This is a genomic window from Qipengyuania xiapuensis, assembly GCF_019711395.1.
GTDB classification, from domain to species: domain Bacteria; phylum Pseudomonadota; class Alphaproteobacteria; order Sphingomonadales; family Sphingomonadaceae; genus Qipengyuania; species Qipengyuania xiapuensis.
In genome coordinates, this window is sequence record NZ_JAIGNL010000002.1 from 415,001 (window position 1) to 470,842 (window position 55,842).

The following is a 55,842-nucleotide window of genomic DNA, read 5'->3' on the forward strand; positions in this document are numbered from 1 at the left end:
TTGGTCCGAAGACATTATCCGGTATTAGCTCAAATTTCTCTGAGTTATTCCGAACCTAAAGGCAGGTTCCCACGCGTTACGCACCCGTGCGCCACTAACCCCGAAGGGTTCGTTCGACTTGCATGTGTTAGGCATGCCGCCAGCGTTCGTTCTGAGCCAGGATCAAACTCTCAAGTTTGTGAAACTAACCAATCAAGCACGGGAAAACCCGCTAGCCTGACCAGCCAGAGTATCAAGGAGCCGATACCTGCACTGTCAAACGTAATGGATACGAATGAACATGCATCATCACGACCAGACTGTGGAGCCTGGAAGGATGTGGCAATCGGCTTGAAATAACCGGTACTCGGAGCCTTGAGGTCCCCGGACCGGGCGCCGTCGCCCACATGTCCCTTCATCAAAAACTAACAATGTCAAAGAACCGCCGAGACAGTAGTAGCGGACAGCGATTGGTTCCCCCTTTCTTACCGGGGGAGCCGGCTGTCCGTATCTGTTGGCGACCGTTGCGGTGGGCGGTGGAAGCCGCCAGCGCCGCGTCGGTGAGGGCCATCTAGGGGTGATGTTGGATTCGGTCAACACACTTTTCGAAAGTTTTTTGAACTTTTTTCGAAAGCCGCAGAATTCCGCGGTTTCCGCACCCCGAAGTGTTGGACCCAGGATGGGCCTCCACCGCGTGAATTCAAGATCAGGGGGCTGTGAGGGCCTCCAGACCACTCAAAAAAACCCGATTCACCCCTCCTGAATCGGAATCGGGAGGGTGAATCGGGCCAAAAAAATCTGCTCGCAGGCCGAGAATCCCGATTCAGGCCGATTCACCAGCCGGTGATTCCCTCCACCGTCCGATCGGCCATGCGATTCTGCGAACGGATTCGGTCCCCCCTCGCCATTGTGGTAAGCAGGTGTGCAGGCCCGGATGTCGCAAGCGGGCCGCTTGGAGAGACTATATGGTTGCACGCACCCTCGGCCTTGCCGCGGCGCTCCTTCTGGGAAGCAGCGCCGCCGCAGAGACGCCTCCCGCACCAGCTCCGGCCGACACGCCCCCACAGGCCCCTGATATAGAAGAGGCGGAAGCGGCGGCCGAAGACATCGTCACCTTCAACTATGACGAAGACCGCTACCGGCGCATGACTGTGCCCGTGACCATTGCCGGCAAGGGCCCCTATCGTTTCTTCATCGATACAGGCGCCCAGGCCACCGTCGTCACCCACGGCATCACTACCGACCTGGAGCTGGAGCCGACGGGCCGCGCAAGGCTCGTCGCGATGGGCTCGTCCGAAATGGTCGACACGATCGATATCGACGACCTCGAGTTTGCCGACCGTCGCCTCAGCGGGATCACGGCCCCGCTTCTGGAGCGCAAGAATATCGGCGCGGACGGGATCCTCGGCCTCGACACGCTGCAGGATCTGCGCGTGCTGATCGACTTCGAGGAAGACAGCATCTCGGTGGCCGATGCGAAGACGCTTGGCGGCAATGGCGGATACGAGATCGTCGTGCGCGCCCGCGAGCGGCTCGGGCAGATGATTATTACCGATGCGCGCCTCAACGGGATCCGCACTGCCGTCATCATCGATACCGGGGCGGAAAACTCGCTCGGCAACATGGCCCTTCTCAAACGCCTGCGCGCGCGCGCGCGAGGGACGCTCTCGGCAACCGACGTTCACGGGCAGAAAGTCCATAGCGAACTGGCAATGGCAAAACGCCTGGTCATCGGGCGGATGGAACTGGAAAATGTCCCCATCGGATTTGCCGACAGCCCCGCCATCGAAGCGCTCGGTTTGAAGGACCAGCCCGCGCTGATCCTGGGCATGGGCAACCTTCGCCTGTTCGAGCGTGTGGCAATCGACTTCGCCACGCGCCGCGTCCTGTTCGACTTGCCGGGCACGACGGCACGCCGAAGCCTGTTCGAGCCGGAGTTCATGGCGACGCGAACCAAGTCCTGACCTTGTAGCGAGCGGCAGGACGCGCCAGATAGCTGCGCATGCCGCCGCAGACACCAGCCGCCCGGACAGACGACGACCTCGAAGGCTGGCCGACGATCCGGCGCTTCCTTCCCTATCTCTGGCCGCGCGATAATCCGCGCCTGAAGCGGCGCATCATAGGTGCCATGGCATTCGTGCTGCTGGCAAAGGCGACCATCCTCGCCCTGCCCTTCGCCTACAAGAACGCGGTCGACGCGATGACCACGCCTGCGAACGAGGCGGTCATGGTCGCGCTCGCATTCGTCATTGCCTACGCCGCCGGCCGCTTCGCCAGCGTGATGTTCGACAATTTGCGCAACATCACCTTCGAACGGGTCGGGCAGGACGCGACGCGCCAGCTCGCTGAGGACACCTTCTCGCGGCTGCACCAGCTTTCGCTGCGTTTCCACCTGTCGCGGCGTACCGGCGAGATCACGAAGACGATCGAGCGCGGGACCAAGAGCATCGACATCATGCTCTACTTCCTGCTGTTCAACATCGCGCCCACCGCGATCGAGCTGATCGCGGTCGGCACGATCTTCTATTTCAATTTCGGGTGGGAGCTCGTGGCGGCCACAGCGGCCACGGTAGCCGCCTATATATACGTGACCCGCAAGATCACCGAGTGGCGCAACGAGCTGCGGCGCAAGATGAACGAACTCGACGGACAGGCCCTCGCCCGTTCGGTCGACAGTCTCCTCAATTACGAGACGGTAAAATACTTCGGCGCGGAAGAGCGCGAGCGCCGCCGCTATGGCGAGGCCGCCCGCGCCTGGGCGGAAGCGGCGATCAAGTCGGAGAACTCGCTCGGCGCGCTCAACATCACGCAGGCCGCGATCATGAACCTGCTGATGGGCGGCGCGATGGCCTTCACCGTCTTCGGCTGGAGCCGAGGCGAGCTGACCACCGGCGACCTGGTGCTGGTCAACACTTACCTGATGCAGCTCTTCCGCCCGCTCGACATGCTGGGCATGGTCTACCGTACCGTGCGGCAGGGGCTGATCGATATGGCGGAGATGTTCCGGCTTATCGATACGGAGGCAGAAGTGAAGGACGCGCCCGGCGCGCCGGCACTGGTGGTTTCGCGGCCCTCGATCACATTCGACAATGTCGTCTTCGGATACGAGAACGAGCGCACGATCCTTCACGGCCTCTCCTTCGAGGTCGAGGCGGGCAGCAGCGTGGCGATCGTCGGGCCATCGGGAGCAGGCAAGAGCACCATCGCGAGGCTCCTGTTCCGCTTCTACGATCCCGCCTCGGGCCGCATCCTTATCGACGGGCAGGACATTGCCCGGGTGACGCAGGAGAGCCTGCGCGCACAGATCGGCATCGTCCCCCAAGACAGCGTGCTGTTCAACGACACCATCGGCTACAATATCGCCTATGGCCGCGAGGGCGCGGACGAGGAGACCATGGTTGCGGCAGCGCGAGCGGCTGCGATCCTGCCCTTCATCGAGCGCCTACCCGAAGGCTTCGACACCGAAGTCGGCGAACGCGGCCTCAAGCTCTCAGGAGGCGAGAAGCAACGCGTGGCGATCGCACGCACGCTAGTGAAGGATCCGCCGATCCTCGTGCTCGACGAGGCGACCAGCGCATTGGACAGCCGGACCGAGCAGGACATCCTGCGCACATTGAAACAGGTGAGCGAGCACCGCACTACACTCGCCATTGCACACCGCCTGTCGACCATTGCCGATTCCGACCGGATCCTCGTGCTCGACCAGGGGCGCCTTGCTGAGACCGGCACCCATGCCGAACTGCTGCGAAAGGGCGAACTCTATGCCGAGATGTGGGCTCGCCAGCAGGCAGAGGAAGCGGCAGTCGAATAGCTATTCGGGAAATGCGGGGTTGTGCTGCACTGCACAATCGTTAGGTAGCGCGCAATCCTTCCGGGTGCTAGTGCGCGCCCTCCTCATATAGCTGGACAGAAATCATGCCCAACCTCGGCGCGATCAAACGCGACTGGTTCTCCAACATCCGCGCAGACATGCTGGCCGGCCTCGTCGTCGCGCTCGCCCTGATTCCGGAAGCGATCGGCTTCTCGATCATCGCGGGCGTGGACCCGCGCGTTGGCCTCTATGCCTCGGTGGCGATCGCCATGGTCATCGCCTTTACCGGCGGGCGCCCGGGCATGATCAGCGCTGCGACCGCCGCGGTGGCCGTGGTAGTGGTGCCGCTGGTGCGCGATCACGGTGTTGAATACCTCTTCGCAGCAACCATCCTGATGGGCATTTTCCAGGGCATCGCCGCGCTGCTGCGCCTCGACCTGCTCATGCAGTTCGTCTCGCGCTCGGTCATCACCGGCTTCGTCAACGCGCTCGCTATCCTCATTTTCATGGCGCAGCTGCCGCAGCTCGATCCCACCGCTGCCGGCATTGGCTGGATGACCTATGCCATGGTCATCGCCGCGCTCGCGATGATCTACATAATCCCGAAGTTCACCACTGCAGTGCCCAGCCCGCTGATCGCGATCATCGTACTGACCTCGCTGACCATCTGGCTCGATGCGCCGGTGAATACCGTGTCCGACATGGGCGAGCTGCCCGAAGGCCTGCCCTATTTCGCGCTGCCGAATGTCCCGCTGACGTGGGAAACGCTCGCCATCATCGCCCCCTACTCGGCGACCATGGCGGCAGTCGGCCTGCTCGAATCGCTGCTGACTGCGCAGATCGTCGACGACATGACGCACACCGGCTCGAACAAGCGCCGCGAGAGCGCCGGTCAGGGCGTGGCCAACATCGTTGCGGCCATGTTCGGCGGCATGGGCGGCTGCGCGATGATCGGCCAGTCCGTCATCAACGTGACCAGCGGCGGCCGCGGTCGCCTGTCGACCTTTACTGCGGGTCTCTCGCTGCTGATCCTGCTCGCGGTGCTCGGCGATCTCGTGGGCCAGGTACCGATGCCGGCGCTGGTGGCGATCATGATCATGGTCTCGATCGGCACCTTCTCGTGGAACTCGATCCCCAATATCGGCAAGCACCCGTGGCAATCGTCGGTCGTGATGCTCACGACGGTCGTGGTCGTGGTCGCGACGCACAACCTCGCGCTCGGCGTGCTGGCAGGCGTCGTCCTGTCGGGCGTGTTCTTCACCCACAAGGTGATGACGATGTTCGAGGTCACCCGTACCCGCGAGGGCGACACGGCGACCTATTGGGCGAAAGGCCAGATATTCTACGCCAGCGTCGAACGCTTCGAAGCCGCGCTCGGCCCGGAAAGCACGCAGCCCGATCCCGCCGATCACGTGGTGATCGACGTGAGCAAGGCACACTTCTGGGACATCAGCGCGGTCGGCGCGCTCGACAAGGTGGTGGAACGCATGCGCCGCAACGGCCGCAGCGTGCAGGTCGTCGGCCTCAACCGCGCTAGCAGCGACCTCGTCGACAAGTTCGCGCTGACCGACAAGACCGGCGTCGAAATCGGGCTAGCGCCTCACCCCTGATCAGCGCTTTCTACGCCTGCGCCATTTGGCGGTGGCGGCACTCTCGCTGTCGGAATACTCAGGCGGGAGCTTATGCCGCCACTTCTGCTCGTACTGTCTTGCGGACAGCAGGCTGGCAGCCTTCATCAGGCGATAGCCACGCCAACCGACGAAAAGGTACCATGGCGAAAGCATGAGCTGGATGATTGCTATCGCCCAGATCCGCTCGTCCGAGTTCGCGCCCAAGATCAACGCGGCGAAAATTCCAGTCAGGAATGGAATGAAGATCGACCAGGGACGATTGTTGTTCGTGAGGTCGCGATCGACCCTTTTCCGCAGCTTCTGAAAGTCGCCTGCCATCCTCAGCGATGCGATGACTGCAGTTCTTGCAGGATCCGGAGAGCCTCGTCGCACTTCGCCGCTGGCACGAAGGCATGGTCGTGATGAAAGGCTGCGACCATGTTGCAGGCGATGCCGGCATCGGCGAGCGCGCTTGCCACGGCAGCCGTTAGCCCCACGCCCTCAAGGTCAGAACGGACCATCAGCGTGATGCGGGCGAAGTCAGGGCCTTCGATGCCCAGTTCTTCCGCCAGCTCGGACGGCACAATCGCCGTGACGCCCTCATCCTCGCGAAAGGTCCCGATCGCCGCGCCCAATAGCTGCGGAGCGTTGTCGGGACTGACGAGGACGAAGCGCCAGTGGCGCGGATCGAGCCGGGGCTCCATGGCGGCGATCATCGCCTCCCTGTCGCTCACCGGCTCGCCCATTACAGGATGTACTTGCTGAGATCGGTGTCGCCCGCGAGATCGTCGAGGCGTTCGCGCACATAGGCAGCATCGATCGTGATCGTCTCGCCCTTGTGCTCTTCTGCCTCGAAGCTGATGTCTTCGAGCAGGCGCTCCATCACCGTCTGCAGGCGACGGGCACCGATGTTCTCGACGCCCTCGTTCACCCGTGCCGCGATCTTCGCCACTTCGGCAATCGCATCGTCGGTGATGTCGAGCGTGACCTCTTCGGTGCCGATAAGCGCCTGGTACTGTTCGACGAGGTTGGCGCGCGTCTCGGTGAGGATGCGCACGAAGTCTTCCTCGGTCAGCGCGCGCAGTTCGACGCGGATCGGCAGGCGGCCCTGCAGTTCGGGCAGCATGTCCGAAGGCTTCGCAACATGGAACGCGCCCGATGCGATGAAGAGCACATGGTCGGTCTTCATCGGCCCGTACTTGGTCGCCACGGTCGTGCCTTCGATCAGCGGCAGCAGGTCGCGCTGGACGCCTTCACGGCTGACCGAGCCGCCTCGCACGTCGGAGACGGCGATCTTGTCGATCTCGTCGAGGAACACGATGCCGTTGGTCTCCGCATTCTCCAGCGCGACGCGGTTCACGTCGTCCTGGTCCATGCGCTTCTCGGCTTCTTCCTCGACCAGCCGGTCCCAAGCGTCGGGGACCTTGAGCTTGCGGCGCTTGAGGTTCGAGCGGCCCATCGCCTTGCCGAGCATGTCGGACAAGTCGATCATACCGACATTGGCGGGCATGCCCGGGATTTCCATGTTCGACTGCGGCTGGTCCTTCACCTCGATCTCGACCTCGGTGTCGTTCATCGCGTTCTGGACGATGCGCTCGCGGAAAGCCTCGCGGGTCGCCTCGCTGGCATTGTCGCCGACGAGCGCAGTGAGCAGGCGGTCCATCGCCGCTTCGCTCGCTGCTTCGCGAACGGCCTCACGGCGGCGCTCCTTCTCGAGGCGGATAGCTTCTTCGGCAAGGTCGCGGGCGATCTGTTCGACGTCGCGGCCGACATAGCCGACCTCGGTGAACTTGGTCGCTTCCACCTTCACGAAGGGCGCTTCGGCCAGCTTCGCAAGGCGGCGACTGATCTCGGTCTTGCCGCAGCCGGTCGGGCCGATCATCAGGATGTTCTTGGGCGTCACCTCGTCGCGCAGATCGCGGTCGAGACGCTGGCGGCGCCAGCGGTTGCGCAGCGCCACGGCCACGGCGCGCTTGGCGTCCTTCTGGCCGATGATGTGTTCGTCGAGAGCGGCGACGATCGCCTTGGGGGTCAGGTTGTCCATGAGTTCTTTCAGACCGTTTCGACGGTCACGTTGCCATTGGTGAAGACGCAGATGTCGGCTGCTACGGCCATGGCCTTGCGCGCGATGACTTCGGGATCGTCTTCGTACTCGGCGATCGCCTTGGCTGCGGCGAGCGCGTAATTGCCGCCCGATCCGATGGCGGTGATTCCCGCTTCCGGTTCGAGCACGTCGCCATTGCCGGTCAGGACGAGGAGGTTCTCCTTGTCCGCCACGATCATCAGCGCTTCGAGATTGCGCAGATACTTGTCCGTGCGCCAGTCCTTGGTCAGCTCGACCGCGGCGCGCAGCAGCTGTCCGCTATATTGCTCGAGCTTCTTCTCGAGCCGTTCGAACAGGGTGAAGGCATCCGCGGTAGCGCCGGCAAACCCGGCAACGACAGCGCCGCCCTCACCGATCCTGCGGACCTTGCGTGCATTGGGTTTCATCACCGTGTTGCCCATGGAGACCTGTCCGTCTCCGGCAATGACGATCCGATCGCCCTTGCGCACACCGATGATGGTGGTTCCGTGCCACTGGGTCAGCCCGTGGCGATTGTCTTTATCGTCCATGCCGCGGGATATGGGGTGCGCGGCAAAGGGGTCAAGAAGAAGGGTCCAGCCGTCAGCTGCCCGGGCAGGATCAGCGCGGAGCGCCGCCGCCCGGAAGACCGGCCTGGCCGACCGTGCCGATATTGCCGAACAGGTCCTGCAGGAAGGTACGCTCGCGGCCCAGCGTCGGCGTCTTGTCGCCATCGGGGCTGAGGTACACCACCTGGTCGAGGCCCGTGCGATCGGCAGACAGTACATTGCCCGTCTCGTCGAACCTGACGGCGAGAACCTGGTGCTGCTGGATGCGCGGACGCACGAAGGGCTTACGGCCCGTGGTCGAGGACACGTAATACCAGGTCGGCTCGCCGAACTGGCTGGTGAATGTCGGACGGCCCAGCGTCATCTCGACGCTGCGCTGGTTGTCGATTCCCGGCTGCACTGCATTCAGCAGCAGGTTGTCGACCACATAGCCGCGGGTTTCGCGGATCGAGGAACAGGCGGCAGTGCCGAATGCGGCCGTGGCCAGCACCGAGATGGCAAGGATTTTCGTGACCCTCATGGTAACTGCTTCAACTCCGTTTCTCCGGCACGCTTGGCCTGTGGCCAGCCGCACCCTATATGCGCGGACGACGCCCTAAACCGCTGTGCGCGCGCTTGCAACTCAGCACTGTACGAGCGGTGGGGATGGCGGCTTGAATTGCCGCTGAACGAACAGACACGGGAAGCCCTTCGCATGTCCTTTTTCTCCCGCCTTTTCGGCACCCAGCAAGACCCGCGCGAGCAGTGGTGGCCGCTGTGGCACACCATCGTCGAACAGGCGCGCGAGCCCGACTGGTATCGTATGTGCGGTGTCGCCGACACGGTCGAGGGGCGCTTCGACATGATCACGCTCGTACTCAGCCTCGTGATGCTGCGGATGGAAGGCGACGAAGAACTCGCCCCGCACACCGCGCTGGTCACCGAACTCTTCGTCGAGGACATGGAAGGCCAGCTGCGCGAGGCGGGAATCGGCGATCCCACGGTCGGCAAGAAGATCGGCAACCTGATGGCCAGCATGGGCGGCCGCCTTGGCACCTATCGCACGACGCTGGCCGACGAAGACCGCGCGGCGCTGGCCGAAGCGCTGAGGCGCAACGTCACCATGTCGCAGGAAGACGAGGCCGAGGCGCTCGCCGAGCGCATGATCCGCCTGCACAAGCGATTCTCGCGTACTTCCGCCGACCAACTGCGCGCCGGAGAGATTGCAGAGTGAGCGACACCAATGAACTCAGCCGCCTCGTAAGGCCCAAGGCACTGCCCGCTGGCGATCTCGAAATCGAGGCCAGCGAAGAGGAGCGCGCGGCCCTCGCCAAGCGCTTCGGGATCACTGCAATCCATTCGCTCTCGGCCCGCGCCGGTTTTGGCGAGAAGGACGGCGCTGTGATTGTCGACGGCACGTTCGACGCCAAGGTCGAACAGCCCTGCGCGGTTACACGCGATTCCCTCACCTACGACATCTCGGAAAGCTTCTCGCTCCGATTCGTCCCCGAGGGCCGCATGGGCGAGTACGAGGAAGACGCGGAATTCGAGCTGACCGAGGAAGATCTCGACGAGATCGAATATGAAGGCGACGCCTTCGACCTCGGCGAAGCGATCGCCCAGGAGCTGGGCCTCGCAATCGATCCCTATCGCGAAGGCCCCGGCGCCGATGCTGCTCGCGAAGAAGCAGGCATCGAAAGCGACGAAGAGCGCAAGCCCAGCGGACCGCTGGCCGAGGCGCTCAGGGGACTGAAGAAGGACTGAGGTCTAGGGCGTCGAGTGCGCGACACCTTCGCACACCCACCCATGCCATCGACCACCGGCATCAAGACACGAATCTTGCGCTAGAAACCAAGCGGCCTTCCACCCGATAAGGAGGAAGGCCGCGGCTATCGCAATTGCGATGACTATCTTGCGCGCCATCAGGCGTGCTTTTCCTTAGAACGGGATATCGTCGTCCAGATCGTCGTAGTTCGAGCCGCCGCCCTGGCCGCCCGATCCGCCGCCCGACTGGCCGCCACCGAAGCCGCCGCCGGAACCCTGGCCGCCGCCATAACCGCCACCCGAGCTCTGGCCGCCGCCGAAGCCGCCGCCACCGCCGCCGCCCTGCCCGCCACCGGGACCGTCGAGCATGGTCAGCGTGCCGTTGAAGCCGCGCAGCACGACTTCGGTCGAGTAGCGGTCATTGCCCTGCTGGTCCTGCCACTTGCGGGTCTGGAGCTGGCCTTCGACGTAGACCTTGCTGCCCTTGCGCAGGAAGCGTTCGACCACGTTGATGAGGCCTTCGGAAAAGATCGAGACGGTGTGCCATTCGGTCCGCTCCTGGCGTTCGCCGGTGTTGCGGTCCTTCCACTGCTCGCTCGTCGCGATGCGGAGGTTGGCGACCTTGCCGCCGTTCTGGAAGCTGCGGATTTCCGGGTCTGCGCCCAGGTTTCCGATCAGCATGACTTTGTTGAGGCTACCGGCCATCGATTCGTCCCTTCGTGAATTTCTTGGCGACCGGACTAACGGCCCGCGCGAGTCGGTTCTAGGGCGCTATCGGCTATTACCCCCAGAGCGGACCTAGAGTAGCGGACCTAGAGTCCGAGGCCGACGGCTATCCAGTAGGTCGCCCCTGCCGCCAGCCATGCCAGCGCGAAGAGGTATGCCACCATCACGACCGGCCATTTCCAGCCGTTCGTCTCGCGCCGCGCGACGGCGATGGTCGAAAGGCACTGCGGGGCGAATACGAACCACGCAAGGAAGGCGAGCGCCGTGGGCAGGCTCCAGAGAGCGGCGATTTGCGAAGTCACGCCCTCGGCGGCCAGGTCCTCGTCCTCGGCATCCACGGCATAGGTTGTCGCCAGCGCCGAAACCGCCACTTCGCGGGCTGCCATGGCAGGGACGAGCGCGAGGCTCATCTCGCGGTTGAAGCCGATCGGTTCGAGCACCGGGTGGATTGCGTCCGCTACTGAGCCGGCGAAGCTCGCATCGAGCTGGCTTTCGCCCGGCTCCGCCTTCGGGAAGGAGAGCAGCACCCACAGAGCGATGGTTGCGACGAAGATGATCGTACCGGCGCGGCGCAGGAATACCCAGGCGCGCTGCCACAGGCCGATCGCAAGGTCCTTGATCCGCGGTAGCTGGTAACGCGGCAGCTCCATGATGAAGCCCGAGGCGGCACCCTTGGTGACCGTGCGGCGCAACACCAGCGCGACGATGATCGCGCCAACGATACCGGCGATATAGAGAGCGAAGAGAACGAGGCCCTGCAGCCCGATGCCCGGCCCTACAGTCGTCTGAGGGATGACGGCCGCGATGATTACCGCATAGACCGGCAGGCGCGCCGAACAGGTCATCAGCGGGGCGATCAGGATCGTCGTCAGCCGGTCCTTGGGATCGGCGATCGAACGGGTCGCCATGATGCCGGGAATGGCGCAGGCGAAGCTGGACAGCAGCGGAATGAAGCTCTTGCCCGACAGGCCCACGCTGGCCATCAGCCGGTCCATCAGGAAGGCGGCACGCGCCATGTATCCGCTCGCTTCCATCAGCAGGATGAAGGCGAACAGGATGATGATCTGCGGTAGGAAGACGACCACCGAGCCTACGCCCGCGAGCACGCCCTCGGTGAGGAAGTCGCGGAACAGGCTGGGCGCCAGCGCGCCGGTCACGCCCTCGGTCAGGACGCCGACCCCGCCTTCGAGCGCGTCGGCGAATGGCGTCGCCCATGCGAACACCGCCTGGAAGATGACGAACAGCAGGCCGAACAGGATGACCGGGCCGAGCCAGGGATTGAGCAGGATCCTGTCGACCCCGTTCTCGATCGTGTGGCGGGTAGACTTCGAAAGGGTCGCCCCCTTCGCCATGTGCTTAGCCGAGAGGCGGCGTTCGGGCAGCGTGAGGTGCCAGCGCCTGTGGGCTTCCTCGTCGGCGTGCGTTTCCGCCTCCGCGATGGCGGCGGCAAGCTCGTTGATGCCGCGGCGGCGCACGGCCACGGTCGGGATGACCGGAACTCCCAGCGCCTCGGACAGTGCCTCGGGGTCGAGCGTCAGTCCGTCACGCTCGGCGAGGTCCACCATGTTGAGCGCGACCACCGTCGGACGGCCCAATTCGAGCACTTCCTGCGCGAATACGAGGTGCTGTTCGAGATTGGCCGCATCGAGCACGAGGACGAGCACGTCGGGGACGGCTTCGCCTTCGAAGGTGCCCTTCACGACATCGCGGGTCACCGCCTCGTCGGGGCTGGCGGCATCGAAACTGTAGGAGCCGGGCAGGTCGAGGAGTTCAACAGGCTCGCCGCTCGGCAGCGTCATGCGCCCGGCTTTGCGCTCGACGGTGACGCCGGCGTAATTGGCAATCTTCTGGCGTGCGCCGGTAAGCGCATTGAACAGCGCAGATTTGCCCGAGTTGGGATTGCCGACGAGCGCTGCTGTGTGCTTGCGGCTCATGCGGTTTCCACGCTGATGGCGTGTGCATGCGCGCGGCGGATGGCGATGGTCATGTTCCCCAGCCGCAGGGCGATGGGATCGCGCGTCCCGAAAACGCCGCGATGGACGATGGCGACCTCCGCCCCCTCGTCCACGCCGAGCGCCTTGAGACGCTTTGCTTCGTCTTCGGCCAATGAGGCCCAATCCACGCCGATGATACGCGCGCTACGTCCGCTATCGAACCCGTCCAGAGTCATGCGGAGCGCCCTGTCAGATCGGAAAGCTTATTGCAACTGGTTATCAATAACCCGGCAAATCAGCGTGCCGGATAGCGCAGCCGGCCGAGGAAACGCGTGAGGCTGAAGCTCTCGCGCTCGGGGTTCAGCAGCTTGGCCTTCACCTTCTCGAACTTCATCACGCCTTCGATGCGGCGGTCGAGGAAAGCGCGGGTTTCTGCCTTGTCCTCGCTCTCGTCGTTCACGAAGACCGCGAGCGTCGCGCCGTAGATCGAGGATAGGATCGCGCGCTTGGTGTAGTGGTTGTAATCGGTCGCCGTGTCGCCGGCGAGGCGCCACATCAGGTCGGCGGTCTGCCAGCCGCGTTTCGCCGAGGCGGCGGCATTCTGCGGCATGGCCATGATCGCAAGCGCGCGGCGCAGGGCTTCTTCCTGTCCGGCGACAGCGTCGAGCCGGAACTGGACGAGCGCGCGAATGCGCTCGCGAATTTTCATGGGCTCGATGACATCCTCGGTGAAAGCAGCGGCCATCGCGGTATCGACTGCCTCGATCCATGCGAAGATCATGTCGATCGCGCCGCCCTTGAAGGCGAGGCGCGCCACGTCGATGTCCGCGCCCATCTGCTCGGCAGCCATGACCAGCGCGTCGTCTCCCCAGCCGTCGAAGATCGCCGCATCGGCAATTGCAGGTGCCAGCGCGAGGCGAAGCTCGTCGAGGGTCAGGTCGGCGATGTCGGGTGTGTCCTGGTTCATCAGTTGGGGCCGTAGGTCTTTGCCTGGTCCTGTTTGCCCTTTTCGGCTTTTTCGATCGCCTCGAGCACTCCGGCACGCGCGCCCATGAGCATCGCGTAATCGCGTGCCGAGCGGCCCGAATTGTCGGTCCGGTCGGGATTGCTGCCATTGACCACCAGCAGCTCTACCAGCTTGAGGTCGCGGCGGTGGACCGCGCTGATCAGCGGGGTCTCGCCGGTCGTATCGGACACATCGACATCGGCGCCGCGTTTGATCAGCTGCTCGACGCCCTCGATGAAGCCGAGCTGCGCGGCGATCTGGAGCGGCACGACACCGTTCTTGTCCGCAATGTTTGGATTGGCGCCGCGCTGCAGCAGGAAGCGCACCCACGTGAGGTCGCGCCGCTGGACCACCGCGTGAAGCGCAGTCTCGCCGCTGGTGATGTCGCGGGCGTTGATCGTGGTGTTGCCCGGTTGGTCGAGCAATTCGGTCGCCACGGTGCCGTCACGGTCGCGGACTGCCTTCAGGAACTTGTAGCCGTCAGATTGATGCTGCGCAGACGCCGGGCTGGCCAGCATGGCGAAAAGCGCCCCCGCGATGACCAAACCCCGTCTTGCCCTGTTGATGCGCACTTGCCTTGTCTCCGCTCGGATTATTCGCAGTTTCGTGTGGGGCGAACCCTTGAACAGGCGCCGTTAGCAGACCATGAACCAACATGTCATGCCCCGCGTTCCGATCCTGATATTATCGACCCTGCTACTGGCTGCCTGCTCACAGGACCCGCAGGGACCGCAGCTTATCGAGCCCGAGGGGCCGCCGCCCCTTCAAGGCGCATCGCTCGGCGGCGATTTCACGCTGACCGGCGAAGACGGCAATCCGGTGAGTTTTTCCGATTTCGACGGACAGTATCGCACGATCTATTTCGGCTATGCCTTCTGTCCGGACGTCTGCCCGACGGACAACCAGCGCGCGATGGCGGGCCTCAAGCGCTTCGAGCAGGACTTTCCCGAGCTCGGCGCCAAGGTCCAGCCGCTCTTCGTGAGCGTCGATCCCGGCCGCGACACGAGCGAGGTGCTCGCCGAGTTCACCGATGCCTTCCACCCGCGTCTGATCGGGATGACCGGCGATGCCGGACAGCTTGAGGAAGTCGCCGGACAGTTCGGCGTGTTCTTCTCGGTTCCCGAAGATCGCGGCGACGGTGGCTACCTTGTCGACCATTCCAACCTCACGCTGCTGTTCGGCCCGGATGGCAATCCGCTTGCGACCCTGCCTACCGACCAGGGCCCCGACGCCGTGCGCGACGAGCTGGCGAAATGGGTGCGCTGAGGCAGCGCTTCTGGGAACGGCCGCTGGCCGACCTGAACCAGTCCGAATGGGAAGCCTTGTGCGACGGGTGCGGGCGCTGCTGCCTGCACAAGGTCGAGTACGAGGACACCGGCGAAATCGAGGAGACCAACGTCGCCTGCACGCTGCTCGATTGCCAGACTGCGCAGTGCAAGGACTATCCCAATCGCAAGGCCAAGGTGCCGGACTGCCTGCGCCTGACGCTGAAGCTGGTCGACAAGGTGCCGTGGCTGCCCGAAACCTGCGCCTATCGCCGCCGCGCCGAAGACCGACCGCTTCCCCGCTGGCACTACCTGCTCAGCGGCGACCGCGAAGCGGTGATTGCGGCGGGCGTGTCGGTCGCGGGACGTGTCATCAGCGAGGACGAGGCGGGTCCGCTCGAACACCACATCGTCGAATGGGGCGATGGCGAGGACCAGTGGGAGGAGGACGCGGCATGATCGAGTGGCTGCGCGACCAGAAGATCGCGCCGGAGATCGAGATCGACGGCCGCGTCCTGCCGATCGAGCTGCGCCGCCATCCGACCGCCAAGCGCCTCACCCTCCGGCTCGCTCCCGACGGGAGTGCGGTGAAGATCACCCTGCCCCGCTGGTGCGCCTCGAAGGAGGCCATCGCCTTTGCCCATGCGCGCGCGGACTGGCTGGCCAGGCAGCTCGCCAAGGTCCCCGAAAGGCGCTGCCCGGTGGAAGCGCGCCGCATCGACTATCGCGGACGCGAGATCACGGTCGACTGGCGCGCCGACGCGCCGCGCAAACCCGCCCTCGATGGCGAAAGCCTTGCGATCGGCGGTCCCGAGGACACTCTGGCAAGGCGCCTGCAGCGCTGGCTTGAGGCTGAAGCGCTGGAGCTCTTTACAAAGGATGCGGCCCAGTATTGCGAACGGGCCGCCCTGCCCGCGGCGCCCGTGCGCCTCACGCGGGCGAAGCGCCGCTGGGGCAGCTGCTCTAGCGAGGGCGTGCTACGGCTCAACTGGCGGCTGGTGCAGGCGCCCGACCATGTCCGGCGGTCGGTCGTCGCGCACGAGGTCGCGCATCTCGTGCATTTCGACCACTCGCCCGATTTCCATGCGCTTCTGGACGACATTTTCGAAGGCGAGATCGCCCGCGCCAACCGCTGGCTCTCCGCCCACGGGCGCAAGCTCTACGCAAGCTTCAGCTAGCGGAAAGCAGCAAGGCCTACTATCTAGCCACCATGCGTTTTCGAACCCGTTTCAATGCCGTTGGTGGCATCAGCGATTTTATCGAACAGTGGCGGCGGCCCACCCCGTACCGCTGGCCGATCCTCGCTGCGTCCTTCCTCGTCTCCGGCAGCCTGATGTTCTGGGTGACGCAGGAGAAATACTATTATCCGCCCGAACAACCCGAGGTGACCTATATCACCACCTTCGCCGAGGGGCGGACCGACGAGGAAATCCGGCAGTCAAACATCGAAAACCAGCGCCAGAAGGATGAACGCGAGGCCGAGCAGGCCCGCCTCCTCGAACGCCGGCGCGAACTCTACAAGGAAGTGGGTGCAGCCACCGGCCTCGATGTCGATGCCATGGAAGCACAGATCGAAGCGGACGAGGCTGCGGAAGCCGAGGCCGAGCGTCAGCGGCTCGAACGCCTGTTCGGCGAGCGCGAAGACCGGTCGGAAACCACGGTTGAAACCGATAGCGAGTGATACCGCCTGGATGAGCGCGGCTGCGCGGCTCGCCTCGCGCGGGCGTCCGCTTTCGCGCCCGAACCCTGCAGTCGGCTGCATCGTCGTGAAAGACGGCGTCGTCGTAGGACGCGGATGGACCGACAAGGGCGGCAGGCCCCATGCCGAGGCGATCGCGCTGGAGGAGGCAGGTGACAAGGCGCAAGGTGCCACCGCCTATGTCACGCTCGAACCCTGCGCCCATGCATCGAAGCGCGGCCCTGCCTGTAGCGACCTTCTCGCGGAAGCCCGCCCCGCCCGCGTGGTGATCGGCGTCACCGATCCCGATCCGCGCACTGCAGGTGATGGTGCCGAGCGCCTGCGGAACGCCGGCATTACGGTCGACCTGATCGATTCTGCCGAGGCTGAGGCGAGCCTCGAAGGCTATCTTTCGCGCGCCCTTCGCGGCCGGCCACATGTCACCCTGAAACTCGCAATGTCGCTCGATGGCTGCATCGCGATGGAAGATGGCACCAGCCAGTGGATCACCGGCGAAGAAGCGCGCGCGCACGTCCATTCGCGCCGCGCCATGAGCGATGCGATCCTGGTCGGCGGTGCGACCTGGCGGCACGACAAGCCGCGGCTCGACGTGCGGCTCGAGGGCCTGGAGGATCGCAGCCCGCAGCGCGTCCTCCTCTCCCGCGGGGTTCCACCCGACGGGGTGAAGGTCATCAACGATCCTGCCCAGATCGCGCAGCTCGGTGACGTCCAGTATCTCTATGTCGAAGGCGGCGCCGGCGCTGCGGCGAGCTTCCTGGCCGCCGATCTCGTCGATCGCCTCGAAATCTATTGCGCCCCGATCCTGATCGGGAACGGCCGACCGGCCCTCGGCGACATCGGCCTCGGTAGCCTCGCAGAAGCACATGGCCGCTGGGCGCTCGAGGAAACCCGCCAGCTTGGCAGCGACACTTTCACAGCCTATCGCCGCATCCAACAGGAGGATCAGGCCTAAATGTTCACCGGTATCGTGACCGCCATCGGCACCATCGAAAGCGTGGAGAAGCGAGGAGACACGCGCGTCAATGTGGCGTGTGCGTTCGATCCCGAGGCGATCGATATCGGCGCGTCCATCGCCTGCTCGGGCGTGTGCCTGACGGTCGTCACGCTCGAAGGCACCAAGGGCGATGCGCGCATCGGCTTCGACGTGTCCGGCGAAACGATCTCGCGAACGGTGCCCGGAATGTGGGAAGCGGGCCGCAAGCTCAACCTGGAACCTGCGCTCAAGCTCGGAGACGAGCTCGGTGGCCATCTGGTGACCGGTCACGTCGACACGGTCGGTGAAGTCGTTTCCAAGCGCGAGAAAGGCGGATCCTGGCAGTTCGCCATCCGCATCAGCCGCGCCTTCGCCCCCTTCGTGGCGGAGAAAGGCTCGATCACGGTGGACGGTGTGTCGCTGACCGTAAACGACGTGCGCGACCGCAAGGACGGGACCTGCGATTTCGGCCTCAACATCATCCCGCACACCTACGAGGTCACGACCCTCGGCAACCTTGCCGAAGGTGATCACGTCAATCTCGAGATCGATGTCCTCGCGCGCTATCTCAAGCGGATGCAGAGCCTGGCGAACGCCAGCTAGGCCAGTGGGCCTTTCTCGAAATCCTCGCGGGTAATCTCGTAGACCAGGTGGACGACGCGCTTGCCCTGGTAGCGCCCCAGTTCGTAGCGCTCGGTGCGGTCGGCACCGATGGCTTCCAGCGCGTTGCGCGAGCGGTAATTCGTGTCGCCGACGCGAAATTCCACGATGGCGACCTCTTTGAAGGCATGCTCGAGCATGGCCTGCTTCATTTCGGGATTTAGCCCCTTGCCCCAGCAATAGGGCGCGAGGAAGGTCCAGCCGATCTCGACAACGTCACCTTCCTCGTCCGTCTCGACCTCGCCGTAGCGAGTTGAACCGACGATGCGCTCGTCGCTCTTGCGGATGACGGCGAGTGCGCCGCCTGCAGCCAGCCCTTCGTCGAAAAAGGCGTCGAAGACCTCGCGCCGCCAGCGGTCATGGATCGGGTGCTGTTCCCAGACCGCGGGATCGGAGGCGACTTCGAACAGCGCCTCCCGGTCATCCTCGGTCAGTGGGCGCAAGCGGAGCCGCTCGGTCTCCAGCACCGGTTGCCGGTCGAGCGCCATCGCAGCCTATGCCTTGGAGACGTCGGCCAGCGCCGCGATGAACTTCTCGGTGTTGCCCGCGTGCAGGCCCGCCACGTTGATCCGGCCCGAGCCGGCCATGTAGATCGCGTGGTCCTCACGAAGCTTGGCGATCTGCTCCTTGTCGAGCGGCAGCATGGCGAACAGGCCGTTCTGGTCGGCCAGAGCGGACAGGTTGAGGCCGGGCGCTTCATTGTCGGCCGCAGCCAGACGTTCGCGGACGCGGCGCATGCGCTCGCGCATCTCGTCGAGTTCTTCGAGCCAGAGCTTGGTCATGCCCTCGTCCTCGAGCAGCAGCCGGACGGACGCACCGCCATGATCGGGCGGCATCGACCAGTTCGCGCGGGCGAGCGCGTTGGCATTGGAGGCAATCGCATCCAGCTGCCCTGCTTCGCTCGCGATCATGTAGAATGCGCCGACGCGGTCACGGTAGAGGCCGAAATTCTTGTCGCAGCTATAGGCGAGAAGTGCCTGCGGGACCTTGGCAAGGACCGTGCGAACGCCAGCGACGTCCTCTTCCATGCCCTGCCCCAGGCCCTGATAGGCAATGTCGAGGATCGGCAGCACGCCGGTTTCCGCAAACGCGTCGGCAATCGCTTCCCACTCCTCGGCGGTGTAGTCGATACCCGTAGGGTTGTGGCAGCAGCCGTGCAGCAGGACCGCATCGGTATCGCCCGCATCCCGGATCGCGCCGAGCACGGCATCGAGATTGGCCGAGCCATCGGCATTGGCGTGGTCGAAAGGAACGATCTCGACGCCGACGTCCTCGAGAATCTGTGCGTGGTTCGGCCAGCTGGGCATGCCGAGGTGGATGCGCTTCACGCCTGCCTTCGCCGCCAGCGAAACGGCAAGTCGCACCGCACCGGTTCCGCCGGGCGTCTGCATGCCCTCAATCCTGTCGGCGAGCGGGCTGTCCTTGCCGAAGATGTAGGGCATCAGCGCCTTCACGAAGCCGGAATCGCCTTCGGGGCCGAGATAGCTCTTCGAATCCTGCACTTCGAGCAGCCGCTTTTCAGCCTGCTTGATCGCGCGGAAGACCGGCGTCGCACCATCGTTCGTGCGATAGACGCCGACGCCGAGGTCGATCTTGTCTTCGCGCGGGTCGGCGGCGTGCATCTTGATCAGCGCGAGCAGCGCGTCGGGAGCTTGGGGAGAAAGGTTTTCCAGCATGGCTGCGCTCTTTGCGCAGATATGCGAAGGGCCGCAACCTCAATCGCGGTTGCGGCCCCTCAAATCCGGCTTGTTTTCGTATGCCGGGCTTAGAACGGCAGCCACTTCTGCTTCTTCGAGAACTTGAGGTAGCCGGCATTCACGCCCAGTCGGAGGCCTGCGCCGACGCGGATCGGGATCAGCACGATGTCACCCTTGCGCACGTAGCTGGCGTTGAGACCGCCCACGGCATAGGCCTGGCCTTCGGCTGCAGGGAAGCGCGAGTAGATTTCCTCGGTATCGTAGAGGTTGTAGACCAGCACGAAGGTGCTCCCGGCATTCGCGCCGGCATCGATGCCTACCGAGGGGCCGGTCCAGTATACCGGCTTCTCGCCCTCGATCTTGTGGTAGAGCGTGCCCGATCCGTAGCGTGCGCCGATCACGAAGGCACCGCCCGCCTCGCGCCCGACAATGTAGCCATTGGGTTCGCCCTGGTCGGCAAGGAGCTTGCGGATCATCTTGGCCACGCCCTCGGCGCCCTTGCCGAATACTCCCTCCGCGGCGCCGATAAGGTCGTCCTCGCGGTAGGTGGTGGCAGCGTTCTCGGCCTGCGGCCCGGCAGCAGCTTCGGATGCGGCCGCTTCGGCGGATTGCTCGCTCCACTGCGGTTGTCCGATGTCTTCGGCAGGCGCTTCGTAGGTGGTTTCGGCTTCGGAAGGAGGCGGCGCCGTATCGGTCACGGCCGGAAGTTCGCCGGCCGGCGCTTCGAGATCGCCGTCGATCGGCGCGTCGTATGCGGCATCCGGATCGACACTCTCGACCTGTGCGGCAAGCGGTGTTGCGGCGAGCGAGAAAGCGGCCAGTATGGCGGCGGCGAATGTTCTGGCGGTCTTCATATCGATCCCTTTGTCGAGCCTGGTGCGCGAAGAGCACAAACTGCTGCGCGCTTGAGCAGAATCGCATTCCACCAGTCCCGCAATGAAACGGCGATGAACCGAATCGAAAATGCGCCGAAGCGAGTCGTAAGGGCGCTCGGCGGAGCTATTCGGGATTGCGCGGATTCTTCGCTTGAAGGGTACGGGAGTGCTGGCTATAGCGCGCCCCTCGCAGCCGATAGGCATGCACGCGGAGACGTGGGTGAGTGGCTGAAACCAGCTCCCTGCTAAGGAGCCATACCTGGTAACGGGTATCGAGGGTTCGAATCCCTCCGTCTCCGCCATTTCCTTTCCATCGCTGTCCGGGCCTAGAGCCCGATACGCAGGCCCGCCCAGAAGGTGCGCGGCGTGCCGAGATCGATCGATCCACGCTGGTTGCGAGTGAAGATTTCCTCGTCGGTCAGGTTCTCGCCGCGCAGGACAAGCGCGATATCGGAGGTCAGCGGCAGTTGCGCATAGGCGCCGATCGTCGTGGCAGCAGGTAGGACGTCGGTCTCGAGGTCGTCCTCGAACTGCGCACCGACATGACGCAACGTGGCAGCGAGCAGCCAGTTCTCGCGCGGTGACCAGCTCGCCGTCGCAGCACCCACCCAACGGGGGGTCTGCGCCGGGCGGTTTCCGTCGAATGCGGCGCCCTCTTCGCGTGCTTCGGCATCGGTATAGGCAAGCGAGCCATCGAATCGCACCTGTCCCAGCTCGAGACCGGCGCTCGCCTCGATCCCGCGCGAGCGCACCTTGTCGATGTTGCGGCGCTGGCGGGTGACCGGATCGAGCGTGACATTGGCGACCGCGCCGATCACGCGGTTGTCGAAGGCCGTCAGCGACAGCTCTACTTCCTCGCCGCTCGTGAAATCGATGCCGGCCTCGAAGCCTTCGAGGCGCTCGTTCTCGAGCGCGGCGTTGGCGTTGGTTGTCACCGGGAACACCACGAATGGGCGGTAGAGTTCGTTCAGCGTCGGGAGGCGCAGGCCGGTGTAGGCTGCCGCGCGCAGGCGCAGGCCGCCGCCCAGATCGTAAAGCGCACCGCCGCGGAACGATTCCTCCCATCCCGACCGGTCGGCGAAACGATCCTCGACAAGGATGGCGCCCGATGCATCGCGGGCGGTGTAGAAACCGTCACGAATCGTGAAGCGGTCGAGGCGCGCACCGGCAGTAAGCACCAGCGCTCCAAGTTCGAAATCATCTTCGATAAAGAGGCCGAGATCGGTGTTGGTCCCACCCGCATTGCGGCGCTCGCGGACATTGCCGGTGAATGCGCTGATCGCGGTCTCGAACAACTCGCCTTCAGAACGGCGGTAGTCGGAACCAATGCGCAGCGTGTGGCGCGAGCCGACCGGAGGGCGCAATTCGAACTTGCCGCCCAGCCCCGTCGAAGGGGTGTTTCGCTGGTCGAGAACCGGCACGAAGCGCGTCGAGCTGATGACGATATTGGTGAAGTTGCGGGCCTGGACATAGCCGAGAACGTCGAATTCCCACTCGCCCCGCCCGACGAGGCGCAGACTGGCGTCCTGACCGGTGCTCGAACTGTCCGCACCGTCGAATCGCAGCGTCCGGCGATCGTCATAGACAAGGCCGCGGGCCTGTAGCTCGACCGTGTCCGTCAGAGGGGCGACGCCGCGCGCCTGCACCGACCAGCTGTCGTATTCCGCCTTGGCCGAGGCTGGAACGCGGTCTGCCTCGGGTGTGGTGAAGAAACCGGGACCGCGGTCCCAGCGTCCCGAAATCACTCCGAAGCCGCCGCCCAGTTCTCCGGCGAAATGGCCCGAAGCCTCTGTCCCGCCGCGGTCATTGGCGAGAAGTTGCGCGCCGTAGGTCCCGAGCTGTTCGAGACCGGCACTTTCGAGCTCGATCGTCCCTGCAAGCGCGCCCGCTCCGAACGGACCCGAACCGCCGCCGCGAGTCACGCGGACCTGCCCGAGGCGCTCGGGGGCGATCGCGGTGAAGGGAATGAAGCCGAAGAACGGGTCGGCCATAGGGATGCCATCGAGCAGGACCAGCGCCCGGCTCGTGGCGTTGCCACCGAGCGCTCGCAGGGTCGCGCCCTGCGCACTGGGATTGGACGACCGGCTGTCCGAGCGCCTGAATTGCTGGAAGCCCGCTACCGCCCCGAGCACATCTTCAATCCGGCCCGAGGGGACCGAGACGAGCTGCTCGCGGTCAATCACCTGCGTGTCGTAGGCAGGCGAAGCGGGCGTCCGGGCGAGCCCTTCGCCCAGCACGACAATTACCTTGTCGTCCTGCTCTTCGACCGGTTCCTGCGCGAGGAGAGGCGATGATGCGAGGGCGAGAACTGCTGTCAGAGGGTAACGCATCGGGCGGCGATAGCAGCCGATTGCAGGCAATGCGACAGGGTGTTTCTAAGGCGCTATTGGCGCTATTTCTCGAGCTGACGGACGAGCGATCCGGCGAGATCCTTCCAGCTGTCCAGCGCCAGGTCGCGGTCCATGATCGAGTAGCCCATCTCGGCAAGGGTCTCGCCGGAATGGGAGATGGCGACCGCTTCCGCCTCGGTCGTCCTTGGCGCTGAAAGTACAACGCGCGCTACATCGTCGCGGCCCGCCTCGCGAAGCACGCCAACGAAGGCTTCACAGATTTCCGCGCTGCTCGCACCGGCATTGCTGTCGTCCTCGAGGACGCAGCTGATCTCGCCATCCATCGGGTAGCTCTCCTGATTTGCACTGGCCGTGCATGCCGAAAGTGCGAGGCCCGCGGCAATTGCCATGCGGATCGTCGATTTGCTTGTCACGGCCATATTTCAGTCCTGCCTGATGCTTTCCCGGGCGACAAGACCGGGCTGTCCGGTATCGCCTCGTGCTACTGCTCTTTGGCAGGAGCGGGATTGCCTCATGCTGAACTGCCGGGCATCCGGCAGGCGGCGTTATTCGCGAAAAGCGGTTTCCGACAGGCGCGTGATGGGTGTGAGGATGTATTGCAGGACGGTGCGCTTGTCCCCGAGCAGGCTGACATCGGCGATCATGCCGGGGCCGATCGCAAGCTCCTGCCCGCCCGGACCTTCAAGCGCGTTCCGGTCTGTCGTGACACGCACAAGGTAGTAGATTTCACCCGAATTGGGGTCCTGTATCGAGTCCGCGGAGATCGTGGTCACCGTGCCGTCAAGCGCCCCGTAGACCACCTGGTCGTAAGCGGTGATGCCGATCTTGGCTTCCTGCCCGATGCGCACATTGCCGATGTCCTGCGGCGAGATACGTGCCTCGACGAGAAGGCTGTCTTCGGCTGCCACCAGTTCCACCAAGGGATCGCCTGCCCTTACCGCGCTGCCGCGGGTCGTCACGAGCACGCGGCTGACCTTGCCGTCGATCGGCGCGCGAAGCGTGGTGCGCTCAAGCCGCTCCTCCAGGGCGGGCAAGGTACTTGCCCGCGCCTCGAACTCCGCCTGCGCAACGGCAAGCTGGCTGGCCGCTTCCTCGCGCCAGTCCTGCCGGATGCTGGCTAGGTTGGCCTGCGCCTCCGCCACTTGCGCCTGCGACCTGCCCAGCAGGGCACGGGCTCCGGCGAGGTCGCTGCGCGCGCTGGCGGCATCGGCCTCTGCACGGGTGAGCGAGAGGCGCGGTTCGATACCGTTTTCGACCAGCGGGCGAATTGCAGCGAGTTCGCTTTCGGCGCGGCTCAACGCACTCTGGCGCGAAGCGAGGGCGGCTTCCGCTTCACCCACGCTCTGGCGGGCGCGCTGCAGCTGTGCCGCGCCGGCGGAAAGCGCGCTCCGAAGGCTCGCCTGCCGCGAGGCATAGAGCGATCTCTCGATTTCCAGCTGCCGCGCCGCTTCCGCATTGGCGGGCTCGGGATAGCGGGGTGCACGGCCGGTGACTTCCGCAGACAGCCGCGCGACCTTCATGTCGAGCGCCTGCGCGGTGGCGGCAGTGCTGCCGAAATCCGCGCCGGTCGCGGTGGGATCGAGCCGCAACAGCGGCTGGCCCGAGGCTACTTCGTCACCAGGCTTCACGAGGATGTCCTCGAGGATTCCGCCTTCGAGGCTCGAGACCACCTGCAATTCGCTGCTCGAGATCACGCGACCCATGCCGCGCACGGTCCTGTCGATCTCGGCGAAGGCAGCCCAGATCAGGAAAACGAGGAAGAAGATCGTGATGCCCCAGAACAGCACTTTCGATGCAGTGCCGGGTTCTATGCCCGCAACGATGTCCTCGATGTGGCGCTCTTCGTCCTGCGTTTCGAGGAATTCGGTCTCGTGCTGGGGTTGGCCGGGGACCATGTTCACGGCTGCTTGCCCCCCTGACCGAGCTTCTCGAGCACCTTGTCGCGCGGCCCGTCGGCCACGAGCTTGCCGCGGTCCAGGATCACGATCCGATCGACCAGCTTGAGAAGCGGCTGGCGATGGGTGACGATCACCAGCGTGCGGCCTTTCAGCTCGTCTTCGAGCCGCGCGATGAGATCGGTCTCAGTCTGCGCATCCATCGCGCTGGAAGGCTCGTCCATCACCACGATCGGCGGCTTGCCGGCCAGCGCACGGGCAATGGCAATCGACTGGCGCTGCCCGCCCGAAAGCCCCTCGCCGCGGTCGACGAGCTTCAGGTCGTAGCCGTTGGAAATGCGCGACACGAATGTATCGGTGCCCGATAAGCGCGCCGCGCGCAGCATTTCCTCGTCATCGATGAAGGGGCGTTCGAGCACGATATTCTCGCGGATCGAACCCGAGAAGAGAGCGGGCTCCTGCAGGACCGAGCCGACCTGCGAGCGTAATGAATAGGGATCGAACTGCGCGATATCGACGCCGTCGACCAGCACCATGCCTTCCTGCGGCGGGTAGAGGCCGAGCATCATGCGCGCGAGCGTCGACTTGCCCGAGCCCACGCGGCCGAGCAGCGCGACGCGCTCGCCCGGCTCGATCTTGAGATTGACCTTCTCCAGCGCCGGTTCGCTGCCGCCGGGGTAGGTGAAGGTAACGTCGCGCAGCTCGATCGCGCCCGAGGTCGATGCCATCTGGAGCGGTTCACCCGCCGGGCCTTCGACCGGCTGGTCCATCAGCTCGCGCACCTGGCGATAGGCGGTCCGGGTTGCGGTGATCCGGCCAAGAAGCTGGGAAATCTGAGTAAGCGGTGCGATCGCGCGTCCGGCGAGGATCGAACAGGCAATCAGCCCGCCCAGAGTCAGCTGGTTGTTGGCCACCGCGAATACGCCGACGATCACCACCCCGGCATAGCTGAGCATGCCCGCGGTCGTGGCAAAGGTGGTGCCGATGGAGGAAATGAGGCGCTGACGCAGGCTCGTCTGCGAATGCTCGCGCACGGCCTCATTCCAGCGGCGGCGAAGCATCTTGTTCGCGCCCGAGACCTTCACATGCTCGATGCTGCCGAGCGTTTCCACCAGCACCGATTGCTTGAGCAATCCTTGCCCGAGGTTCTTGGCCGCCGTGCGCTGAAGCGCGGGCTGGGCTGCGAGACCAACGAGGATAACAAGCGGTACCATGATGGCTGGCACGGCGACCACCCAGCCACCGATTATCGCAACCACCACGAGAGTTATGAGGATGAAGGGCAGATCGACCACCGCAACGAGCGTTGCCGAAGCGAAGAAATCGCGGATCGCCTCGAGCTCGCGCATCATGCCGGTGAGCTGGCCGGTCGATCCCTTGCGCAGCTCGAGCCGCATGGCGAGCAGGCGCTGGAACACGTCCTCGCCCACTTCCTCGTCGATGCGGGCACCGGCGAAGTCCACGAAATAGGCGCGCAGCAGCTTCAGGACGAAGTCGAACAGGATGATGATGCCGAGCCCGATCGAGAGGGCCAGCAGCGATCCGTAGGCCGCATTGGGCACGACGCGATCGTAGACGGTCATGGTGAAGAGCGCGGTCGCAAGTCCGAAGATGTTGATCAGCGCAGCAGCGATCGCGACCTTGGAATAGGTGCGCCAGTTGCGCCTGATCGGCTCGGCCAGCCAGTCGGCCAGCCGCTTCTTCGGGATCTCGATGAGCGACATATCGCTCACAGCGGCACCTCTTCTTCCTCGATCTTCAGCACGTCGAGCAGGCGCCCGGTGCGCAGCAGGAGGATATAGCGCGCCTGGTCCAGCTCGGTCAGGGCGCGGATATAGGCTGTTGCGGCGTTAAGATAGACGTTCTGCGCATCGGCGACGTCAAACACGGTTCCGCGTAATGCCCCGAAGCGCGCCACGACGATATCGCGCGACTGGCGGGCAGCCTTGTAAGCCTCTTCCAGTGCGGCGACCTGCGCCTCGATAGCCTGCACGTCTGACCATGCAATATTGGCATCGCGGACCGCTTCCTGCCGGATCCGGTCGGCGACGGCATCGGCGGCCTCGGCTTCGGCATCTGCAGCACGGGCGCGCGCCCAGACACCGCCATCGAAGATCCGCCAGTTGAGATTGAGGGTGCCGCGCACGTCATAGTCGTTGCGGTCCTCCTCGAAGAGCCCGTAGCGGCCCGCATCGATGCGACCGGTGAGGTTGGGAAGCTTCTGCCTGTCTGCAAGGCTCGCTTCCTGATCGCGCGCCTCGGCAAGCGCCTGCGCGCTGCGGACTTCCGCGGAATTCTCTGCCGCGAGCACGGCATAGTCGCGGCTGATGCGGGTGGGATCGAGCAAGGGCGGGCGCAGCAGCCGGTCGGGCGCTGCGAAACCGCTCAATTGCTCGAAACGCGCCTCCGCACTTGCCAGCTGGCGCCGCGCTGCCGCCAGCTCGACTTCGCCCGAAGCCTTCAGCGAGGCGACGCGCGCCCGGTCGCCTTCTGCAGAGACACCGCGCTCGATGCGTGTCTCGACGGCCTTCCCGAGCCCTTCCTGCGCTGCGACGAAGCCCTCGGTCAGCGCGACGAGCGCCTGGAACCCGAAGACGCGCGTCCACGTGATGACCATGTCGCCCGCGACTTCGCCTGCCCTCGCTTCGCGATCGAAACCTGCCGCACGCAGGCGCGCATTGGCGGCCCGCGCATTGGCATTGAGCGCGCCGAAATCGAACAGGGGCTGCGAATAGCCGAGAGTGAAGTCGACACGCTTGGTGGGCCGCGAGCGCTCGATCAGGTTGCCCGGATCATTGCCGAAATTGCGGTCCAGCGTCCGGAAGCCGGACAGGCCGACATCGACAGTGGGCAGATAGCCGCTGCGTGCTTCCAAGACGCCTGCCCGCGCCACGTCCTCGCGGGCGCGCAGTTCGCGGTCGACCGGGCTCTGCTCGAGCGCGGCGACCACGATGGTACGGAATGTCTCCGGTTCGGCGGTGGCATCGGCAAGCGCGAGCACCGGATCGCCGGAAAAGTCGATCGCCAGCGGCTTTGTCTCGGGCTCCGGCAGGACTGCGTCCTCGCCCGCCTGGATCGCCGCGTCCTGAGCGGCCAGCGGCAATGGTCCGGCAAACGCCAGCAACCCTGCGAGCGCCGACGCGCCGTTCCTCAAGACTAAAGCCATGGTTTTCATGATCCCGTCCGGTCGCCCGGCCCTAGCAGGCTATGGAGATTATGGCATTAATATATCTTGAGCGGGCAGAGGGGGTTTGCCCTCGACCTCCTCACATCTTCACTTGCCCAGCGGGGCCTCTCTCGGCACGGTGGAGACAAGAGAGGAGACCACCAGATGAGCGATGCTACCAGCGAATGGGTTCGCAAACCTTCGGCGGCCGGTGAAGGAACCGCCTGCACGCTGGAAGAATACGAGGCGATGTATGCGCGCAGCCTCGATGACAGCGATGGCTTCTGGGCCGAACAGGCCGAGCGGATCGACTGGATCGAGAAGCCGAGCAACATCGCCGACTGGAGCTATGACCCGGTCGACATCAAGTGGTTTGCCGACGGCAAGCTCAACATCTGCCACAACGCTGTCGACCGCCATGTCGAGGCAGGGCACGGCAACCGCACTGCACTGATCTTCGAACCCGACGATCCCGATGGAGCGACACGCCACATCACCTATGCCGAATTGCAGCGCGAAGTTTCACGCATGGCGAACACGCTCCTCAAGATGGGTGTCGCCAAGGGAGACCGCGTCACGATCTACATGCCGATGGTGCCCGAAGGCGCCTACGCCATGCTCGCCTGCGCGCGGATCGGGGCGATCCACTCGGTGATCTTCGGCGGTTTCTCACCCGATGCGATCGCGGGCCGCGTGGAAGACTGCAAGAGTGACTGGATCGTCACTGCCGACGAGGGCCTGCGCGGTTCGAAGACGATCCCGCTCAAGGCCAATGTCGACGCCGCGCTGGAGAAGGTGCCGGCCAAGGCCGTACTCGTGCTGCGCCACACCGGCGGCAACGTCGCTATGAAAGACGGCCGCGACCACTGGTATCACGAGCTGAGCGCCGATGTTCCGGATGAATGCCCCTGCGAGCCGATGGGCGCGGAGGACCCGCTTTTCATCCTCTACACCTCGGGTTCGACGGGCAAGCCCAAGGGCGTGCTGCACACCACTGGCGGCTATGCGGTGTGGACCGAGACGACCTTCCGCTACGTCTTCGATTACCGCGAGGGCGAGATCTACTGGTGCACTGCGGACATCGGCTGGGTCACCGGTCACAGCTACATCGTCTACGGCCCGCTCCTGAACGGGGCGACCGCGCTGATGTTCGAAGGCGTGCCGAATTATCCCGACCACGACCGCTTCTGGGCAGTGTGTGACAAGCACAAGGTCAACATCTTCTACACCGCGCCCACCGCCATCCGCGCGCTGATGCGCGAGGGCGACGCCCATGTGACCAAGCACGATCTCTCGTCGATCCGCCTCCTCGGCTCGGTGGGCGAGCCGATCAACCCGGAGGCCTGGCGCTGGTATCACGATACGGTCGGCAAGGGCTCGGTCCCGATCATCGACACATGGTGGCAGACCGAAACCGGCGGAACGATGATCACCACCCTGCCCGGTGCCCACGACATGAAGCCGGGCAGCGCGGGCAAGCCCTTCTTCGGTATCTGCCCGCAGCTGGTCGACAACGATGGCGGAGTGCTAGAGGGCGCGGCCTCGGGAAACCTCTGCATCACGCGCAGCTGGCCCGGACAGGCGCGCACGGTCTATGGCGATCACGAGCGCTTCGTGCAGACCTACTTCAGCACCTACAAGGGCAAGTATTTCACCGGAGACGGCTGCCGCCGCGACGCGGACGGCTATTACTGGATCACCGGCCGCGTCGATGACGTGATCAATGTCTCGGGCCACCGGATGGGCACGGCCGAGGTCGAAAGCGCGCTGGTGCTGCACGAAAAGGTCTCCGAGGCCGCGGTCGTCGGCTACCCGCACGACATCAAGGGCCAGGGCATCTATTGCTACGTTACCCTCAAGGTGGGCGAGGAGCCCTCGGATGATCTTGCCGCTGAATTGCGGGCCTGGGTGCGCAAGGAGATCGGTCCGATTGCCACGCCCGATCATCTCCACTTCACCCCGGCGCTGCCCAAGACCCGCAGCGGCAAGATCATGCGCCGCATCCTGCGCAAGATCGCGGAGAACGACTACGGCGCGCTCGGTGACACCTCGACCTTGGCCGACCCGAGCGTGGTCGATGCGCTAATCGAGGGCCGGCAGAACCGTTGAGTATTGCTCAAACGAAAAGGGCCGCCCCGAAGGACGGCCCTTTCATTTGCTTTCAAACCGCAATCAGGCGGCTTCGCGTTTCGTCGTGCTTGTCGTGGTCGACGTGGTCTCGCTGGCTGGCGCATCCTTGGAGGCGCTGCGCTTCTCCATCACCTTCTTCGCGACATAGCCGCCTGCACCCAGTGCGAGCATTGCAGGAAGGCTCATGCGGCGGAGGACAGATGCTGCGATCACGCCCAGTGCCGCGCCGCCGGCGCCGCCGAGGCCGCTGGTCTGCTTGGCGAGCTTGTCGCCCACGAATGCTCCGATAACCTTACCGATCATGTGTAAATCTCCTTTGCCCTTACAACGGCTTGGGAGGCTGCGTGTTCCGGTGGGGTCAGCTCGCGACGCCGCGCGCCAGCAACGCATTGGCGCTTGCCGCGACTTCTGCGCTGCGCGGGTCACCTTCCCTCCGCCAGATCGCGTAGCGCAGGCCGAGGAAGACGTTCATACCCATCAGCGCCCAGGCCTCCACTTCGCCGATATCCTCGCGGAAATCGCCCTGCTCCGCCCCCGACCGCAAACGGTCGCGGATACGTTCGGCGATCGTTTCATAGTGATCGCGGTAGCTGCGCGGATCGACGAATTCCGCCTCGTCGATGATCCGGTAGATTTCCTTGTGCTCGGCAGCAAACTCGAGAAATCCCGCAAGCGCTGCGCGCTCCAGTTCAAGCGGGCGCATGTCCGGCTCGATCGCATCACGGGCCGCGACCTTCACCGCCTCGCTCATGTCCTGAACCAACGCGCGGAAGATCGCGTCCTTGCTGTCGAAATAGGTGTAGAAGCTGCCCAGCGCGACGCCTGCACGGCGCGTGATTGAGCTGATCGAAGCTTCATGAAAGCCGTGTTCGCCGAACTCGGTCGCCGCCGCATCGAGAAGTTTGCGCAAGGTCTTGCGACCGCGTTCGGTACGCGGAACTTTCTGAGATTCCTGCTGTCCAGCCGACATCGCCACTCCCCTCCGAACCCATGGCTAGGCCAAATCGACAGGCTTATGCAAGATCAAACTTGAAAGGTGGTTCAGTTTTCAATATCAGACTCCGTGAGAGAGTTTTTGGGAGGGAGAAAACCAACATGCGTTTCAATCGTAGCCACCTGTCTGCCGCACTTCTTGCCGGCACGGCGTCGCTGGCACTTGCCACCCCTGCACAGGCACAGTCCGAACAGGACACCGTCAGCGATACCGAGGTCGCCGAAGAAGATGACAGCGATGTCATCATCGTGACCGCACGCCGCCGCGAGGAACGCCTGATCGACGTTCCTGTCGCCGTGACCGCGATCAGCGGCCAGGAACTCGCCGAGCGCGGCGCGCTTGACATCACCGATGTCGCGCAAAGCGTTCCCAATGTGACGCTCGAAGCCAGCCGTGCGACCAACTCGACGCTGTCGGCCTTCATCCGCGGCATCGGCCAGCAGGATCCGGTCTCGGGCTTCGAACAGGGCGTCGGCATCTATCTCGATGACGTCTACCTCAACCGCCCGCAGGCGGCGGTCCTCGACATTTATGATGTCGAGCGGATCGAAGTCCTGCGCGGACCGCAGGGCACGCTCTATGGCCGCAACACCATCGGCGGTGCGGTCAAATACGTGACGAAGCGCCTGCCGCTCGAAACATCGATCCGTGCGCGTGCGACCTACGGCACCTACGACCAGGCCGAAGGCGTCATCACGGCCTCGACGCCGCTGGGCGACATGGCCCGCATCGGCGGTTCGATCGCGCGCCTGTCGCGCGGGGGCTTCGGGGAAAACCTCACCACCGGCCTCGAGAACTACAACAAGGACATCTGGGCCGGCCGCCTGAGCCTTGAAGTGGGCGGCTACGACGAGCCCGGCTTCATCCGCATCCAGGGCGACTACACCCGCGACAAGAGCAACCCGCGCGGCGGCCATCGCCTGATCCCGGGCCTGTCCTCGGGCGCTCCGGTGCTCGACAACGTCTACGATACGCGCGGCGCGCTGAACGATCCGGAACAGGACGTGGAAAGCTACGGCGTCTCGATGCATGCCGAAATCGAGCTGAGCGATGCAATGACGCTGCGTTCGATCTCTGCATGGCGCACGGACGACAGCTTCACGCCGATCGATTTCGACGCGCTTCCGGCCGTCGACCTCGACGTGCCCGGTGCCTATTTCAATGAACAGATCAGCCAGGAATTCCAGCTGCTCTGGGATGATGGCGGAGCGCTCAGCGGCCTCCTCGGCTTCTATTATCTCGATGCCAAGGCCGACACTCTGTTCGACGTGCGCATCTTCACCACCTTCCCGGGCCTGACCGCGTTCACCCGTGCAGACGTGGACACCGAGACCTATGCGGTCTTCGGTGACTTCACCTTCGACCTGACCGAGCAGTTCAGCCTCTCGGTCGGCGGTCGCTACACCTGGGACGAGCGCAGCGCGGACATCCTGCGCCAGAACTACCTCGGTGGCGGTTCGCCGATCTTCGGCGGCGCGGGCGTGCCCTTCGGCGGTCCCAGCACCGACTTCAACGGCAGCCGCGAGTTCAAGAAGTTCACTCCGCGAGCTTCGGTGAGCTTCATGCCGACGCCGGACCACAACATCTACGCAAGCTATTCGAAGGGCTTCAAGGGCGGCGGTTTCGACCCGCGCGGCGTCGGTGCCAATGCTCCCTCGGCCGTTCCGGGCATGCCGACCGACGCCGAAGTCGCATCCTTCCTGAGCTTCGCTCCCGAAGAGGTCGACAGCTACGAAGTCGGCTACAAGGGAAGCCTCGGCATCCTCAACATAGCTGCTGCGGCCTTCTATGCCGACTACACCGACGTACAGATCCCCGGCTCGGTGGCCTGTACGGTAGGCGGCCTGCCGACCTTCTGCGGCGTCGTGTCGAACGCAGGCAAGGCGACCTTCAAGGGTCTCGAGCTCGAAGCCAATGCGCGCTTCGACGGCGGCTTCGGCCTGTCCGGCTCGCTCGGCTACATCGACGCGGAGTACGACGAGTACATCACCAACATCGGCAGCACGCCGACCGATGTCGCCGACTTCCGCGTGGTCCAGAACACGCCCGAATTCACCGGCAGCATAACCGCCAGCTACGATGCGCAGCTGGGAGATGGCGATCTCCACCTCGGCACCACTTTCTCCTACCGGAGCAAGACGAGCCAGTTCGAGATCCCCAATCCCTATCTCGACCAGAAGGGTTACGGCCTGCTCGATGCGAGCGCTGTCTACACGGCGCCTTCGGGCAACTGGAGCCTCGGCATCTACGGCAAGAACCTGCTCGACAAGGAATACAAGACGAGCGGCTACACCTTTGTCGCCACCGATCCGGTGACCGGCGAGATCGTGAACGGGGCCAACGGCTTCCCGATCCCGACGCTTGGCCCGGAAGGCACGCTGACTGCCTTCTACGGCAATCCGCGCCAGGTCTTCGCGACGCTGACCTTCAACTACTAAGGGGGTCCTATCCCAGGACGGGCGGCGGCCGGGAAACCGGTTCGCCGCCTTTTCTGTACTGGAAAAGCATCCGCACAATCGGCATAGCGCCGCCCATGCACGATATCGCTTTCATCCGAGCCAATCCCGAAGCCTTCGATGCCGCCATGAAGCGGCGCGGCGGCGAGCCCGTTGCCGACCAGATCGTCGCGCTCGACGCCAAGAAGCGCGAGGCGCAGACCCGCGTCCAGGAAGCGCAGAGCCGCCGCAACGAGGCCTCCAAGGCGATCGGCCAGGCCATGGGCCAGGGCGACAAGGAGAAGGCCGAAGCGCTCAAGGCCGAGGTTGCCGAAATCAAGGCCAGCATGCCCGAATGGGAAGAGGCCGAGACCGCTGCCGGCGCCGCACTCACCGACCTGCTCGCCCGCCTGCCGAACATCCCCGCGGACGACGTGCCCGAAGGCGAAGACGAGAACGACAATGTCGAGATCTCGAGCTGGGGCAAAAAGCGCGACTTCGGTTTCGAGCCGAAGGAACACGCCGATATCGGCCCCGCGCTCGGCATGGATTTCGAGACCGGCGCAGCGCTTTCGGGCGCGCGCTTCACCTTCCTGCGCGGCGACATGGCGCGCCTTCACCGCGCGCTCGCCCAGTTCATGCTCGACAGGCAGACACGCGAGAACGGCTACACCGAGTGCAATCCGCCGGTGCTGGTGAACGATGATGCCATGTACGGCACCGACAAGCTGCCCAAGTTCGCCGAAGACAGCTTCCAGACAACCGATGGGCGCTGGCTGGTCCCGACCTCGGAAGTCCCGCTGACCGCCTCGGTCGCAGGCAAGATCATCGACGAACCCGTCGAACCAATCCGCATGACCGCGCACACGCTCTGCTTCCGCAGCGAGGCCGGTTCGGCGGGCCGCGACACGCGCGGATTCATCCGCCAGCACCAGTTCGAGAAGGTCGAACTCGTCAGCATCTGCCGCCCCGAAGACAGCGAGGCCGAGCACGAGCGCATGACGAAATGCGCCGAAGGCATCCTCGAAGCGCTCGAGCTGCCCTACCGCCGCATGCTCCTGTGCGTGGGCGACATGGGCTTCGGCGCGCGCAAGACCTACGATCTCGAGGTCTGGCTGCCCGGGCAGGGCGCCTATCGCGAGATTTCGTCCTGCTCGAACACGGGCGAATTCCAGGCCCGCCGCATGAATGCGCGCTACAAGCCCGAAGGCGAGAAGAAGACGCGCTTCGTCCACACGCTCAATGGCTCGGGCCTCGCCGTGGGCCGCACGCTGGTCGCGGTGATGGAGAACTATCAGAACGAGGACGGCAGCGTCACGGTCCCGCAATGCCTCGCCCCCTATATGGGCGGCGTGACCAAGCTGGAGCCGCAGACATGAAGATCCTCCTGACCAATGACGACGGCATCCTCGCCCCCGGCCTCGAAGTGCTGGAGGCGATCGCGCGGCAGTTCTCGGACGACATTTGGATCTGCGCGCCCGACGAGGAACAGTCGGGCATGGGTCACGCGCTCACGCTCACCAAGCCGGTCCGCCTCAGGAAGCATGGCGAACGCCGCTTCTCGGTCACAGGCACGCCGACGGATTCGGTGACGATGGGTCTCAGGCAGGTGATGGACGGCGCGCCCGACGTCATCCTGTCCGGCGTCAACCGCGGCGCGAACCTCGGCGACGACATCACATATTCGGGCACCGTCTCCGCCGCGATCGAAGGCGCGCTTGCGGGCATTCCCTCGATTGCCATGAGCCAGGTCATCGGCCGCGACGATGCGGGCAACAACATGTCCTTCTCTGCCGCCGAGGAATGGGGCGCGAAGGTTCTTGGCCCTCTGCTCGAAACGCCGCTGCCCGAACGCACGCTCGTCAACGTGAACTTCCCTCCGCGCGCACCTTCGGATGTCAAAGGCATCCGTGCCGTGGCCCAAGGATTTCACGACTACTCGCGCGGCACGGTGGTCGAGGGCCGCGATCCGCGCGGTTTCAAGTACTACTGGTTCGGCCTGCAGGCGATCGAGCACACGCCCGACCACGGCACCGATCTGGAAGCGATTGCAGACGGTTACGTTTCGGTCACTCCGCTCCAGCTCGACCTCACCCACCACGCCTCGATGCAGGCGCTGGGTGAACGTTTTAAGAGCTGAGTGCTATTGACCACACCCCTGCACAGGGCCACCTAGGCACCGGATGACAGAGCCGAAACAGATCGACCGCGTTGCGCCCAAGAAGGGAGAGCCACACTATCGTGGTCCGCGCTTCAAGCCGCTGCGCCGGGCTGTGAAACTGCCGGTCTGGGGCGATCTGGGCATCAGGCTCGGTGCAGCGCTTTTCCTGATTTCGGTCGTCGTGATGGTCCATTGGTGGGACCGCGAGGGACTGGTCGACAATCTGGACGGGGAAGTCAGCTTCCTCGACGTGATCTACTTCACCATGATCTCGATCACCACGACCGGCTTCGGCGACATCGCGCCGATTTCGGATCGCGCACGACTGGTCGAGGCCGTGATCGTGACGCCGATCCGGTTCGCCGTCTTCTTCATTTTCGTGGGCACCGCCTACAACTTCATTATCAAGCGTAGCTGGGAGAAATTCCGCATGGCCCGTATCCAGGAAAAACTCTCGGACCATATCGTGGTGCTGGGCTTCGGCGTGTCGGGCTCGGAAGCGGTCGACGAATTGGTCGAACGCGGCACCGATCCCTCCTGCATCGTGGTCATCGACCCGAGCGAGGAACGGCTGGCCGAAGCAGAAGCGCTGGGCTGCAACGTGATGGCTGCCGACGCGACCCGCGACGAAACGCTGAAGGCCGTGCGGATCAGCGAGGCGCAGAATGTCCTCATTTCAGCTGGGCGCGACGATACGACCATCCTGATCACGCTTACCGTGCGCGCGCTCGCGCCGAATGTCCCGATCAGCGTCGTGGTACGCGCGGACGACAACGAATCCCTCGCCCGGCAGGCAGGCGCGAACAACGTCATCAACCCGGTGCGATTCACCGGCCTGCTGCTGGCCGGCAGCGCCAAGGGCGAGCATATCGCCGACTACCTCGCCGATCTCGCCAGCGTCTCGGGCCGTGTCCAGCTGGTCGAGCGTGAGATCACCGAAGACGAATGCGGCTGCGCAATCAGCGACCTGCACTCGGGTGGCCGCGGGCTGCGCGTCTATCGTGACGGCCGCGCGATCGGATTCTGGGAAGAAGAGTGCCAGAACCTGCAGCCCGGCGATATCGTGGTTGAAATCGTCGCCACGCCCAATGGGCAGAGCTTGGGCGATGACATGGGCAGGTAGCTCATCGCCCGAAGCTCACAGCTGCTCAGCTCATGAAGGCGTGCACCAGCCCCATCGCGATATAGAACAGCAGCCAATAGGCGCCGTCGATCCAGTACAGTGGCTTCTTGGCGTCCTGGAACAGGTAGTTCGTCCAGAGCGCGGGCAGGATAAAGCCCAGTGCCACGCCGAAGGCAGTCAGCACCTTTACAGTGGTCGAGAGCTCCGCGGCATAGCTCGCGAAGGTGTGCGCCAGCGTCCAGCTTGCCAGCAGGGCGAGCAGGAAGGTGAGGCCATAGGTCTTCGCGGGGTTGATGTTTTTCAGGTCTTCCTCGGTCTTGCCGACCGCAACCATCCAGCTCTTGCCCATCAAGGGGCCGTACCAGATGCCCCCGACGACGAAGCCTGCCAGCGCCGCCAGCACCACGGCCAGCCAGTTCACATCCAACAAGTCCATGATTTATCTCCCTCTCCCGAATGCGGCCCATGCAGGTGCTAGCGTAAACCGGCGAAGGGGTGTAGGGGCGCGCCCGAATTCACGGACATTGGCATGAACACCACCACCTCCTCGATCCCCGACCAGAAGAAGGTCGGCATGGTTTCCCTCGGCTGCCCCAAGGCGCTGGTCGACAGCGAACGCATCCTCACGCGCCTGCGCGCCGATGGTTACGCGATGAGCCCCGACTATGCCGGCGCCGATGTGGTGCTGGTGAACACCTGCGGCTTCCTCGACAGCGCGAAGGAAGAAAGCCTGCAGGCGATCGGAGAGGCGATTGCCGAGAATGGCCGCGTGATCGTGACCGGCTGCATGGGCGAGGAGGCCGACGCTATCCGAGCCGCCCACCCGCAGGTCCTCGCCGTCACGGGCGCACACCAGTACGAGCAGGTTGTCGAGGCGGTGCACGAGCATGCCCCGCCAAGCCAGGGCCCCTTCGTCGACCTGATCCCGCAACCGGACGTCAAGCTGACCCCGCGCCACTACAGCTATCTGAAGATTTCCGAGGGTTGCAATCACTCCTGCGCCTTCTGCATCATCCCCGACCTGCGCGGCAAGCTCGCCAGCCGCCGCATCGATGCCGTGCTGCGCGAAGCGGAAAAGCTGGTCGCCGCGGGCACCAAGGAACTGCTGGTCATAAGCCAGGATACGAGCGCCTATGGTGTCGACACGCGCCACGAGAGCCGGACATGGAAGGGCCGCGAGGTCCGCGCCCACATGACCGACCTCGCCCGCGAACTGGGCCAGCTCGACATCGGTGGCGGCACCCCGCCCTGGGTGCGGCTGCACTACGTCTATCCCTATCCGCATGTCGACGCGGTCATCCCGCTGATGGCCGAGGGGCTGCTGACGCCCTATCTCGACATCCCCTTCCAGCACGCCAGCCCCAAGGTGCTCCGCTCAATGAAGCGTCCCGCGAACGAGGCGAAGGTCCTCGAACGGCTCAAGGGCTGGCGCGAAATCTGCCCCGAGATCGCCGTGCGTTCGAGCTTCGTCGTCGGCTTCCCCGGGGAGACCGAGGACGACTTCAAGTACCTGCTCGACTGGCTCGAAGAGGCCCAGCTCGACCGCGTCGGCGCCTTCCGCTTCGAACCGGTCGAGGGTGCGCAGGCGAATGCCCTGCCCGATCCGGTCCCCGAAGAGGTCAAGGAAGAACGTTACGCGCGGATCATGGAAGTGACCGAGCGCATCAGCGCGGCCAAGCTCGCGGCCAAGGTCGGCAAGACGATCCCCGTAATCATCGACGAAGTGGGCGAGCCGGACGAGGACGGCGACATCGGCGCGACCGGTCGCAGCCAGGCCGACGCTCCCGAAATCGACGGCGCGGTCTACCTGCGAAATGTCGATGCGAACCTCGCCGCGGGCGATATCGTCGATGTGCAGGTCGAAGAAGCCGACGCTCACGATCTTTTCGGGGTGCCCGCCTGACCGGCAGAACCGCGAAAAACGCGTTAACTGTCACATGATGAAGCCCCCAAGCGCCGCAGACCGTTGAAAAACGGGGCGGCACGCGGGTTTCCGGGTCTCCTTGCGCCGGGACCACTGGGCCTGGCTCGAGCAATTTCCTACCGCGCGCTTAACCATTGAGGCGCCCGCGTTCAGGCGGCTCAGCGGAAAAAAGCACCCCCGCGTCAAAACATTCTTAAGTTTAATGCGCGAATAAGCGTTTCGAATGAGCGACGGAAACGCCTTTGCGGAAGGCCCCAGCTCTCTCGAAATGACCCGTGGCGGTGTTTCGAAGGGGCTCCTGGGACGCCTGCGACACCTGCTTTACGCGGGCGCTGTCGCATTGGCCATGCTCGCCGCATTTTTCCTCCAGCCTCTCGACCAGTTCTCCTGGGTGTTCCAGTCTCGCCTGGCAAACCACGCGCCCTCCGGCGAGATGGTTTTCGTCGGCGTCCCTCGCGACACCGTCGACCCGGCTCTCGACCATCGCCGCGAAGCGCTGGCCGAGACGCTGCGCGAACTGGATCGCCAAGGTGCGGGCAAGATCTATATCGACGTCGTCTTCGACGAGGCGTCTACGCCCGAAGCCGACAAGGCGCTTTCCGACGCGATTGCCGCGCTCGGGCCGCGTGTCGCGCTGGTCGATCATATCGAACGCTCGGCAACCTCGGGCGATCGCATCGAGCGTACGATGGACGCCATTGGCGGACAGGCTGAGCGCGTAGCATCGCGCCGGACCGCAAACTGGCTCGGCTTCGTCTGGACCAAGCAGTACGGATACACGATCGACGGGAAGCGCCAGGCTTCGCTTGCCGCTGCGCTCGCCGGTATCGACGACGCGAGGCCCGGCGAATTCCAGATCGACTACACGATCCCTGCCGGGGATTTCACGTCTATCGAAGTCGGTTCGATCGAGAACGGCGAGGAAATTCCCAATGTGGCCGGTCGCACGGTCGTCATAGGTCAGGAAGAAAGCGTCTCGGACGCGCAAGTGAAGGTGCCCGGCAATTACGGCGTTCCGCCCAGCTACGTCGCCATCTATGCCGCTGAATCGCTGCGTTCGGGCCGTACCGGCTTCCTCGACGGTCTGCGCGCGCTGACGATCTACACTTTCCTCTTCGCAGCGCTGATCATCGCCGTGCGCACGCGCAAGCGTCGCCAGATCGGCTATTTCGCGATCGTCGCGAGCATTCCGGCGCTGCTTTACGTCGGCAGCTACATCGGCGTGCGCATGGAGCTGTCCTACTGCATCGCACTCCTGGTGGTCTACGGACTGTTCCGCTCGCGCGCGCAGCTCAAGGACCGCGTGGCCATGGTCGATACGGAGACCGGCCTGCCGCGCCTGCGCGCTCTCGAGGTCAGCGCGCTCAAGAACAACCTCACCCACGGTCACATCGTGGTCGCCCGCATCCACGGTTACGAGCACGTCCTGCGCACGCTCGCTCGCGACCACCGCTCGCAATATATCCTCAAACTGGTCGACCGCCTGCGCGCTTCCGATAGCGATCTCGCGATCTTCTACGAGGGGCACCACCTCGCCTGGCACTCGAAAGAGGACGACACCCAGGTGCTTTCCGAGCACCTCGAGGGCCTGCGCGCGATCTTCGCTGCGCCGGTGAATGTTGCCGGCTCCTCGGTCGATGTCGGCATCAGCTTCGGCGTCGCCCGGCTGGACGGTGATCCTGCCACTCGCCTCGCAGCTGCAGTTGCAGCTGCAGAGGAAAGCTCCGAAGCGCTCCAGCCGATCAAGGTTGCCGAGACGGGCTCGCGTTTCGACCAGCTGTGGGACATCTCGCTGCGCGCACGCATCGACGAAGCGATGGAGGCGGGCGAGATCTACTGCGTCTACCAGCCCAAGGTCGACACCGCGCGCGGCGCGATGGTCGGCGTAGAGGCGCTGGTGCGCTGGCACGATCCGGCACGCGGTTTCATCCCGCCGATGCACTTCATCGCCCAGTGCGAGAAAGCCGGTCGCATGGAACACCTCACCCGTTACGTGCTGCAAAGCGCCTGCAGCGCTGGCCGCCTGATGCACTTCCGCGGGCGCAATGTGACCATGTCGGTCAACATGTCCGCTACGCTGCTGGGCGACCTGCGCATCGTCGGCATCGTACGCAACGCGCTCCAGGCTTCGGGTTTCGATCCGCGCTTCCTCATTCTCGAGGTTACCGAGACCTCGCGCATCGGCGACCTCGCAACCGCCGCGACGATCCTTGAAGAACTAAAAAGCCTTGGCGTGCGTATTTCGATCGACGATTTCGGCTGCGGCGCCGCGAATTTCGAAACGTTCTTCGAATTGCCCTTCGACGAGCTTAAAATCGACCGGCTATTCGTATCGAACCTGACAACTAACGCCAAGGCCAAGGCAATTGCTTCAAGTATTGTCTCGATGGGCAAGGAAGCGCGAATCATGGTTACCGCAGAGGGCGCCGAAGACGAGGAAACCCTCAGAATCCTTAACGAAATCGGCTGCAACTACGTTCAGGGCTACGTATTGTCCCGGCCGATCTCTTTGACTAACCTATTGAAATTTCAGGTTTCGGACGGAGATTCAGCGCTGGAAGCATAGTTAACGCTTTACAAACATTCTTGGTTAATGAAATAAGCATCCTGTTAACCAACAGGAGGCTTCTATGTGGAATTTCTGGGAATGGCTGATGGGCAAGTAAGCCCGCACACAAAGAGTTAGTCAAAGGGCCCCTTAACCGGGGCCCTTTTTCGTTGGGTGTTTCGAATGCCGTTTCAGCGTCCGATTGGCCGCCGAAACATTCCTAGAACTGCTGCGTTTGGCCGACATGGCCATAGCTATCGAAACGCAGTTCTCCTTCCGCCTTCCGCGCACGAGCGATGTGCTCCTCCAGTTCGAAGCCGCAGCGATCCCCGAGCAGACGATCCTGTCCGCCGACACCGAGCTATCCGATAGCGAGCATTGCGCACGCGTGGCCGCCCAGGACGACATCGGAGAGCGGATCTGGCTTCGCGCAGGGGGAGAATTCAACGTCTCCTACAACGCCGAAGTCGCTCTCGATCGCCAGATCGCCGATCTCGGTTCGCTAAAGCGCCTGATGCCGCACGAGATGCCCGGCGAAGCGGTGCAGTACCTGTTCGACAGCCGTTACTGTCCGGCCGACCGCTTCCAGACTTTCGTCGACGACACCTTCGGCAATACCGATGGCGGCGCCCGGATCGCCGCCATCCGCGACTGGATCGGCGACAATTATCAGTACACGCCGGGCGCCTCCGGTCCGCAAACCGGCGCGCTCGACACTTTCATCGAGCGCAGAGGCATCTGCCGCGACTATGCCCACACGCTCGTCGCGCTTGCACGTGCGAGCACCATCCCTGCCCGCTATGTCGCCTGCTACGCGCCCGGCGTCGACCCGCCCGACTTCCACGCCGTGGCCGAAGTCTTCCTCAACGACCCGGAGACCGAAGGCGGCGGCACGTGGCAACTCGTCGATGCGACCGGGATGGCCGACCCTGCGCAGACGGTCAAAATCGGTGTCGGGCGCGATGCGGCGGACGTCAGTTTCCTCACCAGCTTCGGCGCCAACCAGTTCCTGTCGAGCTCGGTCTGCGTACGATTGCTCGGGGAGTGAATAGGAATGCGGCCTATGGCGCATGCCGCGGGGCGCTGTTAGTTCCTCGCATCAAAGGGAGTGACATGCTGATGAAGGCATCATGCAAGAGCTGACATTCAACGCCGACCGCCTGCTCCTGTTCGGGGCCACGGGCGATCTTTCGCAGCGCATGCTCCTCCCCTCGCTCTGCGCTTTGAATGCAGACGGCCTGCTGGACCCGGAGCTGCGGATCGTGGCGACGGCTCGCTCGGAGATGAGCACCCGGGAATTCCGCCAGCTGGCGCGCGAGGCGCTGGAGAAATTCCTCCCCAAGAACCGGCGCGGCCCCATGGCCGACTTCCTCAACCGGATCAGCTATGTCGCCGTCGATGCGATGACACCGGAAGGCTACGACGCGCTGGCCGACGAGGTCGGCGAATACAACGGCCTCGCCATCTTCCTGTCGACCGCACCGAGCCTGTTCGAACCGACGATCGCCGGACTGAAGCGGGTCGGCCTGACGAAAGGCAACGCCCGCATCGCGCTGGAAAAGCCGCTCGGGACTGACCTCCAGAGCAGCTGCGAGATCAATGACGCGGTCGCGCAAGCGTTCAGCGAGGACCGGATTTTCCGGATCGACCATTATCTCGGCAAGGAGACGGTGCAGAACCTCCTCGCCCTTCGCTTCGCCAACATCATGCTCGAGCCGGTCTGGAACTCGAACTATGTCGAGCACGTCCAGATCACCGTCGCAGAGACGGTCGGGCTGGAATCGCGCGTGGCCTATTACGACGACAGCGGCGCGCTACGCGACATGGTTCAGAACCACATGCTCCAGCTACTCGCACTGGTTGCAATGGAGCCGCCCACCAGCTTCGATTCGACCGCGGTACGCGACGAGAAGGTGAAGGTACTCCGCGCCCTCCGGCCGGTCGAAGCCAAGGAAGTCGTGACCGGCCAGTATCGCGCAGGCGCCGTCGATGGAAAGACCGTCCCCGGCTATGACGAGGAACTGGGCAAGGAAAGCGACACCGAAACCTATGTCGCGCTGAAGGCCCATGTCGACAACTGGCGCTGGCGCGGCGTGCCGTTCTACCTCAGGCACGGCAAGCGCATGCCCGAACGCGTGACGGAAATCGTCGTGCAGTTCCGCTGCATCCCGCACTCGATCTTCGAGGGCCGCGGCGCGAAGACCGAACCGAACCGGCTCGTGATCGGCATCCAGCCCGAAGAAAACATCCGCCTGACGATGATGGCCAAGGTCCCGGGCCTGGGCAACGAAGGCCTGCGCCTGCGGCCGGTCCCGCTCGACATCGCCATGCCCGATGCCTTCTCCGACACCGTACGCCGGATCGCCTACGAGCGGCTGCTTCTCGACCTGATCCACGGCGATCAGACGCTGTTCGTTCGCCGCGACGAGATCGAGGCGCAGTGGGACTATATCGACCACATCCGCAAGATCTGGGCCGAGAACGACATGAAGCCGAAGACCTATGCGGCCGGCACATGGGGCCCCAGCGCCGCCGTGGCGCTTGCCGAACGCGACGGGGTGACCTGGCACGATGACTAAGCCTTTGAACGACACGATCCACCGCGTGACCCAGCGGGTTATCGAGAATTCGCGAAAGTCGCGTGGCGACTATCTCGACCTGATGGACCGTGAAGGCGAACGGCAGGTCAATCGCCACTCGCTGTCGTGCTCGAACCTCGCACACGCCTTTGCCGGGGCGGAGGATGACCAGGCAGCGATCAAGGCCGCGCGCGGTCCGAACCTCGGTGTTGTCACGGCCTACAACGACATGCTTTCTGCCCACCAGCCCTACTACCGCTATCCCGAGCGGATGAAGATCTGGGCACGCGAGGTCGGCGCGACGGTCCAGGTCGCAGGCGGCACGCCCGCCATGTGCGACGGGGTCACGCAGGGCGAGGCCGGCATGGAGCTCTCGCTCTTCAGCCGCGACACCATCGCGCTTTCGACCGTCGTCGCGCTGAGCCACGCCATGTACGACGGCGTCGCCCTTCTGGGCATTTGCGACAAGATCGTCCCGGGCCTGCTGATGGGCGCCCTGCGCTTTGGTCACCTGCCCGCCATCTTCGTCCCGTCAGGGCCGATGGGCACCGGCATTTCCAACAAGGAAAAGCAGCGCACCCGCCAGCTCTATGCGGAAGGCAAGGTCGGGCGCGACGAGCTCTTGGCAAGCGAAATGGGCAGCTACCATTCGCCCGGCACCTGCACCTTCTACGGCACCGCCAACTCCAACCAGATGATGATGGAGATGATGGGCCTGCACGTGCCCGGCGCGGCTTTCGTCCCGCCGGGCGCGAAGCTGCGTCAGGAGCTTTCGCGCGCAGCGACGCACCGTCTCGCGGCGATCGGCAAGAGCGGCGAGGATTTCCGTCCGCTGGGCCGCGTGGTGGACGAGAAGGCCATCATCAATGCTGCGATCGGCCTGCTGGCCACGGGCGGCTCGACCAATCACGCCATCCACATTCCGGCCATGGCCCGCGCCGCCGGGATCAAGTTCGACTGGACCGACCTGTCCGAGCTCTCCTCGGCGGTCCCGCTTGTGGCGCGCGTCTATCCCAACGGCTCGGGCGACGTGAACCATTTCCACGAGGCCGGCGGCATGGGCTACGTGATCGGCACGCTGCTCGACGAGGGTCTTGCCCACGCCGACATCATGACCGTCTGGGACGGCGGTTTCGAAGCCTATTCGCGCGAGCCCGGAATGGATGGCGATGCGCTGACCTGGCGTGATCCGGGTCCGAGCGGTGATACCGAAATGCTTCGCCCCGCATCCGATCCGTTCCAGGCGGACGGCGGCATGCGTCTGGTCGAGGGTAATCTCGGCCGCGCCTGCTTCAAGTCTTCTGCCGTCGAGCGCGAGCGCTGGACCATCGAGGCCCCGTGCCGGATCTTCGAAGACCAGCCCAGCGTCAACGAGGCATTTAAGAAGGGCGAACTCGACCGCGATGTGGTCGTCGTCGTGCGCTACCAGGGGCCGCGTGCGAACGGCATGCCCGAGCTCCACAAGCTCACCCCCGCTCTCGGCGTATTGCAGGACCGCGGCTACCGCGTGGCGCTCGTTACCGATGGCCGTATGTCCGGCGCGAGCGGCAAGGTTCCTGCAGCAATCCACTGCACGCCCGAGGCGCTTGGCGGTGGCCCGCTTTCGAAGCTGCGCGATGGCGATATCGTGAAGGTCTGCGCGGAAACGGGCACGCTTTCTACCACTGCGGACCTCGACACACGCGAACCGGCTGCAGAACCGGCTCCTGAACAGGGCATGGGCAGGGAAATATTCGCGATGTTCCGCGCCCAGGCCGACGGTGCCGAACAAGGCGCATCCTCGATGATGGCAACGGCAGGATTATAGGCTCATGGAACTCGTCACAGTCGATATCGGTGGAACCCATGCCCGTTTCGCGATCGCCACGATCGCCGATGACGGCTCGATCTCGCTCGGGGAACCCGAGACGCTCCACACCGAAGACCACGCGAGTTTCCAGACGGCCTGGGAAGACTATCGCCAGCGCCAGGGCGGCACCCTTCCCCCGCGTGTCTCGATGGCGATTGCGGGTCCGGTCGGCGGCGACGTCATTCGCTTCACCAACAACCCCTGGATCATCCGCCCGGCGATGGTGAAAGAGAAGCTCGGCGTCGAGAATTACTGCATCGTCAATGACTTCGAAGCTGTCGCGCACGCGGTCGCCCGGGTCGGCGAGGACCAGTTCATCCACCTGACCGGCCCCGACAAGCCGCTGGCTCCGACCGGTCGCCTAAGCGTGCTCGGCCCGGGCACCGGCCTTGGCGTGGCGCATCTCTACCGCGAGCCGGATGGCACCTACCGCGTTTCGGCGACCGAGGGCGGACACATCGACTTCGCGCCGCTCGACCAGATCGACGATGCGATCCTCGCGCGCCTGCGCAAGCGGCATAACCGTGTCTCGGTCGAACGCGTCGTCGCCGGCCCGGCGATCTCCGACATCTACCAGACGCTCGCCGCGATGGAGGGCAAGCCGGTCGCCGAAGAAGACGACATCGCAATCTGGACCCGCGGGCAGGACGGCAGCGATCTCCTCGCAGCCGCAGCGGTAGACCGCTTCTGCATGTCGCTCGGCAGCGTTGCCGGCGACATTGCGTTGGCGCAGGGCGGTTTCGGCGGCGTCGTGATCGCCGGCGGTCTTGGCTACCGCATTCGCGAGACGCTGCTCAAATCCGGGTTTGCCGAGAGGTTCAAGGCCAAGGGCCGTTTCCAGGAGCTCATGGCCTCCATCCCGGTCAAGCTCATCACCCATCCCCAGCCCGGCCTGTTCGGCGCTGCGGCAGCCTTTGCAAGGGAACACGCATGACCGCCATTGCCGACATCATGAAGACCGCGCCGGTCATCCCGGTGATCGTTGTCGACGAGGTGGAACACGCCGTGCCCCTCGCCCGCGCCCTCGTGGCGGGCGGACTGCGCGTGCTCGAAGTCACGCTCCGCACCCCCGCAGCGCTCGATGCCATTCGCGCGATGAAGCAGGTCGAAGGCGCGATCGTCGGCGCCGGGACCGTGACTAACCAGCAGGAACTCGCCGACGCCATCGCCGCCGGAAGCGAGTTCATCGTATCGCCCGGCCTTACCGAAGCGCTGGGCAAGGCCGCGATCCGCGAGAACATCCCGTTCCTGCCCGGAATCGCCAATGCGGGCGACATCATGCGCGGCCTCGATCTCGGGCTCACGCACTTCAAGTTCTTCCCGGCAATGGCCGCAGGTGGACTTCCTGCATTGAAGGCCCTCGCCGCACCCTTCGGCCAGTGCCGCTTCTGCCCCACGGGCGGGATCACGCTGGAGAATGCGCCCGAGTGGCTCGCTTTCGATCCGGTGCTCTGCGTTGGCGGCAGCTGGGTGGCGCCGCGCGGCGCTGTCGACGAAGCTGCGGTCGAGAAAGTGGCCCGCGAAGCAGCGCAGCTCGGCAGTTAGGCCGTCCTTCGCGGTTTCTCCGGGGCGAACGTCCAGACGGGCTTATCGTTTTCGGTAGATGCCCGCGCCTGGATGCCCGCAATGTTCACCGGACGCCCATCGATGAGGTCGGCGACAATCCTTGCCGCATCGCTGCGCGAGAGCGCGATTCCGAAATCCGACCCCATATGCGTCATCACCTCCGCAAGGAACGCGGGACGATAAATGCTCATGCGCGCAAGCGGTCGATAACGCGCCGGCGCACCGTCTTCCTGTTTCGCCCTTGCCCACTCATCGCTCGCCAACCCCGCGACGGCATCCTGCATTTCCGCGAGCATGCGCGCCGAGCGTGAAACAGCTTCGACGTCGATGAAATCCGAGGTGGCAAGCGCCTCGCGCATGCGGACACGGTCGAAGGAAGGGTCCTCGTTCGAAGGGTCGCGCACCGGCTCGAAGTCGCTGTTTGCGGCAATCTCCTCGAGCGCCGATCGCCGCCAGCGGAGCAGTGGCCGGAGCACGGCGATATCGGTTTCGGGAACGACGTTGCGACCGCGAACTCCCGAAAGGCCTGCCAGACCGCTGCCGCGGTTGGCACGCATCAGGAAGGTTTCGGCCTGGTCGTCCGCGTGATGCGCCGTGCAGATCGCCGCGACACCTTCTGCCTGCGCCCACCGTGCAAGGGCTGCATAGCGGGCAAGCCGCGCCTCGGCCTGGAGGTTCCCTTCGGCGACTTCGACCTCGAGGATCGCATGCGGCACGCCTAGCGACCGACAGATGTCGGCCGCATGGCGGACCTCGTCGGCGCTTTCGGGACGCAGGCCGTGGTCAACACTCGCCGCCGCCACCCGGTCCGGCATTGCTGTTTGGGCTAGCAGCAGGAGCGCAAGGCTGTCCGGGCCGCCGGAAAAGGCGATCCCCAGCCGTGCTCCCTCGTCATCGCCCCAAAGGGCGCGCAGATCGGTCCGGAACCGGTCGACCAGTTCCGGATCGACGGTCATGTCAGCCGCAGGTGACCTTGCTACGCGCAGTGGCGTAGCGACCCTGCAGCCGGCCGGTGGCCAGCGCGGGATAGGTTTCGGCGAACTCGCTAAGGGCAATGCAGGCGCGCTGGGTGTCGTCGAGCGCGATCATCGATTCAGCGAGGAAGAGCAGGCTGTCGCCGGCACGGGCGGCGTTCTTGTCCGCCTGGTAGTTGCGCAGGAACCAGGGTGCTGCCTCGCTCGGCTTGCCATCGTCGAGATAGGCGCGGCCGAGCAGGTTGCGTCCGAAGGTCGCGCGCGGATGCTCCGGATACTTCTCGACGAACAGCGTCAGCTGCTGCTGCGCTTCGGGGAAGAAACCGGCATCCCACAGGCGGAAGCCATAGGAATACTCGTCATCGCCCGGATCGTCGGTCTGCGGCTTGGCGATCGCCTGGACTGCGGCGAGACGCGCGGGGTCCGGACGTGCGGCGGCAGGCTGCGCTGCTGCCGGACGGGTCGCGGGAGCAGAAGTGCCGGCCTGCGCCGGTGCTTCGACCGCGGGCGCCGCATTGCCGGCCTCGAGCTTTTCGATTCGTTCTTCGAGCAGTCGAAGTGCGTTGGACCCAACCTCGTACTGCGCGGTCAGGCGCTGCAGCTGGTTTTCGAGCGCATCGAGACGCGCAAGGATATCGGTCACCGCAGTCGTCGACGGCGCGGTTGTCGTCGCCGGCTGGGTGGTGGTCGCAGGTGCGCTGATCTCGGGCTCGAAGAAGCGACCGTCGGCCCCGGGGAAGACCTTGCGCTGCAGGGCGCGGACCTCGCTCTCGAGCTTGCGGATGCGGGCGTCGGAGTTGTCCTGCGCGGCGGCAGGCATCGAGGTCGCGACAAGCGCCAGGGCGATACCGCCGAGGCCAAGCGCGCGTGCACAGCGTGCGATCATGATGGTCATGTGCTCCTTGAGGAGTGGGGGTAATACAGCGAAAACCTGCCGTAACCGGCTCAAGCTGTCGAGAGGATGAAGGTGGCTTTTCCGCCGCGGATCAGGTGTCGGCGTCCGGCGCAGCGGTGGTTTGCGCGGGCGGCGCTGGATCGCGAGCCAGCAGCGCTTCCGCGCTGACCGGTACATCGCGGACGACCGTGTCCTCTTCGGTCAGCTTGGGGACCGAGCGACCGCCGATCGTGATTGCCAGCGCATAGGGCCGCCCCGTCCATATCTGCGGACCGTCGGCATCCTCGGGAACGGTGAAGCTGTCACCAGCCGCCATCTGTGCCTCGTAGAGACGTTCGCCGTCGGCGTCGTAAAACTTGACCCAGGTACCATCCATCTCGCTGGTGAAGACCACCGGACCGCCGGTCGGCTGGGCTGCGGGAGCTTCCTCGGCGACCGAAGGCGTGTCGTTGGCTGCGAACTGCTCTTCCGGAGCTTCCAGCGGCGCCGGGCCCAGACCGGGCGCGAAATAGCTAGAGTAGAATGCGTAGACACCGCCCAGCAGCAGGATTGCCGCAAGGGCTGCAAACCATGCGAGGCCGCGCCCGGGAACGCGGGCGGGATCGCCGGGCTCGAACTTGGCCGGCTTGTCGGTGTCGATGCCATCCGCCTCGGCGAGTTCGGCGCGAACCTGGTCGAGGATTTCACCCTCGTCGAGGCCGAGCATGCGCGCATAGGTGCGGCTGAACCCGACAGCATAGGTGCGTGAAGGCAGGGCTCCGAAATTGCCCGCCTCGATTGTTGTGAGGTGACGCTGGGGAATGCGGGTCTCTGCTGCGACCTGTTCGATCGACAGGCCCTTGGCCTCGCGCGCTTCGCGCAAGCGATCTCCTACACGCGCAACGTGCGTTTCCTCGTGCTCGACTGAGACGTCTTCTTCCATGCGAATCCCGAATGTTTGACCCCGTGCGGGTGTTCCCGCTCCCGATTGGCGGCGACGAGAGAGTTTCCCGTGCGCCAAGTCAAGAGCGGCATTAGGCTACCCCATCGGGCTCGAAGACGAAACGCGCTGTTTAAGCGACGAAATCAGTCGATATCGATATCGTTGTCGATCGCCCAGGCAGCCAGCGCCGCGCGCATGTCGAGCGGCGGCGAAATCAGCCACTGCTGCATCTGCGTGGTGAGGTCGGGAAGATAGACCTTGCGGACCAGCTCCTTGATCGGACCGACCGCTGCCGGGGTGATCGAGAAACGCGTGTAGCCGAGACCCATGAGCGCAAGCGCCTCGAGGCGGCCTCCGCCCATTTCGCCGCAGATCCCTATGCGCACATTGCTGCCGACCATCTGGTTGGCGATGCGCGCAAGGAATCGGAGGATCGAAGGGCTCAGCCAGTCATAACGCTCGGCGAGCTTGGGATTGGCCCTGTCGGCGGCGAAGAGGAACTGCGTCAGGTCATTCGTACCGACCGAAATGAAGGACAAGCGGGGCAGGAGCTGGTCGAGCACCTCGGCAAGCGAGGGAACTTCGAGCATGCAACCATATTCGATCGTTTCCGGCAGCACCTTGCGGCGATCGCGCAGGAACTGGGCCTGCTCCTCGAAAATCTCCTTGGCGGCGTCGAATTCCCACGGCTCGGACACCATCGGGAACATTACCGAGAGCTGCCGCCCCGAAGCCGCTTCGAGCAGGGCGCGGGCCTGCGCCTTGAGCAGGCCTTCACGCTCGAGCGAAAGGCGCAGCGCGCGCCAGCCCATCGCGGGGTTCTCGTCCTTCTCGGCAGTATCGTTGTCGAGATACGGCACGGCCTTGTCGCCGCCGATATCGACCGTGCGGAAAATAACCGGCTTGCCATCGGCAGCATCGAGCACATCGCGGTAAAGCCGCATCTGCCGCTCGCGCGCGGGCAAGGTGGAGGAAACGAGGAACTGGAACTCGGTGCGGAACAGCCCGATGCCGTCCGCGCCGGTCAGCTGCAACGCGCTCACATCGTCGCGCAGTCCCGCATTCATCATCACCGTGATGCGCGTGCCGTCGCGGGTAAAGGGTTCGACATCGCGCAATTCGGCATAGGCTGCAGCGCGCTCGCGGCTCTTGGCGAAACGCGCATCGAATGCTTCGAGCAGCGGCTGCGAGGGACGCAGCGTGACCGTGCCCTTGTCGGCATCGACCAGCACCTCATCGCCTTCGGAGACGCGCGAACGGATACGCGGGACGCGGCCGAGCACGGGAATTCCCATGGCCCGCGCGACGATCACGACGTGGGCCGTGAGCGAGCCCTCTTCGAGCACCACACCCTTGAGGCGCCGCCGGTCGTATTCGAGCAATTCTGCGGGGCCGAGATTGCGCGCGAACAGGATCGTGTCGCGCCTGAGGCCCTGCGAGGCGGCAGTCCCGAGTTGACCCGAGACAATGCGCAGCAACCGGTTCGAGAGATCCTCGAGATCGTGCATCCGGTCCGCAAGCAGCGGATCGTCGATTTCGCGCATGCGCATGCGGGTGCGCTGCTGGACACGCTCGATCGCGGCCTCGGCGGTCAACCCGCTGTCGATCGCCTCGTTGATGCGGCGGCTCCAGCCTTCGTCATAGGCGAACATCTTGTAGGTCTCGAGGACCTCGACATGCTCGCCGCCCTTGCCGAACTCGGGTTCGCGGCCCATTGCGTCGATCTGGTCACGCATCTTGTCGAAGGCACGGTAGACGCGCTGGCGTTCGGCCTCGATGTCTTCCGCCACGACCTGGTCGATCTCGACGCGCGGTTGGTGAAATACGGCCTGCCCCATGGCGAGGCCCTTCACCAAGGTGAGGCCGTCCATGATCTCGCACTCGGTCGAGACCTCGTCGAAATCGATCGCTTCCTCGTCGTCGACGAGCTCCTTGTGGGCGATCAGCTCGGACAGCACCATCGCGGTGGTCTGCAGCGCCTCGATCTCCACGTCCTCGTAGCGGCGGGGCTCGACGTGCTGGACGCAGAGCACGCCGACGGCGCGTTCGCGGTAGACGATGGGCACGCCGGCGAAGGAGTGGAATTTCTCTTCACCCGTCTCGGGCCGATAGAGGAAGTCGGGATGCGCCTTGGCCTCGGCGAGGTTCAACGTCTCGATGTTCTTGGCAATCGTGCCGGTCAGCCCTTCGCCGATGCCCATGCGGGTGACGTGGACCGCCTCCGGATTGAGACCGCGGGTGGCGTAGAGTTCGAGTTCGCCGTCGCGCAGCAGGTAGATCGAGCAGACCTCGCTCGTCAGGCTTTCGGCGATGATGTCGACCACGCGGTCGAGCTTGTGCTGGGCATGGTGGCGACCGGCCATGACCTCGTGCAGGCGCTTGAGGATCTGGCGGGCGGATGCGGCTGCTGACATGGTCAGCGGCTATAGCAAAAATGAAGGGGTGTGGAAGCGGGGCGGATAGAGAAAAACCTTGCCGCCCCGCAATCTATCGCGGTGCCGATCAGTGGGCGGCGATCTCTTCCTTGATCTTCAGCTTCTGCTTCTTGAGCTGCTGGATCATCGCGATGTCGGGCGCGGGCCTTGCCTGTTCGTCGTGCAGGCGGGCTTCCAGTCCTGCGTGCTTGGCTTTGAGTGCGGCGACATGGGATGATTGCATCGAGGTGTCTCCTTCAGAGTTGTGCGACCCCAGGAGCGACTCGTGCCTTGCGGCACGGGCCGCGAATTAACTATCAAACCACAGCTTTCCGAATTTACAAAGCCCCTCTCACGGGCCATGCGATAGAGCGAGTTACGGGAACGACGGCAGTGAACGAGCAGGAACTTCGCAAGCGCTTGGAATCGCTCAAGAGCGAGCATCGCGACCTCGATGTCGCGATTGCCGCGCTGACCGAGGCAGGCGAAGGCGGCGGCTTCGTCGACCAGCTGCAGATCGCGCGCCTGAAGAAGCGCAAGCTCCAGCTGAAGGACCGCATCTCCGCAATCGAGGACAATCTCATTCCCGACATCATCGCCTGACCGGGTCCGGCTTCCCGTCCCGTATCGGGACGCTGCCCGAAAGAGCTATCGGATCGCGGGAGCGATCATGGTAACCGGACGTTCATCATGGACATGGACCGTACGATTCACGAGCAGGTCGTCGAAGACCTCTACGCGGAAGCATTGATGCTGGCCGACGATGCACGCGCTGCATTCGACCTGCGCGACGAGGCCAGCCGCGGCAATTCACCCGACAATGTGCGCATCGCGCTCTCGGTCGAGGGGCTTCGCACCACGACCCGCGTGATGCATGTCCTCGCATGGCTCCTGAACCAGCGCGCCTATCAGTCCGGAGAGCTCAGCAAGACGCAGCTGCGCCGGCACGGCACGCTCGGCGCCGAGCGTCCCTCGGACCCGGCCAATATGGAACTGCTCGAACCGGCCACCCGCATGCTCATCCGCGAGACCGAACGCCTCCATGCGCGCGTGGCTCGCCTCGACGAGGAAATGCGCGCGCAGGACGAGAATGGCAGCGAAGCGGTCAGCGCAATGCAGGACCGCATCGCGCAGGCTTTCGGCCGCGGCTAAGCCACCGAAAGCGCGCGGGCATAGCGCGCGAGGCGGTCCTTCCTGACAACTTCCGACATTGCAGGCGTGAAGCTGCGTGCGGCCCCGCGCATCGCGGTCGCCGCCTCTTCGAGCGAGGGATAAAGCCCCGCGCCGACGCTTGCGCAAATCGCCGCTCCTAGCGCCGTGGTCTCGACGAAATCGGGCCGCTCGACTTCGAGGTCGAGGATATTTGCCAGGTCCTGCGCCATCCAGTCGTTCGCGCTCATCCCGCCGTCGATCTTGAGGCTCGCCCACGGTGCGCCGTCGGCTGCAAAAGCCGAGGCGAGATCATGTGTTTGGTGCGCCATGGCTTCGAGCGCAGCGCGCGCGATCTGCGCCTTGCCGCTCGCAAAGCTGAGGCCGGAGATGACACCACGCGCATCGGGCTTCCAGTGCGGCGCGCCGAGGCCGGCGAGCGCCGGTACGATGACGACCTCGCCGCTATCCTCGATCGAGCGCGCAAGGTCCTCGGTCTCGCGAGCGCTTTCGATCAGTCCAAGCTGGTCGCGCAGGTACTGGACGAGGCTGCCCGCGACGAAGCAGGCGCCCTCGACCGCATAGGTTCGCTGTCCGCCCGACTGGTGGAGCACCGTACCGAGCAGGCGGTTGTCGGAACGCGGGATTTCGCCGCCCTTGTTCGTGAGCACGAATGCACCCGTGCCGTAGGTCGCCTTGGTCTCGCCGAAAGAGAGGCACCCCTGCCCGATCGTCGCAGACTGCTGGTCGCCGACCAGGCCGCAGATCGGGATATCCCTTCCGAGGCATTCCGAAGAGCAGTTCGCCAGCTGCCCGTGGGTGTCCACCACTTCGGGCAGCGCGGCCAGCGGAACGCCGAACAGCTCGCACAGATCATCGTCGAACTGGGCGCCGTCGAGGGCGAGCAGCAAGGTGCGGCTCGCATTGCTCGCATCCGACACATGGGTGCCGCCAGACAGCTTGAAGACGAGCCAGCTTTCGACCGTCCCGAATGCCAGCGAACCCTCTTGCGCCGCTGCGGCAACGGCATCGTCATTGTCGAGCATCCAGCGCATCTTGGTGCCCGAGAAATAGGGGTCGAGCAGCAGGCCTGTACGCTTCTGGACTTCGGCCTCGTGGCCTGCGTCCTTCAGCTCTGCGCAGAATCCCGCCGTACGCCGGTCCTGCCAGACGATTGCGCGTGCCAGCGGTTCGCCTGTGCCGCGATCCCAGGCCACCACCGTCTCGCGCTGGTTGGTGATCCCGATTGCCGCGATCTGCGAGGCACCCTCGCCCACCGCCTCGCGCATGCAGGCGAGCGTCTTGTCCCAGATTTCTGCCGCGTCATGCTCCACCCAGCCGGGCTTGGGGTAGTGCTGCGTCAGCTCAGCCTGCGCGACGCTTTCCATGCGTCCCTCGCGGCTGAAAACCATGGCCCGTGTCGAAGTCGTCCCCGCGTCGAGGACCAGAATTTTGTCTCCCATGCGCCCCTCCCTATCGACAAGCCGCGGTAATCGCTACAGGCTTCACCCATGGCAGGTCCTCCACCCAAACCATGGCCCACCGGCGAGGCCATGCAGCTCGAACCGCTCGTGCGCCGCGTGCTCGCGCCCAATCCCTCGCCCTATACCTATACCGGCACGCAGACCTACATCGTCGGCATCGGCGACGGCTGCGCGGTGATCGACCCGGGCCCGGACGAGAAGGCGCACCTCCTAGCGCTCGATGCGGCCATCGGCGAAGAGCATGTCTGCGCGATCATGTGCACGCATACGCACCGCGACCACTCACCCGCGGCAAAGACCCTTGCCGCGCGGACCGGCGCGCCCATCGTGGGTTGCGCTCCGCTGGTTCTCGACGACAGCGGCCCGCGCGCCGATGCGAGTTTCGACCGTACCTACGAACCCGACCGCGTGCTCGAGGATGGCGAGGCAATGACGGGCCCGGGCTGGACCCTGCGCGCGGTCGCCACGCCCGGCCATGTCTCGAACCACTTGTGTTTCGCCCTGGAAGAAAGCGGCGCGGTCTTCACCGGCGACCATGTCATGGGCTGGTCGACGAGCGTCGTGGTGCCGCCCGATGGTGACATGGCGGACTACATGGCGAGCCTCGAGAAACTCTACGGGCGCGAGCAGGACAAGGTGTACTACCCCGCCCATGGCGAAGCGATCGAGAAGCC

53 protein-coding genes, 1 tRNA gene and 1 rRNA gene (2 of these 55 only partly in view) are annotated in these 55,842 nt (G+C 64.6%); 27 read left to right on the forward strand and 28 right to left on the reverse strand.

Annotated features, from left to right (window positions below; genetic code table 11):
* Positions 1-178, reverse strand: a 16S ribosomal RNA gene (locus K3163_RS11255) (it extends 1,308 nt beyond the left edge of the window).
* 766 nt (positions 179-944) lie between these two features.
* Here K3163_RS11255 and K3163_RS11260 point away from each other — a divergent pair.
* The 3 genes from K3163_RS11260 (at position 945) to K3163_RS11270 (ending at position 5,400) form a co-directional block, all read left to right on the forward strand.
* Positions 945-1,943, forward strand: coding sequence for an aspartyl protease family protein (locus K3163_RS11260; RefSeq protein WP_221554267.1), 999 nt, complete (start codon positions 945-947; stop codon positions 1,941-1,943).
* Positions 1,944-1,981: 38 nt separating this feature from the next.
* Positions 1,982-3,790, forward strand: a complete 1,809-nt coding sequence (locus K3163_RS11265; protein WP_221554268.1) for an ABCB family ABC transporter ATP-binding protein/permease — start codon at positions 1,982-1,984, stop codon at positions 3,788-3,790.
* A 104-nt stretch (positions 3,791-3,894) separates the two neighbouring features.
* Entirely contained in the window at positions 3,895-5,400 is a 1,506-nt protein-coding gene (locus K3163_RS11270; protein ID WP_221554269.1) for a SulP family inorganic anion transporter, read from the forward strand.
* Here K3163_RS11270 and K3163_RS11275 read toward each other — a convergent pair whose 3' ends face one another.
* The 5 genes from K3163_RS11275 to K3163_RS11295 all read right to left on the reverse strand — a co-directional run bounded on the left by K3163_RS11275 (position 5,401) and on the right by K3163_RS11295 (position 8,551).
* Positions 5,401-5,739 carry a hypothetical protein gene (locus K3163_RS11275; RefSeq protein WP_221554270.1) on the reverse strand — a complete coding sequence of 113 codons (339 nt, stop codon included), beginning with the start codon at positions 5,737-5,739 and terminating at the stop codon, positions 5,401-5,403.
* A 2-nt stretch (positions 5,740-5,741) separates the two neighbouring features.
* Entirely contained in the window at positions 5,742-6,146 is a 405-nt protein-coding gene (locus K3163_RS11280) for an ACT domain-containing protein (protein WP_221554271.1), read from the reverse strand.
* Positions 6,146-7,444 carry an ATP-dependent protease ATPase subunit HslU gene (gene hslU, locus K3163_RS11285; protein ID WP_221554272.1) on the reverse strand — a complete coding sequence of 433 codons (1,299 nt, stop codon included), beginning with the start codon at positions 7,442-7,444 and terminating at the stop codon, positions 6,146-6,148. The genes K3163_RS11280 and hslU overlap by 1 nt, the downstream gene beginning before the upstream one ends.
* An 8-nt stretch (positions 7,445-7,452) precedes the next feature.
* Entirely contained in the window at positions 7,453-8,013 is a 561-nt protein-coding gene (gene hslV / locus K3163_RS11290) for an ATP-dependent protease subunit HslV (RefSeq protein WP_280638310.1), read from the reverse strand.
* 70 nt (positions 8,014-8,083) lie between these two features.
* Complete coding sequence (locus tag K3163_RS11295) at positions 8,084-8,551, reverse strand: outer membrane protein assembly factor BamE (protein WP_221427811.1); 468 nt, start codon at positions 8,549-8,551, stop codon at positions 8,084-8,086.
* Positions 8,552-8,725: 174 nt separating this feature from the next.
* On the opposite strand from K3163_RS11295, the gene K3163_RS11300 reads away from it, so the two are divergent.
* A complete protein-coding gene (locus K3163_RS11300; RefSeq protein ID WP_221554273.1) occupies positions 8,726-9,244 on the forward strand; it encodes a ubiquinol-cytochrome C chaperone family protein in 519 nt (172 codons plus the stop codon).
* Positions 9,241-9,774 (forward strand): YceD family protein, encoded by a 534-nt coding sequence (locus K3163_RS11305; protein ID WP_221427809.1) that lies wholly within the window; start codon positions 9,241-9,243, stop codon positions 9,772-9,774. The genes K3163_RS11300 and K3163_RS11305 overlap by 4 nt, the downstream gene beginning before the upstream one ends.
* 174 nt (positions 9,775-9,948) lie before the next feature.
* Here K3163_RS11305 and ssb read toward each other — a convergent pair whose 3' ends face one another.
* The 5 genes from ssb to K3163_RS11330 form a co-directional block, all read right to left on the reverse strand.
* On the reverse strand, positions 9,949-10,479 hold the full coding sequence (ssb, locus tag K3163_RS11310) for a single-stranded DNA-binding protein (RefSeq protein ID WP_221427808.1): 531 nt from the start codon (positions 10,477-10,479) through the stop codon (positions 9,949-9,951).
* Positions 10,480-10,586: 107 nt separating this feature from the next.
* Entirely contained in the window at positions 10,587-12,434 is a 1,848-nt protein-coding gene (gene feoB / locus K3163_RS11315; protein WP_221554274.1) for a ferrous iron transporter B, read from the reverse strand.
* Positions 12,431-12,670 (reverse strand): FeoA family protein, encoded by a 240-nt coding sequence (locus K3163_RS11320; RefSeq protein ID WP_221554275.1) that lies wholly within the window; start codon positions 12,668-12,670, stop codon positions 12,431-12,433. The genes feoB and K3163_RS11320 overlap by 4 nt, the downstream gene beginning before the upstream one ends.
* A gap of 59 nt (positions 12,671-12,729) precedes the next feature.
* Entirely contained in the window at positions 12,730-13,401 is a 672-nt protein-coding gene (locus K3163_RS11325; protein ID WP_221554276.1) for a COQ9 family protein, read from the reverse strand.
* Positions 13,401-13,958 carry an ankyrin repeat domain-containing protein gene (locus tag K3163_RS11330; RefSeq protein ID WP_221427804.1) on the reverse strand — a complete coding sequence of 186 codons (558 nt, stop codon included), beginning with the start codon at positions 13,956-13,958 and terminating at the stop codon, positions 13,401-13,403. Before K3163_RS11330 ends, K3163_RS11325 begins: the two co-directional genes overlap by 1 nt.
* A 142-nt stretch (positions 13,959-14,100) precedes the next feature.
* On the opposite strand from K3163_RS11330, the gene K3163_RS11335 reads away from it, so the two are divergent.
* Genes K3163_RS11335 through K3163_RS11360 form a run of 6 tightly spaced genes read left to right on the forward strand, consistent with a single transcriptional unit; the run spans position 14,101 to position 17,980 of the window.
* Positions 14,101-14,706 (forward strand): SCO family protein, encoded by a 606-nt coding sequence (locus tag K3163_RS11335; RefSeq protein ID WP_247712662.1) that lies wholly within the window; start codon positions 14,101-14,103, stop codon positions 14,704-14,706.
* Positions 14,694-15,164 carry a YcgN family cysteine cluster protein gene (locus tag K3163_RS11340; RefSeq protein ID WP_221554278.1) on the forward strand — a complete coding sequence of 157 codons (471 nt, stop codon included), beginning with the start codon at positions 14,694-14,696 and terminating at the stop codon, positions 15,162-15,164. The genes K3163_RS11335 and K3163_RS11340 overlap by 13 nt, the downstream gene beginning before the upstream one ends.
* The gene (locus K3163_RS11345; protein WP_221554279.1) at positions 15,161-15,883 is read left to right on the forward strand and encodes a M48 family metallopeptidase; all 723 of its coding nucleotides are present in this window, start codon (positions 15,161-15,163) and stop codon (positions 15,881-15,883) included. Before K3163_RS11340 ends, K3163_RS11345 begins: the two co-directional genes overlap by 4 nt.
* A gap of 32 nt (positions 15,884-15,915) precedes the next feature.
* On the forward strand, positions 15,916-16,386 hold the full coding sequence (locus K3163_RS11350) for a hypothetical protein (protein ID WP_221427800.1): 471 nt from the start codon (positions 15,916-15,918) through the stop codon (positions 16,384-16,386).
* 10 nt (positions 16,387-16,396) lie between these two features.
* Positions 16,397-17,356 carry a bifunctional diaminohydroxyphosphoribosylaminopyrimidine deaminase/5-amino-6-(5-phosphoribosylamino)uracil reductase RibD gene (gene ribD, locus K3163_RS11355; protein WP_221554280.1) on the forward strand — a complete coding sequence of 320 codons (960 nt, stop codon included), beginning with the start codon at positions 16,397-16,399 and terminating at the stop codon, positions 17,354-17,356.
* Entirely contained in the window at positions 17,357-17,980 is a 624-nt protein-coding gene (locus tag K3163_RS11360) for a riboflavin synthase (RefSeq protein WP_221554281.1), read from the forward strand.
* On the opposite strand, the gene K3163_RS11365 is transcribed toward K3163_RS11360, so the two are convergent.
* From K3163_RS11365 to K3163_RS11375, 3 genes are all read right to left on the reverse strand, one after another.
* Positions 17,977-18,525, reverse strand: a complete 549-nt coding sequence (locus tag K3163_RS11365) for a GNAT family N-acetyltransferase (protein ID WP_221554282.1) — start codon at positions 18,523-18,525, stop codon at positions 17,977-17,979. The two genes, K3163_RS11360 and K3163_RS11365, sit on opposite strands and share 4 nt — an antisense overlap.
* 6 nt (positions 18,526-18,531) lie before the next feature.
* Positions 18,532-19,713 (reverse strand): amino acid aminotransferase, encoded by a 1,182-nt coding sequence (locus K3163_RS11370; RefSeq protein WP_221554283.1) that lies wholly within the window; start codon positions 19,711-19,713, stop codon positions 18,532-18,534.
* A gap of 89 nt (positions 19,714-19,802) precedes the next feature.
* Positions 19,803-20,588, reverse strand: a complete 786-nt coding sequence (locus tag K3163_RS11375; RefSeq protein WP_221554284.1) for a DUF1134 domain-containing protein — start codon at positions 20,586-20,588, stop codon at positions 19,803-19,805.
* Between the two features lie 231 nt (positions 20,589-20,819).
* Between K3163_RS11375 and K3163_RS11380 the strand changes: the two genes are divergently transcribed.
* Positions 20,820-20,911: transfer RNA gene (locus K3163_RS11380), tRNA-Ser, on the forward strand.
* A gap of 24 nt (positions 20,912-20,935) precedes the next feature.
* Here the strand turns inward: K3163_RS11380 and K3163_RS11385 are convergent.
* From K3163_RS11385 to K3163_RS11405, 5 genes are all read right to left on the reverse strand, one after another.
* Positions 20,936-22,939: a TonB-dependent receptor plug domain-containing protein gene (locus K3163_RS11385; RefSeq protein WP_221554285.1), complete on the reverse strand. Its 2,004-nt coding sequence runs from the start codon at positions 22,937-22,939 to the stop codon at positions 20,936-20,938.
* A gap of 62 nt (positions 22,940-23,001) precedes the next feature.
* Entirely contained in the window at positions 23,002-23,379 is a 378-nt protein-coding gene (locus tag K3163_RS11390; RefSeq protein ID WP_221554286.1) for a hypothetical protein, read from the reverse strand.
* A 126-nt stretch (positions 23,380-23,505) separates the two neighbouring features.
* Positions 23,506-24,855, reverse strand: coding sequence for an HlyD family type I secretion periplasmic adaptor subunit (locus K3163_RS11395; protein ID WP_221554587.1), 1,350 nt, complete (start codon positions 24,853-24,855; stop codon positions 23,506-23,508).
* Between the two features lie 2 nt (positions 24,856-24,857).
* Positions 24,858-26,579, reverse strand: coding sequence for a type I secretion system permease/ATPase (locus K3163_RS11400; protein ID WP_221554588.1), 1,722 nt, complete (start codon positions 26,577-26,579; stop codon positions 24,858-24,860).
* A gap of 5 nt (positions 26,580-26,584) precedes the next feature.
* Positions 26,585-28,021 (reverse strand): TolC family protein, encoded by a 1,437-nt coding sequence (locus K3163_RS11405; RefSeq protein WP_221554287.1) that lies wholly within the window; start codon positions 28,019-28,021, stop codon positions 26,585-26,587.
* A 165-nt stretch (positions 28,022-28,186) separates the two neighbouring features.
* Between K3163_RS11405 and acs the strand changes: the two genes are divergently transcribed.
* On the forward strand, positions 28,187-30,130 hold the full coding sequence (gene acs / locus K3163_RS11410) for an acetate--CoA ligase (RefSeq protein ID WP_221554288.1): 1,944 nt from the start codon (positions 28,187-28,189) through the stop codon (positions 30,128-30,130).
* A 63-nt stretch (positions 30,131-30,193) separates the two neighbouring features.
* Here the strand turns inward: acs and K3163_RS11415 are convergent, their stop codons facing one another.
* Both K3163_RS11415 and K3163_RS11420 read right to left on the reverse strand, forming a co-directional pair.
* Positions 30,194-30,454 (reverse strand): hypothetical protein, encoded by a 261-nt coding sequence (locus tag K3163_RS11415; protein WP_221554289.1) that lies wholly within the window; start codon positions 30,452-30,454, stop codon positions 30,194-30,196.
* Positions 30,455-30,509: 55 nt separating this feature from the next.
* Positions 30,510-31,121 carry a TetR/AcrR family transcriptional regulator gene (locus tag K3163_RS11420; protein WP_221554290.1) on the reverse strand — a complete coding sequence of 204 codons (612 nt, stop codon included), beginning with the start codon at positions 31,119-31,121 and terminating at the stop codon, positions 30,510-30,512.
* Between the two features lie 125 nt (positions 31,122-31,246).
* On the opposite strand from K3163_RS11420, the gene K3163_RS11425 reads away from it, so the two are divergent.
* The 4 genes from K3163_RS11425 (at position 31,247) to K3163_RS11440 (ending at position 36,864) form a co-directional block, all read left to right on the forward strand.
* Positions 31,247-33,583, forward strand: a complete 2,337-nt coding sequence (locus tag K3163_RS11425; RefSeq protein WP_221554291.1) for a TonB-dependent receptor — start codon at positions 31,247-31,249, stop codon at positions 33,581-33,583.
* 95 nt (positions 33,584-33,678) lie between these two features.
* A complete protein-coding gene (serS, locus tag K3163_RS11430) occupies positions 33,679-34,959 on the forward strand; it encodes a serine--tRNA ligase (RefSeq protein ID WP_221554292.1) in 1,281 nt (426 codons plus the stop codon).
* Positions 34,956-35,720 (forward strand): 5'/3'-nucleotidase SurE, encoded by a 765-nt coding sequence (gene surE, locus K3163_RS11435; RefSeq protein ID WP_221427785.1) that lies wholly within the window; start codon positions 34,956-34,958, stop codon positions 35,718-35,720. Before serS ends, surE begins: the two co-directional genes overlap by 4 nt.
* A gap of 43 nt (positions 35,721-35,763) precedes the next feature.
* Positions 35,764-36,864 (forward strand): potassium channel family protein, encoded by a 1,101-nt coding sequence (locus K3163_RS11440; RefSeq protein WP_221554293.1) that lies wholly within the window; start codon positions 35,764-35,766, stop codon positions 36,862-36,864.
* A gap of 25 nt (positions 36,865-36,889) precedes the next feature.
* Here K3163_RS11440 and K3163_RS11445 read toward each other — a convergent pair whose 3' ends face one another.
* The gene (locus K3163_RS11445) at positions 36,890-37,300 is read right to left on the reverse strand and encodes a DUF1761 domain-containing protein (protein WP_221554294.1); all 411 of its coding nucleotides are present in this window, start codon (positions 37,298-37,300) and stop codon (positions 36,890-36,892) included.
* A 93-nt stretch (positions 37,301-37,393) separates the two neighbouring features.
* Here K3163_RS11445 and rimO point away from each other — a divergent pair, with 93 nt between their 5' ends.
* The 7 genes from rimO to eda all read left to right on the forward strand — a co-directional run bounded on the left by rimO (position 37,394) and on the right by eda (position 47,309).
* The gene (gene rimO / locus K3163_RS11450; protein WP_221554295.1) at positions 37,394-38,767 is read left to right on the forward strand and encodes a 30S ribosomal protein S12 methylthiotransferase RimO; all 1,374 of its coding nucleotides are present in this window, start codon (positions 37,394-37,396) and stop codon (positions 38,765-38,767) included.
* Between the two features lie 244 nt (positions 38,768-39,011).
* A complete protein-coding gene (locus tag K3163_RS11455) occupies positions 39,012-41,354 on the forward strand; it encodes an EAL domain-containing protein (RefSeq protein ID WP_221554296.1) in 2,343 nt (780 codons plus the stop codon).
* Between the two features lie 226 nt (positions 41,355-41,580).
* Positions 41,581-42,384, forward strand: coding sequence for a transglutaminase-like domain-containing protein (locus tag K3163_RS11460; RefSeq protein ID WP_221554589.1), 804 nt, complete (start codon positions 41,581-41,583; stop codon positions 42,382-42,384).
* Positions 42,385-42,466: 82 nt separating this feature from the next.
* Positions 42,467-43,915, forward strand: coding sequence for a glucose-6-phosphate dehydrogenase (gene zwf / locus K3163_RS11465; protein ID WP_221554297.1), 1,449 nt, complete (start codon positions 42,467-42,469; stop codon positions 43,913-43,915).
* Positions 43,908-45,722, forward strand: a complete 1,815-nt coding sequence (edd, locus tag K3163_RS11470; RefSeq protein ID WP_221554298.1) for a phosphogluconate dehydratase — start codon at positions 43,908-43,910, stop codon at positions 45,720-45,722. The genes zwf and edd overlap by 8 nt, the downstream gene beginning before the upstream one ends.
* A gap of 4 nt (positions 45,723-45,726) precedes the next feature.
* Positions 45,727-46,698 carry a glucokinase gene (glk, locus tag K3163_RS11475; protein WP_221427777.1) on the forward strand — a complete coding sequence of 324 codons (972 nt, stop codon included), beginning with the start codon at positions 45,727-45,729 and terminating at the stop codon, positions 46,696-46,698.
* Positions 46,695-47,309, forward strand: coding sequence for a bifunctional 4-hydroxy-2-oxoglutarate aldolase/2-dehydro-3-deoxy-phosphogluconate aldolase (gene eda, locus K3163_RS11480; protein ID WP_221427776.1), 615 nt, complete (start codon positions 46,695-46,697; stop codon positions 47,307-47,309). The genes glk and eda overlap by 4 nt, the downstream gene beginning before the upstream one ends.
* Here the strand turns inward: eda and tilS are convergent.
* The 5 genes from tilS to K3163_RS11505 form a co-directional block, all read right to left on the reverse strand.
* Positions 47,306-48,286: a tRNA lysidine(34) synthetase TilS gene (tilS, locus tag K3163_RS11485; protein ID WP_221554299.1), complete on the reverse strand. Its 981-nt coding sequence runs from the start codon at positions 48,284-48,286 to the stop codon at positions 47,306-47,308. The two genes, eda and tilS, sit on opposite strands and share 4 nt — an antisense overlap.
* Before the next feature lies 1 nt (position 48,287).
* Positions 48,288-49,190, reverse strand: a complete 903-nt coding sequence (locus tag K3163_RS11490) for a tetratricopeptide repeat protein (RefSeq protein ID WP_221554590.1) — start codon at positions 49,188-49,190, stop codon at positions 48,288-48,290.
* Between the two features lie 100 nt (positions 49,191-49,290).
* A complete protein-coding gene (locus K3163_RS11495) occupies positions 49,291-50,121 on the reverse strand; it encodes a helix-turn-helix domain-containing protein (protein WP_221554300.1) in 831 nt (276 codons plus the stop codon).
* 143 nt (positions 50,122-50,264) lie between these two features.
* On the reverse strand, positions 50,265-52,535 hold the full coding sequence (ptsP, locus tag K3163_RS11500; protein ID WP_221554301.1) for a phosphoenolpyruvate--protein phosphotransferase: 2,271 nt from the start codon (positions 52,533-52,535) through the stop codon (positions 50,265-50,267).
* Between the two features lie 88 nt (positions 52,536-52,623).
* Complete coding sequence (locus K3163_RS11505; RefSeq protein WP_221427772.1) at positions 52,624-52,779, reverse strand: DUF465 domain-containing protein; 156 nt, start codon at positions 52,777-52,779, stop codon at positions 52,624-52,626.
* 149 nt (positions 52,780-52,928) lie between these two features.
* Here K3163_RS11505 and K3163_RS11510 point away from each other — a divergent pair, with 149 nt between their 5' ends.
* Positions 52,929-53,138, forward strand: a complete 210-nt coding sequence (locus K3163_RS11510; RefSeq protein WP_221427771.1) for a YdcH family protein — start codon at positions 52,929-52,931, stop codon at positions 53,136-53,138.
* Positions 53,139-53,231: 93 nt separating this feature from the next.
* The gene (locus tag K3163_RS11515) at positions 53,232-53,687 is read left to right on the forward strand and encodes a DUF1465 family protein (protein ID WP_244922040.1); all 456 of its coding nucleotides are present in this window, start codon (positions 53,232-53,234) and stop codon (positions 53,685-53,687) included.
* On the opposite strand, the gene K3163_RS11520 is transcribed toward K3163_RS11515, so the two are convergent.
* The gene (locus K3163_RS11520; RefSeq protein WP_221554302.1) at positions 53,684-55,147 is read right to left on the reverse strand and encodes a glycerol kinase; all 1,464 of its coding nucleotides are present in this window, start codon (positions 55,145-55,147) and stop codon (positions 53,684-53,686) included. The genes K3163_RS11515 and K3163_RS11520 overlap by 4 nt on opposite strands.
* Positions 55,148-55,195: 48 nt before the next feature.
* On the opposite strand from K3163_RS11520, the gene K3163_RS11525 reads away from it, so the two are divergent.
* Positions 55,196-55,842: the 5' portion of an MBL fold metallo-hydrolase gene (locus K3163_RS11525; RefSeq protein ID WP_221427768.1), read on the forward strand. 229 nt of this gene lie beyond the right edge of the window; 647 of the gene's 876 nt are visible here — the first part of the coding sequence; its start codon is at positions 55,196-55,198; the stop codon falls past the right edge of the window.

Excerpts from the sequence above, each read along its gene's own strand:
- K3163_RS11260 (WP_221554267.1), top strand. The coding sequence starts at position 945 with ATGGTTGCACGCACCCTCGGCCTTGCCGCGGCGCTCCTTCTGGGAAGC.
- K3163_RS11265 (WP_221554268.1), top strand. The coding sequence starts at position 1,982 with ATGCCGCCGCAGACACCAGCCGCCCGGACAGACGACGACCTCGAAGGC.
- K3163_RS11270 (WP_221554269.1), top strand. The coding sequence starts at position 3,895 with ATGCCCAACCTCGGCGCGATCAAACGCGACTGGTTCTCCAACATCCGC.
- K3163_RS11275 (WP_221554270.1), bottom strand. The coding sequence starts at position 5,739 with ATGGCAGGCGACTTTCAGAAGCTGCGGAAAAGGGTCGATCGCGACCTC.
- K3163_RS11280 (WP_221554271.1), bottom strand. The coding sequence starts at position 6,146 with ATGGGCGAGCCGGTGAGCGACAGGGAGGCGATGATCGCCGCCATGGAG.
- hslU (WP_221554272.1), bottom strand. The coding sequence starts at position 7,444 with ATGGACAACCTGACCCCCAAGGCGATCGTCGCCGCTCTCGACGAACAC.
- hslV (WP_280638310.1), bottom strand. The coding sequence starts at position 8,013 with ATGGACGATAAAGACAATCGCCACGGGCTGACCCAGTGGCACGGAACC.
- K3163_RS11295 (WP_221427811.1), bottom strand. The coding sequence starts at position 8,551 with ATGAGGGTCACGAAAATCCTTGCCATCTCGGTGCTGGCCACGGCCGCA.
- K3163_RS11300 (WP_221554273.1), top strand. The coding sequence starts at position 8,726 with ATGTCCTTTTTCTCCCGCCTTTTCGGCACCCAGCAAGACCCGCGCGAG.
- ssb (WP_221427808.1), bottom strand. The coding sequence starts at position 10,479 with ATGGCCGGTAGCCTCAACAAAGTCATGCTGATCGGAAACCTGGGCGCA.
- feoB (WP_221554274.1), bottom strand. The coding sequence starts at position 12,434 with ATGAGCCGCAAGCACACAGCAGCGCTCGTCGGCAATCCCAACTCGGGC.
- K3163_RS11320 (WP_221554275.1), bottom strand. The coding sequence starts at position 12,670 with ATGACTCTGGACGGGTTCGATAGCGGACGTAGCGCGCGTATCATCGGC.
- K3163_RS11325 (WP_221554276.1), bottom strand. The coding sequence starts at position 13,401 with ATGAACCAGGACACACCCGACATCGCCGACCTGACCCTCGACGAGCTT.
- K3163_RS11330 (WP_221427804.1), bottom strand. The coding sequence starts at position 13,958 with ATGCTGGCCAGCCCGGCGTCTGCGCAGCATCAATCTGACGGCTACAAG.
- K3163_RS11335 (WP_247712662.1), top strand. The coding sequence starts at position 14,101 with ATGCCCCGCGTTCCGATCCTGATATTATCGACCCTGCTACTGGCTGCC.
- K3163_RS11340 (WP_221554278.1), top strand. The coding sequence starts at position 14,694 with ATGGGTGCGCTGAGGCAGCGCTTCTGGGAACGGCCGCTGGCCGACCTG.
- K3163_RS11345 (WP_221554279.1), top strand. The coding sequence starts at position 15,161 with ATGATCGAGTGGCTGCGCGACCAGAAGATCGCGCCGGAGATCGAGATC.
- K3163_RS11350 (WP_221427800.1), top strand. The coding sequence starts at position 15,916 with ATGCGTTTTCGAACCCGTTTCAATGCCGTTGGTGGCATCAGCGATTTT.
- ribD (WP_221554280.1), top strand. The coding sequence starts at position 16,397 with ATGAGCGCGGCTGCGCGGCTCGCCTCGCGCGGGCGTCCGCTTTCGCGC.
- K3163_RS11360 (WP_221554281.1), top strand. The coding sequence starts at position 17,357 with ATGTTCACCGGTATCGTGACCGCCATCGGCACCATCGAAAGCGTGGAG.
- K3163_RS11365 (WP_221554282.1), bottom strand. The coding sequence starts at position 18,525 with ATGGCGCTCGACCGGCAACCGGTGCTGGAGACCGAGCGGCTCCGCTTG.
- K3163_RS11370 (WP_221554283.1), bottom strand. The coding sequence starts at position 19,713 with ATGCTGGAAAACCTTTCTCCCCAAGCTCCCGACGCGCTGCTCGCGCTG.
- K3163_RS11375 (WP_221554284.1), bottom strand. The coding sequence starts at position 20,588 with ATGAAGACCGCCAGAACATTCGCCGCCGCCATACTGGCCGCTTTCTCG.
- K3163_RS11385 (WP_221554285.1), bottom strand. The coding sequence starts at position 22,939 with ATGCGTTACCCTCTGACAGCAGTTCTCGCCCTCGCATCATCGCCTCTC.
- K3163_RS11390 (WP_221554286.1), bottom strand. The coding sequence starts at position 23,379 with ATGGCCGTGACAAGCAAATCGACGATCCGCATGGCAATTGCCGCGGGC.
- K3163_RS11395 (WP_221554587.1), bottom strand. The coding sequence starts at position 24,855 with ATGGTCCCCGGCCAACCCCAGCACGAGACCGAATTCCTCGAAACGCAG.
- K3163_RS11400 (WP_221554588.1), bottom strand. The coding sequence starts at position 26,579 with ATGTCGCTCATCGAGATCCCGAAGAAGCGGCTGGCCGACTGGCTGGCC.
- K3163_RS11405 (WP_221554287.1), bottom strand. The coding sequence starts at position 28,021 with ATGGCTTTAGTCTTGAGGAACGGCGCGTCGGCGCTCGCAGGGTTGCTG.
- acs (WP_221554288.1), top strand. The coding sequence starts at position 28,187 with ATGAGCGATGCTACCAGCGAATGGGTTCGCAAACCTTCGGCGGCCGGT.
- K3163_RS11415 (WP_221554289.1), bottom strand. The coding sequence starts at position 30,454 with ATGATCGGTAAGGTTATCGGAGCATTCGTGGGCGACAAGCTCGCCAAG.
- K3163_RS11420 (WP_221554290.1), bottom strand. The coding sequence starts at position 31,121 with ATGTCGGCTGGACAGCAGGAATCTCAGAAAGTTCCGCGTACCGAACGC.
- K3163_RS11425 (WP_221554291.1), top strand. The coding sequence starts at position 31,247 with ATGCGTTTCAATCGTAGCCACCTGTCTGCCGCACTTCTTGCCGGCACG.
- serS (WP_221554292.1), top strand. The coding sequence starts at position 33,679 with ATGCACGATATCGCTTTCATCCGAGCCAATCCCGAAGCCTTCGATGCC.
- surE (WP_221427785.1), top strand. The coding sequence starts at position 34,956 with ATGAAGATCCTCCTGACCAATGACGACGGCATCCTCGCCCCCGGCCTC.
- K3163_RS11440 (WP_221554293.1), top strand. The coding sequence starts at position 35,764 with ATGACAGAGCCGAAACAGATCGACCGCGTTGCGCCCAAGAAGGGAGAG.
- K3163_RS11445 (WP_221554294.1), bottom strand. The coding sequence starts at position 37,300 with ATGGACTTGTTGGATGTGAACTGGCTGGCCGTGGTGCTGGCGGCGCTG.
- rimO (WP_221554295.1), top strand. The coding sequence starts at position 37,394 with ATGAACACCACCACCTCCTCGATCCCCGACCAGAAGAAGGTCGGCATG.
- K3163_RS11455 (WP_221554296.1), top strand. The coding sequence starts at position 39,012 with ATGAGCGACGGAAACGCCTTTGCGGAAGGCCCCAGCTCTCTCGAAATG.
- K3163_RS11460 (WP_221554589.1), top strand. The coding sequence starts at position 41,581 with ATGGCCATAGCTATCGAAACGCAGTTCTCCTTCCGCCTTCCGCGCACG.
- zwf (WP_221554297.1), top strand. The coding sequence starts at position 42,467 with ATGCAAGAGCTGACATTCAACGCCGACCGCCTGCTCCTGTTCGGGGCC.
- edd (WP_221554298.1), top strand. The coding sequence starts at position 43,908 with ATGACTAAGCCTTTGAACGACACGATCCACCGCGTGACCCAGCGGGTT.
- glk (WP_221427777.1), top strand. The coding sequence starts at position 45,727 with ATGGAACTCGTCACAGTCGATATCGGTGGAACCCATGCCCGTTTCGCG.
- eda (WP_221427776.1), top strand. The coding sequence starts at position 46,695 with ATGACCGCCATTGCCGACATCATGAAGACCGCGCCGGTCATCCCGGTG.
- tilS (WP_221554299.1), bottom strand. The coding sequence starts at position 48,286 with ATGACCGTCGATCCGGAACTGGTCGACCGGTTCCGGACCGATCTGCGC.
- K3163_RS11490 (WP_221554590.1), bottom strand. The coding sequence starts at position 49,190 with ATGATCGCACGCTGTGCACGCGCGCTTGGCCTCGGCGGTATCGCCCTG.
- K3163_RS11495 (WP_221554300.1), bottom strand. The coding sequence starts at position 50,121 with ATGGAAGAAGACGTCTCAGTCGAGCACGAGGAAACGCACGTTGCGCGT.
- ptsP (WP_221554301.1), bottom strand. The coding sequence starts at position 52,535 with ATGTCAGCAGCCGCATCCGCCCGCCAGATCCTCAAGCGCCTGCACGAG.
- K3163_RS11505 (WP_221427772.1), bottom strand. The coding sequence starts at position 52,779 with ATGCAATCATCCCATGTCGCCGCACTCAAAGCCAAGCACGCAGGACTG.
- K3163_RS11515 (WP_244922040.1), top strand. The coding sequence starts at position 53,232 with ATGGACCGTACGATTCACGAGCAGGTCGTCGAAGACCTCTACGCGGAA.
- K3163_RS11520 (WP_221554302.1), bottom strand. The coding sequence starts at position 55,147 with ATGGGAGACAAAATTCTGGTCCTCGACGCGGGGACGACTTCGACACGG.